The organism is Staphylococcus sp. SUC_1.2 (assembly GCF_026222585.1).
On record NZ_JANJPM010000002.1, the window covers coordinates 1 to 57,671 of the forward strand.

The window sequence follows — 57,671 nt, forward strand, 5'->3', positions numbered from 1 at the left end:
ACTTCTACTTTTACTTTCTCATTTCTGATTTCTTCAACTGTCGCATCACCATTATCTATTACTTTTTGAGCTTCTGAACTAATTCGTTCTGCTTCTGCTTTTTTCGCTCTATAGTTATCTGCTGTTGCTGGCGTCATTCCTGGCGTTGGATCTTGTTCTGCTGTTGCTACATCAAGTTGACGTTTTGCTTCAACTAAAGCACTATTATCTGCTTTATTTTGTAGTAATGAAATTGCATGTTGAATTTTCAATGAGACATCATTAATATTATTTGTCGCATTTGCAACATCAGTATTTGTTGCTCTATCATTTGATAACACTTCATTAGCTTTTCTTCGAACTGCTTCAATTTCATCATGCAAATGCTGCATTTCATTATTATATGCATTCACACTTGATGGTGTTTTACCATTAGTGTCTCCTTGTGCGTTAAGTTTAGGTAAAGCATTTCTAATGCTCGATTTATCTGCATGGGTTCTAATTGGTACATTTACAATTTCTATACTTCCATCTCTATAAGTAATACGTGTTGGTACTGTTTGCGTTGTATCACTCTGTAAATTTGTAGGTAAACTTACTCCTTCGTTTACATTAGCATGATCTTTATTATCTACATTAATCGCATTATTAAGTTCCTCATTACTAACTCTTTCACCAGGTTCTTTGACTATCTCATGAATGATAACATCATGATGTTCTGGTCCCACAATTCCAACTGTATTATGACTGAAATTATCGTCACTTCCAGCAATAGATTCTGTATTAATCAGTACATGCGGTTTTAAAGAATTAGCTTTAAATGTCACTTTACCTGTTCTAGAATCAAGTGTTACATAATCTAGCTGATTATTCATCGACCATTGATTTTGATTATTTTTAGTTACAATTAATTCTCTAGATTGTTCTGTACTATTACCAATTTTTTCTACATAGCTAATTTTAACTTTATCTGTAGGATTTTTTGTTGTTGATGCATTAGCATTGTTTGGAATAACTTCGAACTCACCATTTTGTTTAAATACAAATGTTGTGTTAGATGGTGTTGCTGGCTTAACTTTGTAAGTCGCACTTATAGCAGCTTCACTTGTCAATTCTCCATTACCTGTCGTTGATTCAGTGTTAATCAATGTATCATTTGGAACTGACATTTTGTCATAAATAATTTTACTACCATCTGGAGAAACTGATAAACCAGGTGTGTTTATAGAATCACTAGCTTTTGTCCATTTGCCTGTATTATTTTTGACAAATGTGCCAATAACTTGATTTCCTTTTTTAACAGTAATTCTATCTGGATTTACAATTGTATTTCCAGCATTAGCTCCTAAGTTTTTACCTGTTCCTGGTGAAATGACTACATCACCAACATCATTTTGTGTAACAGTTGCTGGATTTGGAACTGCATTTGTCACTTTAAATATTGCTGTATCAGAAGTAAAAAATACATGATTTTGGTTATCTAATACTTCAAAGCTCGCTTCTTTTTTGAAAGCTTGATTTGGATGTGCTAAATTTGACCATTGTTCGTTATGAGAAGCTGTGGTATTTTGAGTCCAAACAAGATGGAAACCATCTGTAGGTAAACCATTCGCATTTTCTAATACGATATAATTATTAATATTTCCATTTCCTTCAAAACTTGTTCCTACAATCGTACTATACTCTGATTTTTTAAATTTATATTGATATTCATACACTTTTACTGGCACATTATATACGTTATTAATACCGTTATACCTTACTTCAGCAGTTAAGCTTTGAACGCCAGCAATATTATTACTTGGAGCATTATTATTTTTCCAAGTCACTGTAGCCCCATTCATATAATTATTTTCAAATGTCACATAATTTGCTGCGTCATCGCCATAAGTTAACGCGTGACCGACCACATCACGTTGTGGTGCTTTAGCAGTGGCTGGTGCATAAATGGTTACTGGAATAGAAACTGTTCTCGTTTCTCCATTACTCAATGTGACAATGGCGCGTTTAGTTGTAGTACCAATTGTGTTTTTCCATTGATTAGCATTCTGTTCCCATTCTACTCGTATGATATCTGAATTAGATTTAATGTAAGTTCTAGGATTATTTAAATCAATGTTGTCCCCTTTAACAAATTTTAATCCGCCGTCTACCGCTTCAAGTTGTTTTGTTACAGGTGAAGATGCACTTAAATCTGATTCTATTGATTCTGAACGTGTTGAGTTCACAACAGAACCACTATTATTTTGTTCAGTAATCGTTACATGATCAACCGTGATAATTGATTTAGCTTTAATATTACCAAGTGGTAATACTCCTGGAATTGTAATAGACACTGAACCATCACGATTTCTAGTCATAGTTGTATTACTCATTTCTCTACCATCTTCAGTATATAGTTTAACCTGTGCATTATGTGGAACATTATTTACTTTAATAGATTGTCCAGATAAATCAGCTTTATATTTTGTACTTAAAGCATCAATTGAAGGCGTAGTTGGTTTCACTTTAAACAATACATTAACTGGGTCTACTTGACCGTTAGGATATATCACATTAATTGTTTCTGTGAAAACACCTGGACTATTTGATAAAGGTCGTCCAGAACCAGGTGCCCAATCGAAGTTCGTACCCGATGGTAAATAATTTGCAATACCTTCTACAAATGCTCCTACATTAGATGACGAGCCTTCATTTGCAGATAAGAAATTACCATTTATTGTTGTTTGATATACTCTTTTTGGTTTCGCTTTAACTACTCTATAGTGTGCTTCTTTTTCAATGGGTGTTGTTTCACCATCAAATAAGATGTTTGCTCTTAAAATTTGTGGGACACCTACTGTTGTAGAGTTAATATCTGGTCCATTACCAATCCAAGTCACAGTAGCATCTGTCAAAGGTTGATCATTGTTTATAACGAAGAAGTCATTATTATTTGTTCCTTTACCACTTGGGAATGGCTGACCTTGTACTGTAAATAATTCTATTCCTCTGATATTAGGAATGACATGTTTTACTGGTACAGTAATGGATGTTCTTGAATTATCTGCATAAGTGATAGTCACTTCAACATTTGCATTATTACCTGAACGATGAACATTACTAATTTCTCTACTTCTTATTTCATTACTGCCCTCTGTAACGTAATTTCTATTGGTAATTGATTTCGAAATATCTAAACTGTTAAAAATAGCTTGTCTATCTGTCTCAGATAAACTTGCATTGTTACTAATATTTGCTATACGTATTGGATGTGACTCATCAGCAGTTGTCATGACACTATATTTATCTTTTAATGGTTTGATTAATACATTAAATACAGCCGTTGTTTCGTTATCACTACCATCTGTTACTTTAACTTTCACTTGTTTAGACATTGGGGTAGATACATTAGGGGCAACACCACTTAATGTTGAATGATTTAATACATTCATAGGTATTTGACTGTCATTAGGTACAGTAACATTTTTAATACCAAAGTTATCAGTTAATGTAAGTGTATTTCTGAAAGTTTCTCCTGAAAATACAACATGATCATTATAATTATCTAATACAATATTTGGCGTTACTTTATCAGTTGGTACAAATACGATATTAATCACATTGTCTGTTGATGACATTGATTGTCCAAGGCGTTCAATATAGCTTTTTGCACCATAAGGCGTTAAATACAATTGTTGTTTATCTACCGCACCCATAATTCCATTATCAGTACCATTTTGTTTAAGCACTTTATCTAAATGGAAACCAGCAGCGCCATTCATGGCTGGAATATCACCACTCATCACTGTTGAATTGCTGCTTGTATGTCTATAGTCACTGCGTGCAACGGCAGAGTTGCTATATCCAGTATTGCTGTCAACTATGTCTAATACTTGAATAGGTTGACCATCATATGTAAATGGATGTTCTCCATCCGAATATATACTATTCCCTTTAGAATATCCTACAGGTTTAAATCCACGAGCTGAGCCTGATTCTGCTAATATTTTCTCTTGACCTTCTATATGGTTTCTCAACCCTGCATGTTTAGGCGTTGCTCTTAAAAGTGATAATACGTCATTGCCTGTTATTCTTCTTCCAATCGTTGCATCATAACGATAAATTATTGTTTTACCATCTGGAGACCACTCAAATCCACCATCTGTGCTTCTTCCATTAAGTTTTTGACTTGTCCAAGTCACAGTATAATCATTACGTAAATTTATCCATTTTAAGAAATCCATATGATCAAATGTTGAAATGAATTGTTTTGTTAATTCACCTTTAGTAATCGTCACTCTTACACGACTTGGATGATTACTTAAAGGTTCATCGTTTTCAATTCTGATATCACTATCATTTAGATTTAATTGCGGATTAGCAGCTTTAAAGGCATTTCTAACTTGTGTAATTTCATCATTACTTAAATTTTTAGTTGTTGAACGGTAAACACGTTGATTTTCTGCTAATGTATTGACATCAACTACGTTAACTTTAATTGTCAAACGTTCTGAACTATGGTTGTAAGCATTTAATGCATCTACGTTATAAGTATAAACACCTGCATTTAGACGACTCATTGCTTGAGCTGATGGTATTGAACTACCATTAATAGTTGTAAATGCATTATTAGGAATATCTTGTCCATTACTTAATGAGAAATATTTTCTTAAATCAGGTCCAATTGTATACTCTTGACCTTTAGCAATTGTAATAAATGCTTCTTTTGTATTTGAACTACCTGGCTCAGTATATATTGATTTACGTTGTGGTCTATATGTAATCACTTGAGTCGGATCAATGATACGAGTCGAACCATCTTTAAATGTCAAGACTACTCTACCATCATTACCAACCATATACGGGTTAAGTGTACTTAAAAATGATGTCAAACTACTATTTTTAGCTTTAAGCGAGTTAATGATATCATTTCTTTCGCTTTGCGAAATACTATTAGGATTACCCACTGTTTTCAATTCTTGCTGGCTAAATAACTGAACTGGTTTATCATCTGATAACTTTCCAATATGAAGATGATATGGACTTACATTAGTATTATTACCTGCTCTATCATGTGTTACAGGTTGAACAAGAATATCACTGTTCCATGTTGCATTATTAGAAATCGTTCCAGTAATCACTAAAGTACCTGCGTCTCCAGAATTATCTCTATTAAATACTGCTTGTAAACCACTATTTTCAGTGATAGATGCATCTTCCACACCTGAACCATATGCATTGTCAGAAACAGGAATTGAAATATTAACGTTATCTCCACGATAATATTTATCTTGAAGGCCTCTTACGTCACCAAAAGTTGGCGGTGTAGTATCTAGTCCTACATTAATCGAATTACTAAAGTTGGATTGCACTGGATCTTCATAGTATGTAATTGCTCTAATAACCCCATTATTAGGTAAAGGATTAGTATAATCACTTTCTTCAAATGTCACCGTGCCATCTAAGTTTGCCATCTTTTCTGCGAGTACAGTATAGCCTAAAGGTGATGTGCCAGGACCTGCACCATCTGTACCACCTGAAACTAAACGTACTTTTGCTCTCTCATCTTGTGGTACATGTGTCACTGTAATAGTTGGTTTTTTACCACCTTTTTGTCCTAATTGTGCCGCAAGTGTTGAAATAACTGGCGGATTGGGTTTGGCAATGACTTCAAAGATTTTAGTTTCATTACCAATTCTCGCTGTCATCACATGGCGTCCTGGTGGCAATTGACCAACCAATACTTTATTTTTCTCAAGTTCTGTATTGGGTCTATCTACTGCATCTTCAATTCGTAGAGAGGGTGGATATCCAGAGATTTCCCATACATTTGCAGACTCGTTACTTTTAAATTGAATCCGAATATTTTGATGATAATCCTTACTATTACCATTAGTCACTGTATTAAGCATTTGACCTTCTTGTTGTAAAAAGACAGCATGATGTGCAGCTTGTGATTCAGGTGAATTCTCTTTATTATCGGGTGCATTATCTGAATAGAATCCAATAGATTGTTCTAACTTTGGTTTGACAAATAAATTTACTTTTTTGATTGTTTCACCATTATGGTATGCATCACTTACATTAAACCCAACAAAAATTTCAATTGGTCTTCCTGTTCTCGCAGCCTCTTTTAATTTTTCTTCAGAAAACATTTCATGAATTTCATAAGAGTTAAGCGGATTTACACCAAAATTACCTCTATAACGATCAGTAGGCACTCTAGGGAATAAACCCATTACATGATCACTAGGGTTACTTAGATAACTTGAAACATCTTCAGCATATTCGTGTGTAGCGAAATCGCCATCTAAGTAATGTTTTTTCATTATTCTACGCTCTGGCACATCATAAGCTGATTCAACATGGTCAATATGCAGTACGCGATCGATAACATCTACAATTTTAGTTTTACGATCATTATACTGTTCTAGCGGCTCTAAATATAATTGGTTATAGTTGTTGATTTCATTAAATTCAATCCCTCTACCACCTGCTGCATAATATAATCTATCTTGTGAGCTACCAGACGTTTTAAATTGAATGGTATAACTATCTGTTCCTCTAGCTTGAAATGCATAGATATGATCAATACCTTGATTATGATCTACTTGCCCAGTTAAATAACGATAAATATCGTCTCCAGCTACTTTAATTTTATTTGGAACACCTTCTCTTTCAAAGAATGTAAATGGTTGATTTTCATTACCACGTGCAAAATCCCCTAAATTATAAATATGATTAACTGAATCGTTATAGAACTCACTTCTATTCAAAGGATTTCCTTGTCTGAAATTATATGCACTAGAAGTAATACCACCAGCAGAATCCCACATTCTTGATAATGCTTGATCTCTACCGTCTCCAGTACCAGATGATGATGTTTCATGACCATTTACATCTGTGGTAGTAAAACGTACTGGTCCCGTTGGCGTTTGACCTTTAGGTAAACCAAACCAAAATACCATGCCATTACGTTTAATATGATACTTATTAAAATTAATCGTCCATAAATATCCATCATTTTGTCTAATTGATGAAATTTCTGCAATACCTCTAACACTAGATGGACTCATATTTCGATAATGAGAACGTGTAGCGTAATATGGTGCACTTTTATTCGTTGCATGTAAAAACGTTCCTGACCAATAACCGGAACCATCATTTTCATTTTCTACATACCATTCTTTTTTAGCATTATTATACAAATCTGAATTCTTTTTTACTTTTGAGCCAGGTTTTGGTCTAGAGTTATGAACTACTGGTGGTGTATAAGTATTAGCAGTATTGCTAGGGGGTCTCGTCCCACCTTGTCCACGTACAGGACGTCTACTTGATCTTACAGCACGTGCTTCTCTATTTGCTCTTGTACTGATTGTACTTACTTGTCGTTGTGGTAATGAACCGATTAAAGCGTTAGCTTGTTCTATTTCTTTATATAATTCATTTATTAATGCTTGGTTTGTATTATCATTAGTACTAAAAAAGTCATTAACTTTGTCAAATGTTGCTTTAATTTTAGCAACTTTTTTATTATCAGATTGTTCTCTATCAATTTTTCGATATTCAGCGTAAGAACGGTCATAAGCTGCTTGAAGTTTATCAGCATCAATTGTTGTTAAAGTTGAAGATACTAGGGTATCATCTGATGCTTCTCTATCTTCGTAACGAGTACGATTACGGTTGTCATGACTATGTCCTTCATTTACCTCGGTTACATTTATATCATCTAATTTATTTAGTTGAGATTTAGCTTCATTGTTTTCTTTTAAATCTGTTGTTGTATGAGATGTATCTTTGTTTTCGTTTTGAGATGAAAATGATGTTAAATCATTTGTTAATGTATCTGTAGTCTGAACTTTATTTAGAGTTTCATTGTTTTCTTTTTGACTCTCAGATACAAGTGAAGCTTTAGGTTCTGTGTTAGATTGAACTTGCTTGTTACTTGTCTCATTTGAAGTTTGTTCTTGGGCTCTAGCTTTTGCTTGAATCACTTGCGCATCTTTTTGTAGTTGTTCACTGGCGTGTGCTTGAGGTGAACCTAAGAAAATTAATGTCGCAATAACAGTTGAAAAAGCACCGACTGTGTATTTACGGATACTAAACTTCTGTAATTTTTCTCGATAATTCACAGTGATTATTCACTCCTATTCTTGATGTTTATTCTTAGCTGTATAGGTGTAAATGATGAAACATTTTTATTTAAAATATAACTATATTATGACTCAATGTCTCACAATCATTTACTATATTGTACTGAACAATAGGTGTATTTGTTCATTTATATATTATCATCATTCATTTTATATGTGTATATTATTTTATGAATATTTTATTAAATAATATATTTAATTTATGTACTAGATGTACTTCAAATAATTGTTTCAGCTTTATTTAGCTTATTAGAACTTAAAAATTCATTTATATTTTGTAATCTAAAAGCCATCACCTAGAGGTTTTTATTTAGAATATCTACGTAAAGCATAATCTAGATATAACATAACGAACTTAAAAGACATTTAATCTCATCTCTTTTTTAATATTTTTTAAACATTCCACCAGATTTGGGCTCGGTAGATTGAAATCCAAACTTCTTATATAATTGATCAGCTGGATAATCTGCAATCAGACTGACATATGTCCCTTTTTCTGCATGATTTTCAATAAATGCCATCACTTGTTTTAAGATTTCTTTCCCAAAACCTTGTCCTTGATAATATGGATGCACAGCAATATCTATAATCTGAAATGCAGTTCCCCCATCTCCAATGACTCTACCCATCCCAATCAATGTTGATTCTTCATAAATAGTAATATTAAAGCATGCATGGGGTAATCCTTTTTGTGCTGCTGTTTCTGATTTAGGACTCATGCCCGCTTTTACTCTTAATTCACAATAATCTTTAACATTTGGCGGATGATTTGAATAATGAATCATTAAGACGTCCTCCTCTTGTAGTCTCTTTATGCTTAATTATAAAAAAAGACACAATAGGTTTAAATCTATTGTGTCTCAAATTATTATTTTAATCTCTTTGTTCTTTTAAAATGGCTTGTCTTAGTAAAAAGAAAAGTAATAATAAGCCAGCAAGCATTCCTGTATGACCGATACCTGCAAATCCAGCAAATGCTTCTGGTGAAAAACTTTTTCCAGTGACTTGGTAAGTACCTTTTGTCAGCATCATTCCCACAGTAACAATAACACCGATATTGTATACAATGAAGAACCAATTAAATAAATAATAACTACTTAACTTAAATACTTTTTCAAGCGGAAGTAAAATTAAAAACATAAACATACCTAATATTAATGTATGTGTGTGAACAAGAGCTAGTTGCGTATCGCCCGTAAAATCATGTGCTTTCGTTAACTCTCTGTAGTAAAATCCACTTACAAGTCCAATAATCATATAGACTAAAAAAGCATATAATAATCTGCGCATAAAAAATCCTCCCTTACTTCAATTATTATAATCGATTATCTTCGTCTTTAAAGTGACAAAATTTTGTAATCAAATCATGTTACGAAAAAATGACCTCTAGCAAGCACTAGAAGTCACTTTATTATATGTCTTATTTATTTCTTGCATGTTTAAATAATGCAACTAAAGATAAAATAATGGCAACAAGTGAAATAATCCACAATGCGATAGAACCACCTGAAGATGATTGAGTTCTTTCATCTTTTTTAGCATTGTCTCCTTTAACAGTGTCAGCATTTGCATTTTTTTCCACTTCCAATGTTGGAGCAGGATGTTCACTATTCGCTTTGCCCGTCCATTTTACTTTATCTTTATTATCATATGTCTGCACAGCTTTAAATGAATATGTGCCTTCTTCTTTAGGACTTGCTACAAGAAGTGGGAATTCGATAAATTCATTAGGACCAATGCCTTTATCTTTCGCTTTCCAAGTGATTTTTGTGATATTACCTTTTTTGTCTTTATCTAAACTATATTTATATCCTTCTACAGGTTGAATATTTGACACTTGTACTTCTTTTGGAATATCTAATTCGACTTTTTCAGTATGATCTTTTTGTTCAACAGGCACTCGAACATCCACTTTTTCGTAAGATCCAGGTTCAACTGCTTTTGGATTTATCGTCACATGTGCATCAGCATATTTAAATAAACCTAATGAAAAGAAGAACACTAAACCTGAAGCAAATAATTTTTTAAGCATATTTTACAATCTCCTTTTATGGAATATTAATTTGACTCATAATAACACCAACAAGTATTAAAATAATACCAATAGAAACTTCTACGATTAAAGAGACTTTATTAATTCTATAACGTTTGTTTAAGGCGCGCGTTGTTTGCATAAATCCTAAAGCCATCATCATTAATGTTCCTGCGATTTTAATTATTAATAATATTGTCCATGTTTGCATATTAGACCATATTGATAAAATTTTAGTTTCATCAATCGACATTAATATACCTGTAATAATGATAACTACAACAGCAGCTCCATTCACTTTAAATAAGATTTCGCGTAATAAATCAACTGCATCTCGTTTTTTAGTAAATACTGAAGAAAACAAATAAATTAATGCGCCTAGCCATAAACTGATACCAGCTAAGTGTAATGTTCTAAGTATAATTGACCAAACAGGAACACTTTGAGACCAAGCATGTCCTGACATACTTAAAGCTAAAATCATAATTATCGAAATAGCCCAATACCATGTTCGTTCCATATTTCTTAATACAAATAATCCACTTAAAATAATTAAAGCAACAGCGCTCAGTATATATGGGAATTGAATTAAGACACTTGGATTAAATGTTAAAACTGAATCCAAAATATCAGATGATAGAGTCATCAGATAAAGTACAAGTGACATAATATATGCCATCATCATGATCAATGATACAGCGACATGTCTAGGGAAAATATCAAATGTTGATAAATTATTTCTACGTGCAATACCGTTTAACCAATATAAACCAACTAAAATAATTGTTGCGCCTTCAGCGATATATCTAAACACACCAAACCAAAATGCAGGCGTTTCATATGCAACAGGAGTAGTATCTACACCATTGGCTGTTTTTTTACCAACTGAAAATTCAAATTGATCACTAATTTCATGACCATCAGCAGATACAGTATGCCATTTAATTTGTTGTGTACCTTCTTTTAATTGATCGCCTGAGAAAGATAAAGTATCTGAATGTCCTGTTGTACTCGGTTTAATATCAGCAACTTTCTTTCCTTTATCATTATATATCGTTATCCCTGAATATTCGGCATTTACCGGCTCATTAAATGTTAATTCGATTGTATCTGGTTGTTTTGATACGAGACCGTTTTGTGCTGGGGTTGTTTTTTCTAAAGTAGCGTGCGCAGAAGCTATTTTTGTCATACTCGGCACGAATAAAAATAGGAACATCATCAATAACGCTATAGCTACTTTAGAACTTCGCTTTAAAATGACCATTGACGTCCTCCTATAAAAAATACTCATTTAACAATAATAAAGTAATATAACTTATTTAACAATAATTATTGTAATATGTCATCGTTTATATAAATTTAAAGCGAGCTAAATAAGAGATCTCATCCTTATAGCTCACTTTAATATCAAATTATTTTATTCTTCTACTAACGCCTGCGTGTCCACAGTTAACTTGTGTCTTAACATATATACAATAAACATTGCTAATAATGAACAAATTGTTTCAGTGATTAATAATGACCATACAACCCCTATTAAACCAAACAACGCATTTAATATAAATAGTACTAGGATAATGTTTCGTTTCATATACTAACACACTAACCCAATATTAATAATTATATTCCATTTGTGCCTATCTCATTTAGTTAGATATCTAAATAATATAATACACCTTTTTTCAAATAATCAACTGCGTTTTACTCATTGCATTTTTTGAAAAATCTTTATTAAAAATAGCTGCGCCGTAATATTTATTATCATTAAGCCCTTTTTTAATATCTGATTCTTTATCTACTTTAATCCATTTAATAGTATCAGAATCACTATCCATTAATTTATCTTCAATTGTTTTACCAATATTTACTTTATTACTTTGGATATCTATACCTTTGTCATTATTTACCACTGCAATCGGTATTTGTTTTGGTTTTGGATTGAATGCAGGATAAAACGCTAAAGAGAATATCACTAATAATAAAATAGCTACAATTGGTGCGAACCATAGTAATTTACTTTTAAAAATATTCATTTCTACTTACCTACCTATACTTATTGAACAATGTGTTGAATATTTAATACCTTGTAAATTATAATGAGATTATCACTTCAATACAATAATCAATAATGATCATATTGTTAATTAATTATAAAGGATTGATGCAGAATGAAAGAAGACCGGAGAGTTCGTAAGACGAGGTCAGCAATTAAGTCTTCATTTATCGAATTATTAAATGAAAAAGAATTAGAAAAAATTACAATTCAAGATATTGCAGATCGTGCAGATATTAATAGAGGTACCTTTTATTTACATTATGAAGATAAATATTTATTATTATCAGATATGGAAGATGAATTTATTTCTCAAATGACGTTCTTAAATCATCTTCATAATATTATGGAAAAAAATCCAGAAGATACTGCTAAAAATTTTATTAATATTATTTTAAAAAATATGCTTCAACATATTTCAGACCATATTACGTTTTATCAAACGATCTTACAATTAAATAGGAAGTCAAAACTTGAAGAAAAAATTTATTCCTTAATCGGAGAAAATATGCAAAAATATATTAGTAAAAATCATGAGATTGAAGGTATACCAGAAAAATATTTTCATAGTTATGTTGCTGGTGCAACAATATCTACTGTTAAATTTTGGGTGAATGATCCACAACGTCTTTCAGTTGAAGATTTAACCAATCATATTTTTAAAATTATTTATAATGGACCTTTAAGAATAATGGTTCAGCATCAATATAAAACTTTAAATATTGACACAGCGAAATAAAGACTAAGAAAGGAACTATCAATTATGTTGACTGCATATAAACACTCAACTACTAACGAAATAGTTGAAACAAATATAAACCAATCTGCATCATGGATAAATGTTGTCGAACCTGATAGAGAAGAAATTGAGCATTTAATTGAACAGTACAATCTGCCAGAAGATTTTATTCGTGACCCTCTTGATGCAGATGAAAGTGCACGTATTGAATATGACGAAGATACTGGCTATTCTCTTATTATTGTCGACTTGCCTATTGTAAGTTCTACGAATCGTCATGTTCTCTCATTTGTTACCATTCCTCTAGGTATTGTGATTGGAAATGGTGTGATTTTTACAATTTGTGATGCTGAAAATGAATTTCTTGAAAATTATTCAAGACAAGATAACGTAAATTTAAAATTTCATAGTCGCTTTGCTTTAGATATTTTACTTACTATTTCAAATCACTATAACAGAAACTTGCGTCTTTTAAATAAATCAAGAATCCGTATTGAAAGAGATTTGAAAAATAGTATTACGAATAAACAACTTTATCGTTTAATGGAAGTAGAAAAAAGTTTGGTTTACTTTTTAGCAGCTTTAAAAGGGAATGATACGATTATTAAAAAATTATTCCGTTTGCCTGCAATTAAACGTTTTGAAGAAGATGAAGATTTGTTAGAGGACTTAGTCATTGAAAATAACCAAGCGATTGAAACAACTGAATTATACACAGGTATTTTAGAAAGTATCACGTCTTCGTATTCTTCATTACTTTCAAATGAAATGAACAATATTATGAAGACATTAACTCTTTTCACGGTATTACTGACACTACCTACCCTTGTCTTTAGTTTCTTTGGTATGAACGTTCCATTACCTATTGATGATAAGAGTTACGTTTCGTGGCTGGTTATCGTAGGAATCTCTTTAATATTAGTCACTATTGTAAGTATTTTCTTATGGCGTAAGCAAAAACTTTAATAAAAAAGTAACCCTTGCAATGTATCGCAAGGGTTACTTTTTTATTCTGCTGCAGCTTTGTAAGCTTTTCTTCGTGATAAAACTAAAGTGACAATCACTGCAATTATAAACGCAATAAACATACCTATGAAATAATGAAGCCAACCAGCATGAGCTGGGTTAATTGAAATAAATCCAGGTAATCCTGCAGTACCTAAAGCAATGGCTTTAACTTTGAAAAACGAAATGTAGGCTGAGCCTATAGCTGAACCTGTTATTGCACCAATAAATGGATATCTTAATTTTAAGTTAACTCCAAATAAAGCGGGTTCAGTAATACCTAAAAGAGCTGAGATACCAGCTGCTGAAGCCACACCTTTAAGTTTCTTATTATTTTTAATAATTAAGAAAGCAGCAAGCGCTGCCCCACCTTGTGCTACATTTGACATTGTAGCGATTGGGAAAATAAATGATCCACCTGTTTTTGCTTGATCTGCAATTAAAGTTGTTTCTACTGCAATAAAACTATGGTGCATACCAGTAATCACAATTGGAGCATAAAATAATCCAAAGATAAATCCACCAATTGCACCTCCAAATTCATATAACCATGTTAAACCATCTGATAACCAATAACCAAGCTGTCTAGTGATAGGTCCTACAAATAAGAAAGTTAAGAATGCTGTACTCAATATTGCAAGTAAAGGCGTTAATAAATTATCCAATACAGTAGGAATGATTTTACGTAATCCTTTTTCAATAGTTGCTAAGATATAGGCTGCCACAAGCATAGGTAACACTTGTCCTTGATATCCAACTTGATTAATATGTAATCCAAATAAATCCCAATGTGGAATAGCCTTACCCGCTTCAACTGCTTTAGGAAAATCATATGCACCCATTAATGAAGGATGTACTAAAATCATTCCTAACGCTGCACCTAAAAATGGATTGCCGCCGAATCGTTTCGATGCACTAAAGCCAATTAAAATAGGTAATAGTGTAAACGGTGCATTAGCAAAAACATTAATCATATCTGCTAATCCAGCGAATTGACTATGAACATCTATAAATGATTTATGATGATAGAATAAATCTGGCGCTGTAAGTAGATTATTAATACCCATTAATAATCCACCGGCAACGATGGCTGGTATAATTGGTACGAATATATCTGACAACATCTTAACAAAACGTTGTAAAGGATTCATATGCTTCGACGATTTGTCTTTTACATCAGCAGTTGTTGATGGCTCTTTTCCTGTTATTTTTTCTAACTCTGCAAATACTTTATTGACTGTTCCTGAGCCGATAATAATTTGATATTGTCCTCCTGTAGAAAAGGTTCCTTTAACTACATCCATTTCAGATAACTTTTTTTCATCTATAATACTTTCATCTTTTAATACAAGTCTTAATCTTGTGGCACAATGGGCCATAGCATCTAAGTTATCTTCTCCGCCTATCGCTTCTAATATATCTTCAGCCGATTTCTTATAGCTCATTCTACTAACCTCCTATATATGAAACTCATTTTAATATTCATTATATAATTGTAATCGGTTCCAAAAAATAAAGCAATATCTTATAAATATTTTATATAATTAATTTTAATTTATCTTTTAATTTAATAAAAAGGTGAAAGTAAAATAAAATTCAATGTCTCACTTCTACAATTTAACCTCACTTTGTGTTGGATATTAGTTTCTTTATGAACATCTTTGTACTAGAGCGCCTCTACTAGAGTTTAAAACTTGATCTACTGTATTTTCAATTTAATTACTACTTGCTAATACATCAAAAAACCTGGGACAACGCATGTTGTCCCAGGTTTTTTTAATACTAATTCTGACATTCTTAACTTTGAATATGTTTCGTGATGTTTAATTAAGTAAAAGTATATTTAGATGTTATGATGTAAAATTGTTACACATTAAATAGAAATTTTTGGGGAGTTATAATGATTCTAAATATAATAGTTAGCTACTGTTAATACCTTTTATATTTGCATGCATCTTTTATTCTAAGTTGCTTACTCTACGGAGTGATGTCATTTTCTCTATTTAAAATACCGTAATCGTTCGTTTCATTAAACTATTGTATATCGGTTGCTAATGCTCTAAGATGTTGTGTCTTGATATACATTTAAATAGTAATTTTAAATATATGGGGCTCATATCAAATATATAAGTAAATTCATTCTTGATGCTATATATTCAAATGATGTTGTATCGTGATGTATGTACAGAATTAGTCATTTTTAATTTCAAGTGAATCATTGTTTAATAGCTTATATCTCTTCACTCAAAATCTATATTTATTATGCATTTAAATTCGTTTCATTGACCTACTAAAAATTTTCAATAGTCTCATGCGACATTCTAAAAAAAATAATAATATTGTGCATCTATAAAATTGTTAACGTTTTCAATTAAAAATAAACGAAATTTTTTTATTTTTAACTATTAATATCTCTTTTATTTTCATATATAATAACTCTTATTATTCAAACAGACCTAAATCCCCGCTTACAAATACTATACTAGATGAGGAGACTTATTTATGAGCAGTACTCTTTTTTTACATGAAAATATTACTTCTATGCCTAGGAGAAACATCAACCATGTGCTTATATTATTTTCTTTAACTAATGAATTAGAAATGACAATCAATGGAAAGTATCACCCATTATCAAATCATATTGCAATCATTAATCAAGGTGATTTATATCAAATTAATAAAGGAAGAAATCTGATTGAGCTCAAAATACCAATGGCTTACTTTTATCTTGAAGACTCTGCTTTTTTTAATTGCCACTTTGATGCACATCTCTTACAATCAAGTCATTTTATCAAATCAATCATTTTAAATAATATAGAACATATGTACAACACATCTCATCATGATGACAAAGTTATTCCAAAGATCATACAAACTTTTTATAAAGAAGCAGTTATTAGACATCCTCATATATATATTCCAAAGATTCCTGTTGAACAGCACATCTTAATTAATATACTTACATTCATTCATGATCACATCACTTCCAATATTTCTCTACAAGATATTGCAGCACATGTACTTATTTCTGAGTCATATTGTTCAAATTTATTTGTACGTATATTGAATATTAATTTTAAAGATTATTATACAAGTTTGAAAATTAATCATGCTATTAGATTACTCATTTGTACAAATGACTCTATTACAAGTATTTCTGAACAATCCGGTTTTAGTAGTCATACCAATTTTACTAATCAATTTAAAAATTATCTTAATTTAAGTCCAAAACAATTTCGTTCTCAACTGAATCATTCTGATCCTATATCTGCGATACGACTGAAGAGTGACATTGAACCTAAGCATTTTGAATTAATCTCTCAGTTTGAAACAACTGAACAATTATCAACCGAAACAACTATCATTGATCTTGAGCAATTAGAAGCCTTTCAACATACTCAATCTTCAAAGGCATTTATTCATTTTAAAAATATTAATGAATTATTCCAGTTTGTTTTTAATGATCATTATGATATCGATTTATCTTATTTACCTAAACCAGCCATTTTGATTAATGATATGAGTGATATGAATCAACATTCAATTAACGGAAACTTACTCAATCGCTGCTTCGAAAAATTATTTGAAAAAAATATCAGTTTAGCTGTCATTATCAAAAATAAATCTGAGTTCACTACTTTTTACGATTTAATTATGACGTTTCTAGAAAATAATCAAGATTATAAATGGAATAAAAAAAGTGTACGATTTATGCTCGTATTTGATACCAAGTCAATGACTATCCAAGATATTCATCTATCATATTTAAAACTTAGAAACAAAAATCGTTCGATTAAATATGGTGTTTTAGTGGAAGGATTATTACATCAGTACGAAAAGTTACAAGAAGTCTATGATACAATGAAGCGTCTTAATTTTGATTACTATTTTGTTGACATTGAAAATATTGATACGAAAAATATATTAATTGAATACCAACGCGGATTTACTCATGCAAATACTCATTTCGAAAACTACGTTCATTTTATAAAGAATTCTAATATACCTTCGACCCAATTTGTCTATAGTAGCTTATCATTACGTTGCTTTAAGTATACAAATGACGGTAGGCATCCACTTCAACTAGCAGATTTAGTTTGTCATTTAACGGCGCTATTAAAATATGGAGGTGGTATTTGCTATCACCTTTTTGAAGATGATCCAATGTTTATTGCATTATTTAATCGACATGGGAGTTTACTTCCAATTATGCATCTTTATCAATTTATTGCAGCATTTATCGATGTGCCTATCCATATTGCAAATAATTATTTAATGAGTCAAAAAGATGGAAATTACCATTTTATCTTATTTAATAAAATTAATGATCGCTACTTGTCTGACAGTAAACAACATTATCAAATACTAAATAAATTAAATGAAAATAGCTTAATCATCGTAAATACATTAAATAAAGAACATGGGACGATTCATCAATTAATGTCTCAAGATAATTTACCTGTATACATTGAAAAAAGTATTATTCATCAATTAGATAGATGCAATCAACCTAAAACAGAACTATTTATACAAGAAGAAACCAATCATCCATTTAATATGACGTTGCATCATGATGAAGTGAAATATATTTATATCAAATCTGTTTAAATTTAATTTTAAAGGGATATTAATATAATAAGGAGATGATTAGTTTGGATAAACAAAAAGTGACTCAAGCGATTGAGAAAGTTTTAAATACTTCTAAAATTGGTGTATTATCAACTGCATATAATAATAAACCGAATAGCAGATATATGGTGTTTTATAACGATGGTCTTAATTTATATACAAAAACAAGCAATAAAAGTTCTAAAGTAAAAGAAATTCAAAGTAATCCAGAAGCATATATTTTACTAGGCTATAATGAAACAACAAATAATAGTTTTGTTGAAATAGAAGCAAGTATTGACATTGTAGAAGATCAGAAAGTCATTGATTGGTTGTGGGAAACACAAGACAAAACATTCTTCGATTCTAAAGAGGATTCTAATTTATGTGTGTTAAAAATAAATCCAAAAACGATTACTTTAATGAATGATGATGATATTGATACACCAATCACAATTGATCTTTAATTTGATTGTTAATAAGAGTAGATAGAATGTATCATGAATTCTATCTACTCTTTTTTGCTTATTTATAATGCTTCATTTATATTAGTTGAAGTACAATTGAATTTTTGTGAAACTTTTATTGCAATTTAATTCTATTTTTTGTATAAATAAATTAATATATTTAAGGAGAGTCTTAATGAAGAACAAAAAAGGTTTAGGGTTAGGAATTTTTTTAATTGCAATTATGTTAATTGTTAGCATTATTTTAGTCATTGTAATGCTAAATGGTCAGCAAAAAGAATCCTACTATGGCTATATGAAAGATAGTCACACTATTGATAAAATGATAAATGAACAAACTGAAAAAGTAGAGAAAAATGTTAAATTACCTTCTAACACTAATGTAAAAGTAAAAAAAGGCGATTTTGTCTTTTTAGTAAAAGAAAAAGGTTCTGATTCATTTTCTAGAGTATCAAAAGTAAATCATGATGAAGTGCCACATGGTCTCATGATGAAAATTCATGAAATGCATGATATGAAAGGCATGTAGCTTTTGATATATTAGGCAGTATAAAGAGCGAGATAACATTCATTTAAAATCAGTTATCTCGCTTTTTCTTTTTGAATAAAAAAGCATCGCTTATCCAAGCGACGCTAAAAATGTCAGATTTCTTTTTTTAAATTGATTCTAGATATTTCTTACCTTTTTCTTTATCATAAACATGTTCCCATTTAGAGATAACTACTGTAGATAATGCATTACCAATAACGTTCACACATGTACGAACCATGTCTAACAAACGATCTACACCGATAATTAACGCAAGACCTTGAGCTGGTAAGCCCATTGCCCCCAATGTTGTTAATAACACTACGATAGATACTCCTGGCACACCTGCCATACCTTTAGATGCAACCATTAATGTCACCATTAAAATGATTTGTTCAGATAATGATAAGTGAATACCATACATTTGAGCAACAAATAAAGCGGCGATAGATTGATATAAGGCTGATCCGTCTAAATTAAACGAATATCCAATTGGTATAACAAAAGAAGTCACTTCTTTTGGTGAACCAAATTTCTCCATTTTATTCATCATTACTGGTAACACTGCTTCAGAACTTGAAGTAGAGAATGCAAGTAATAATTCATCTTTAAGTATTTTAATGATTGAGAAAATACTAATTCCACAAATTCTTGCTACAATACCCAAAACAACAATAATGAAGAAAATCATCGCAAACACAACTACTAAAACAAGTTTAGCTAATGGAATTAAAGCTGAAGCACCGAATGTCATAACAGTTGTACAAATAAATGCAAATACACCAATTGGTGCTAATTTTAAGATTTTATTAATCATCCAAAATACGGCTTCTAATGTACCGTTTAAGAAACCTTTAACTGGTTCAGCTTTTTCTCCAATCGCAGCTAATCCCAAACCAAAGAATACTGCGAAGAAAATAATTGGCAATAACTCACCCTTAGTTAAAGCTTCAAAAATATTAGTTGGTATAATATTTACGATTGTATCAATAAAGTGGTTACCGTATGTAGATTGTTCTGCGGCAGACGCAGTTGATTGATATTTAGTAATATCGCCTTTAGGTAACTTATCAGGATCTAATCCAATTCCTGGTTTAAAAATATTACCAATAATTAAACCTAAACCGATGGCGATGGTTGTAATAATTTCGAAATAAAGAATTGATTTCCATCCATAGCTTCCTATTTTTTTCGAATCCCCTAAATTCGAAATAGATAAAGCAAGTGAACAGAATACAATTGGGATGATGATCATTTTGATTAAATTTAAGAAAACGTCACCGAAAGGTTTAATATAATTTGCAACACCTGTTTGTCCAAATAATAATAAACCAATTACTACACCTAGCACTAATGCAATTAATACTTGCATAGGTAGGCTAACTTTTCTCTTGAACAGAGTCACGTTGAAACCCCCTTCTTCTGACATCGCTTAATTATATCAAATTATTCAAAATTCGGATATAACAAATTAAAAACTATTAAATAATATACATATTTAATTTGGCAAAAATAATTAATTAAAAACAGAAAAGTGAGAATATTTTTAGAATATAGATGTTGGAATTCAATCACTATCTTTAACCTTCTCAATGTAAGAGCGGTTTATAAATGAATGACATTACTCTAAAATCTTTTTTAACTAACTCGTTTACCTTTACCATTTAACAAAAAATTTCATTTAAAAAAACAATATCTATTTTTCTATAGATATTGTTTTTTTGAGTAGTAATCATCATTAATATCTCTGGTTCTACGTATTGATTATATATTATGGCTTATAATTTTGGTTGAAATAGTTATGTTTTGCACCTTTAATACTTTTCTTGGTTTCCGTATCAAATCCTTCAACTAAAATACCTTTACGTGTACCAATTGGCTGAATGATATATGTTAAATTAGGTTCGTCTTTAAACACTACTTGTTTATAATAAACGCCTCTTTTAGCACTATATAATGTTTTTTCTGATTTAATTTTATCTTTCAAATGTTTTTGTTCTATATAATTGTCTACAAGTTGCACATTTTTATGCCCTTGATACGCTTTCGTTCCAAAGAAGAACGCAATAGCTACTACAAGAGAAATAGCTAATATAATAATAATTCTAATAATCTTTTGCTTCTTACTCATCAGAGCACTCCTTCATCCTCTTACTCAATAAAATAGCTTCTTTTATCATTTAAATAATTATGAATGAAATAGTAACTTTTTTAAAGTGATACCTCTTTTTTGTAACAAAATATACTAATAATTTAATTTAGAATTTGAAATAAATCAACATTCTAAATTTATATGTAGACTTATTTAAATTTACTTTTAAATTTATTAAAAAACTTATATATTACTCTAACAATAGTCTTGACAATAGGTATTGTTCATACTATCTTTAAATAAGTTGAGGGGGGAAAAATATGTATGTAAAGGACAGTTATTTAAGTAAACAGTTATGTTTTTTACTTTATGTTACTTCAAAAGAGGTAATTAAAAAATATACTCACTATCTAAAAGAGTATGATTTAACATACACAAGTTTTATGGTTCTTATGGCTATTGAAAACGACGAAAAAATAAATATTAAGTCCCTTGGTCAACGTGTCTTCTTAGATTCTGGAACTTTAACGCCTCTCTTAAAAAAATTAGAGAAAAAAGGTTACGTACAACGCATGCGAGAAAAAGAAGATGAACGTAATTTACAAATTTCATTAACTCAAAATGGTAGAGACATTAAACCAGTATTAGAGCAAATTTCTAATCAAGTGTTTAATGATTTTGATATTTCTGACGATGAAGCGGATGGCCTTGCTAGTAGCTTAAGACATATTATTTCAGAGAACTTCGGCTCTAAAGCTGAATAGTTAATACACATGACAAAAGCTAAGTAATTATTGTGCCTTCTTTCTTTTATTTTTTAACTAATACATAATATTGACGTCTTTTGTCATGTTTCTTTATTCCACATCTTTCACTTTTTAATTCTTCAAACTTTCAAATTGCTTTTACTTTACGTGTAGTATCTCTATTTATATAATGATATTGTAAAATTTCAATATATTTTATGACATATCACTCTGAAAAGGAGATTTCATATATGAATAATAGAGAGTTTTTTGATCAAGCTATTTTTAAAAATAATCCAAGAGATGTATTTCGTGATTTAGGTGAACAAGTATTTAACCAATTTTCAACTAAAAGCTTCCCAACAAATGTTTACAGTCAAAAAAATCAATATGTTCTAGAAGCCGAATTACCTGGCGTAAAGAAACAAGACATTCATCTTAAATATGAACATGCTACTTTAACGATTAAAGTAATTAAACAAGTATCTGAGCAAACTGGTAGTGTTCAATTAAGTGAACGCTCAAGTGGGGAATTGGTAAGACGCTTTGAATTCGAAGATATTAATAAAGATCAAATCAAAGCAAGTTATGAAGATGGTGTTTTAGTGGTGATTTTACCTAAGAAGATTAATGAAGAAGACGAAGGTACTACAATTACAGTAGAATAAATAAAAGAAGTTGAGATATAACTCTCAGCAAGATAGCCAGTAAATGAGTGATGAGACATTCATTTACTGGCTTATTTATAATTCTTCGTATCGTATTATTGCCTTACTCTCTTAGAGGGCAGTTTCAGCTTGTGCTTTTTCTTCAACCTCTCATCAAACAAAGTACGTTGTATTCATATTTCATTTTACATTAGATTATTGAAAACATAGATACTTAGCATAATTTAATAAACAAACGTAGTGCTAGTGCACTACGTTGTTTATTTATTTTGCGTATTCTTTTTTGTAAAGATGACCCATTGTAATAAAAGCAAGTATTCCAAATACAGCTAGTAAAATAAATGCTAAATGACTTGAACCTGTCAATGAAGTAACATACGTGATAACAAGTGGTGGGAAGAAACCACCTAATCCTCCCATCATAGAAACAATTCCATTTGCAGTACCAGATTCTTTAGCAAAGTAAGATGGCACAAGTTTAAAGATAAGTCCATTTCCTAATCCAGCACAAATACTAATTGTTAAACAACCTATAGTAAATAAGGCAATATGACTTGAAATACCTAAAATAACTGCACCGATAATCATCACAACAAAATCTATCATCAAGACTTTAACCGCGTTGAATTTATCTCCTAAAATCCCACCCACAGGTCGTAAGAATGTTGCCAATGCGATAAATACTCCTGATCGAATACCTGCATCTACTTTATCTATTCCGAAATTATTAACTAAATAGTTAGGTAAGAATAAACCAAATGCTACAAAAGCACCAAATGTAATAAAGTACCATAAACTCAAATAATATAGTTTGTAGTTTGAAGATAAATCTTTAACTTGAGCGCCTAAAGGTACTTTAACTTTAGGTTCTTTAGCATCTCCAAGGAAAAACATTAATATTGCAAAAATAGCGATAATAATAAGATAACTTCTTACTGTTGTTTGCCATCCTACAATACCCGCAATAGGAGGTGCTAAGAATGATGAAATTGCTGTACCAATATTTCCCATTCCATAAATACCATTTGCTAATCCTACTTTGTCTTTTGAAAAATATTTAGGAACTGAAGTGACACCTACAGAGAAAATGGCTCCTCCTACTCCTAAAAAAAATCCAGACGCCATTAACATACCAGGCGATTGGGCTTGTCCTAAGAAGAAAATAGGAAATAATAATATAATGAAACTACAAAAGAATACCCATTTAGCGCCAATAATATTTGTTAAATAACCAAATGGTACACGAAGAATCGATCCTAGGATAACTGGTATCGCTAAAATAATTGATAACTGTCCTGGATTAATTTTAATATCTTGTGAAATAAATGGCATCAATGGAGAAATAATGCTCCAAGCCATGAATCCAACTACAAGACTTAAAGTTTGTAACGTAAGTTGAAAACCACCCTTAGTTTTATTCATTTTTTCACCTTCATCAATTTTTATTTTCTATTATCGATAATTAAACCACATATCAATATAGTCAATTTGTGTTATTAATTACTGATTACATTTAAATTTTAATCACTTTGTGAAAATATGAACATAAGGATTTTCCCTTATACTCTCTAATAATCCCCCTATATTTAAATAATAAGACAAAGAAAAACCAACACATGAATATTATGTGCTGGTAAAATTATAATATGAGTGTCATTATTTAAGTCTTTCAACATATTTAAAAGTCTAAAAGTTTCTTCTTAAGCGCATATTCTACAAGCTCTGGTTTAGATTTTAAATTTAATTTAGTCATAATATGCGTTTTATGTGCCTCAACTGTTTTAACGGATACAAACAATTTTTCAGCAATTTCTTTATTTCCATATCCCTTTGCAATTAATGGTAATATTTCTAATTCTCTTTTAGAAAGTATTTTGAAAGGATCATTAGTGGCTTTTTCTTCTTGATTAGAAACATTTACAAATTCATTTACTAATGACGTTGTTAGTTTCATATCAATATACGTTTCACCTTTATACACTGTTCGTACTGCTAAAATGAGTTGTTCATCTGGTGAATTTTTTAAAATATATCCTTTAGCACCATTTCTTAAAACATGAAACAAATATTCTTCATCATCATACATTGTTAAAATTAATATTTTTGTTTCAGGAAAACTTTCAGAAATTTTGCTAGTAGCAATTAAGCCAGACTCACCAGGTGGCATACTTAAATCCATAATTAATACATCCGGTTTGTATTCCATCACCTTCTGGTACGCTTCTACTCCATCAGCTGCCGTAGCTACAACTTCCATATCTTCTTGAAAGTTTAATATCATAGAAAAACCTGTTCTTACTACTGCATGATCATCTGCAATTACTATTTTCAATTATAAGTCAGTCCCCTTACGCTCTCTAGAGTGGCACTTCTAAAGTGATAATCGTTCCTTTTCCTAAATGTGTTTCTACATTCACTTTTCCGTTTACAAGCTCTGCTCTTTCATTCATACCATACAATCCTAGTCCTGTACCTTGTGGTTGAGAATTCGGATCAAAACCTTGACCATGATCAATCACTTCAGCCATTAATAAACGTCCAACCTCCTGGACAAAGACATCTACCGAACTTACGCCTGCATATTTTAATGCATTAAATACCGCTTCCTGTACCACACGATAAACCACCGTTTCTACTTCACTATCATATCTTTTATCTTGAATGTTAGATTGATATACAATTTGCATACCATAATTATTTTCAAATTGTTTAAAATATGATTTAAAAGCCGCTTCCAAGCCTAAATCATCTAGAGATGAGGGTCTTAATTCAACTGATAGATGTCTTATATCATCAATCAATTTAGACATTAATCCCTCAATACGTTGTGATTGTTGGACAAGTTCTGAGGATTCTTTTTGATATTTCAGCAATCTGAGTTCAACATCAATATTTAGCATTTCTTGTACAACACTATCGTGTAGTTCTCTAGAAATACGTTTTCTTTCATTTTCTTGCGCGGAAATTGTTTTTCTCATCATCTGACGTTGATACATTTTTTCTTGTCTTTCAATTTGCGGCGAAATATCTTGAAGTGTAAATGCATATATCTCATTATCTTCATCAATCGCTTGATAAGAAGCTGTAAATGGTCGAACTTTATGATCTACTGTTTTCATAAACACTTGAAAATTGATATCGTTTGGTTTAGATGTGTCTAAATAACAATTTTTGCAACTTTGAAGTTCAAATTCATTTGAATACCCTTCACAACGATCACAAATCGCATTTGTCATCGCACTATAATTATTATCTTTTGAAATAATTTCTTCAGCGGCGTCATTCATTGCAATGACTTTTCCTTCTTTATTTACAAAAACAATTTTTTCATTTGTAGTTTCATAATATTTTTTTAGTAAGTCTTCCATTTGCAGATTATATAACTCTAACACATATATCACCTAGATTTCTTCATTAAATTCCCACAAACGGCCTTTAATATTTAATTGATTAATCACTTTAGGCAATGTTTTATTACCTCTTTGTCCTAATAATAACACGCCTGCAACATGCTGTTCATGCCATAATGGTATAGCAACGAGCGCGTTTAAGTTTTCACTCATCAAAATAGGGTACTTAATTTTTTCTTCTGGTGTTATTGTTTTGGAAACATTTTCTATAACCATTCGCTTTCCTGTTTTCATGACTGTCCCAGCTAAGCCTCTGCCTTTTCTCAAAACAATCAATTTATAACGACTGTTTAAATTACCTGAAACATATTGCCATTTAATAGGTCCAGAAGGTTCGTGGTTTTCATATAGTGCAACAGCAGCAAAATCACAGTTTACTTTTTTTCTAAGTGTGTCAAGTTCCTGCTGAAAATGTACCGGTTCAAACAAAGGTTCCGGAATCATATATCGTACTCCTTTTATATTTAATGTGCACGAGGTGCTTTATGTTTTCTATATACAATATAACGTCTATTTGTATATGCTAATGGAATACTCCATACATGTACAAGACGTGTAAATGGCCAACAAGCTAATATTGTAAATCCTAATAAGATATGAATTTTAAATGATAATGGAACGCCTGTCATTAGTGCTGCATTGGGTGAGAATGTAAATAAGTGTCTAAACCATATAGAAATCGTTTGACGGTAATCAAAGTCAGTTACCATTGCATTAGTAACTAAAGTTGAGAAACATCCCATAAATATAATCAATATTAATAAGAAATTTACGAAAATATCAGAAGCTGAACTTAACTTTCTCACATTACTAATCGTTAAACGTCTTGCTGTTAAAAGTAACATTCCAATTAGAGTCATTATACCAAAAATACTACCAATATAAACAGCTCCAAAGTGATATGTACTTTCGCTTATGCCAAGTCCATCTATCCATTTTGCTGGAATAGCTAACCCCACCACATGACCAAAAAATACTGGAATAATTCCTAAGTGAAATAACAGACTGCCCCATTTAAGTTGTTTTTTTTCTAAAAACTCACTCGATTTTGCAGTCCATGAAAACTGATCATATTTATATCGAGCAATATGACCAACGATAAAAATTGCCACACATAAATATGGGTAAATAATCCAAAGAAATTGATTAAGCATGATGTGTCACCTCTTTTGGAATGTCTAAACAAGCTTTTAATGTTTCTCGTAATGCACGAATCACATAAGCGTAAGGATTATTCTCCTTAGCTAATTGATTTGCCATTTCATATGTACCATCTTCAATAATCATAATCACTAACTCAATATTGCCTTCTGCACGAGGATCATTATGCCAACTTGCTACGTGTAAAAACTGCAACATCAATGGTAGATAATCTGATAATTCATTATCTACCATTTTTAATCCAAACATTTCATAAAGTACTTTTAGTTTTGCGAGCATTTGACCTCTTTCTTTTTGAGTATCAAATTTATTGTAAGTCATATAAAGTGGTGATGTTTTATTGAAATCAAATGTATCCGTATAAATTGCTTTAATTTCAGATAAAGTAAATTGGTACATAATTTCACGATATTTCATTAAATCTGAATATCCTGGATGCGAAGGATGAATCGTTTCTTCAAATGTATTAGGATGAAATGTTAATTTTTCTGGAAAATTAAGTTGTTGTGCAAGATATCCAAAACTTTCTTGATAGTATTTAAATTGTGTTAGATTAATCACGGAAAATACCTCCATAGAAATTCTCATTATAAATCTCTTGACCAGATTTTCCTGACGTTGAACCTACTGGAACACCGCAGCCTTCACAATTATCTCCGAAATATTCACCGCCATATCCTTGGCTACCTTGAGCGTGATACGTATCTAAATAGGTTTCTTTATGTGAAGATGGTACAACAAATCGATCTTCATATTTAGCTAAACCTAATAGACGATACATTTCTTTTGTTTGAATTTCTGATAAACCTAAACGTTCTAATCTAGAAGTATCAAATGGTTTGTTTGTGACTTGAGCACGCATATAACTTCTCATCATTGCCATTTTTTGTAACGCTTCTTTTACTGGCTCTACTTTACCTGCTGTAAATAAGTTTGCTAAATATTCAATAGGTAAACGCATCTCTTCGATGGCTGGGAAAATCATATCAGGATTTTGACCTGAATTTTTACCTTCAAAATAACTCATAATTGGACTTAAAGGCGGGCAGTACCATACCATTGGCATTGTTCTAAATTCAGGATGTAATGGAAATGCCAATTTATATTCAATCGCTAATTTATACACAGGTGAATTTTGAGCAGCTTGGATCCATTCATAACTGATACCATCTTTTTCTGCTTGTTCAATCACTTCTTCATCAAATGGGTTTAAGAAGATATCAAGTTGTTTTTCATATAAATCTTGTTCATTTTCAGCTGAAGCCGCTTCGTGTACACGATCAGCGTCATATAATAAAACGCCTAAATATCTCATTCTTCCTGTACATGTTTCTGAACATACAGTTGGCATTCCTGCTTCAATTCTTGGGAAGCAGAATGTACATTTTTCAGCTTTATTTGTTTTCCAGTTGAAATATACTTTTTTGTAAGGACAACCTGTCATACAGTAGCGCCACCCACGACATGCCTCTTGATCGACTAAAACAATACCATCTTCATCTCTTTTATACATAGCCCCTGAAGGACATGAAGCGACACAACTAGGATTTAAGCAATGCTCGCATAGACGAGGTAAATACATCATAAATGTCTCATCAAATTGGAATTTGATATCTTCTTCAATTCTTTGAATATTTGGATCTTCTGGTCCTGTTACATGTCCACCAGCTAAATCATCTTCCCAGTTTGGTCCCCATTCAAGATTTAGTTTATCTCCTGAAATCAATGAATGTGCTTTTGCAACTGGTGAATGTTTACCTTCTTTAGCTGTGGTTAAATGTTCATAATTATAAGTCCATGGTTCATAATAATCTTTGATTAACGGCATATCTGGATTATAGAAGATTTTACCTAAGGCAATTTTAGACCACTTACTACCTGATTTAAGTTCAAGTTTACCTTTTTTATTTAATACCCAACCACCTTTATAGTGCTCTTGATCTTCCCAACGTTTTGGATATCCTACACCTGGTTTTGTTTCTACATTATTAAACCACATGTATTCTGCACCCGGTCTATTGGTCCAAGTATTTTTACATGTCACACTACATGTATGACAGCCAATACATTTATCTAAATTCAATACCATTGCAACTTGCGCTTTAATCTTCAAGCCAATTTACCTCCTTCATTTTTCTAACTGCGACGTACACATCACGTTGGTTTCCAATTGGTCCATAGTAATTGAAGTGATAACTAATTTGCGCATATCCTCCAACTAATTGCGTAGGTTTTAAGTGAATTCTTGTAGGTGCATTATGTGATCCCCCACGAGTATCAGTAATCTCAGAACCTGGTGTTTCAATGTGCTTATCTTGTGCGTGATACATAAACATCGTACCTTTAGGCATGCGGTGTGACGTTACCGCTCTTGCAGTCACAACACCATTTCTGTTATAAACTTCAAGCCAATCATTATCATTGATACCATGTTGCTCAGCATCTTCATTAGACAGCCAAACAACTGGACCGCCTCTGAATAAAGTCAACATACGTTCATTATCTTGATATGTTGAGTGAATATTCCATTTTCCATGAGGTGTTAAATAACGTAGAACAAGTGCATCTTGTCCACCTTTTATCTTTTTATCTCTTGCGCCAAATACCATTGGTGGAAGTGTTGGTTTATATACTGGTAAGCTTTCACCAAATTGCTGGAATACTTCGTGATCGATATAGTAACTTTGTCTTCCAGTTAGCGTTCTAAAAGGTACAAGTCTTTCAATATTTGTTGTAAATGGAGAATAACGACGATTATTTTTATTAGAGCCTGGGAATACTGCTGTTGGGATAACTTCTCTTGGTTGAGCTGTAATATTTAAGAACGAAATTTTTTCAGATGCACGTTCTTTTGAAATATCCTTCAATTCCATTCCAGTTTGATTTTCTAAATCTTCATATGATTTTTGAGATAATTTACCATTCGTTGCCGAAGAGATATTTAAAATTGCATCAGCTACTTTACGTGCAGTATCAATACGTGGTCTATCGTTTCTAACAGAATGTTCATCGTCATCATTCCACGTACCAATCATACTTTTTAGCTCTTCGTATTCTTCTTTAACGCTAAAACTAACGCCGTGTGCCCCTACTTTACCTTTCTCAAGTAAAGGTCCTAATGTAACGTATTTATCATAAATTTTAGTATAGTCACGTTCTACAATAGAGAAGTTAGGCATAGTTTTACCTGGAATACCTTCTACTTCACCTTTAGACCAATCTTTAACGATACCGTATTCAGAACCTAGTTCTTGTTTAGAGTCATGTGCAAGTGGTGTAGTTACCACATCTTTAAATGTACCTGGTAAATAATCTTTAGCCATTTCTGAAATTGCTTTACTCAATGTTTTGTAAATGTCCCAGTCAGAACGTGACTCCCATAATGGATCAATTGCTGGATTAAATGGATGAATAAATGGATGCATGTCGGTTGAAGATAAGTCATGTTTTTCATACCAAGTTGCTGCTGGCAGCACAATATCAGAATATAAAGGCGTTGCAGTCATTCTAAAATCTAATGATACAAGTAAATCTAATTTACCTACTGTATCTTCTCTCCATTTAATTTCCTCTGGTTTATCATCTTCATTCGGTTCAGCCATTAATCCTGAACGTGTACCAAGTAAATGTTTCATAAAGTACTCTTGACCTTTAGCTGAACTTGAAATTAAGTTAGATCTCCAAACAAATAATGTTTTAGGATGATTTTTTCTTAAATCTGGGTCTTCAATAGCAAATTCTGTTTCTTTATTTTTCACTGATTCAATCGCACGTTTTAAAATAGCTTCATTTGAATCATCGCCCGCATCTTTTGCCTCTTCACCAAATAACAAACTGTTTTTATTAAATTGTGGATATGAAGGTAACCAACCTAAACGTGCTGCTGTCACATTATAATCTGCTGGATGCTGATGTTTAATGTTGTTAGCAAGTGGTGATTTCAATTTATCTACATTAGATTCTTCATATTTCCATTGATCAGTTGCAAAATAGAACCAACTTGTACCATTTTGTAAACGTGGTGGACCTTGCCAATCTTTAGCGAAAGCTACAGTATTCCATCCTTCAATTGGACGACATTTTTCTTGCCCAACATAGTGAGCCCAACCTCCACCATTAACACCTTGGCATCCACATAATAGAACTAAATTCAATACAGCACGGTAAATGGTGTCAGAGTTGAACCAGTGGTTAATCCCCGCACCCATAATAATCATCGAACGTCCTTTAGTATCAATAGCATTTTGTGCAAATTCTCTTGCTACTTGTGTCACTAATTCTTGTTTAATACCTGTGACGTTTTCTTGCCATGCAGGTGTATATTTAGATTCACTATCTTCATAAGATTTAGCTTCTAACTCATGACCAAATCGTTTAATACCATATTGACTAGCCATTAAATCATATACTGTAGCAATACGTACTTCTTTACCATCTGCTAATTTAACTTTTTTAGTTGGGATAGGTCGTTCGAAAATACCGTCTCCTTGACTATCAAAGTAAGGGAATTGAATGGTTTGTAACTCATATTCTTCTTCTGCAACAGATAAAGCTGGATCAATTTTACTTCCATCTTCTGTTTCAAGTTTTAAATTCCATTGTTTGCCTTCTTCCCAACGTTGACCCATTGTACCGTTTGGAACCACAAGTTTGTGGCTAATCGCATCGTGAATAACTGGTTTCCACTCACCATTTTCACTTTTTATACCTAAATCGCTTGCACGTAAAAATCGTCCTGCCTTATAACCATTCTCATCTTCATCCAGCATCAATACAAATGGCATATCTGTATATTGCTTTGCATAATTAACAAACATATCACTTGGTTTATCTTCATAAAATTCTTGTAAGATGACATGTGTCATAGCTTGAGCAACTGCGGCATCTGTTCCTGGATTAGGTGCTAACCAATTATCAGCAAATTTAACATTTTCTGCATAATCTGGTGCTACAGAAACCACTTTTGCACCTTTATAACGTACTTCAGTCATAAAATGGGCATCAGGCGTACGAGTAAGTGGAACGTTAGAGCCCCACATAATGATGTAAGAAGCATTGTACCAATCACTTGATTCAGGTACATCAGTTTGTTCACCCCAAATTTGAGGAGATGCAGGTGGTAAATCAGCATACCAATCATAAAAACTTAACATTTCCCCGCCTAATAAATTAATAAAACGCGCACCAGATGCATAACTAATCATCGACATTGCTGGAATAGGTGTAAAACCAGCGATTCTATCCGGACCATCTTTTTTAATGGTATAAAGAATTTGTGCTGCGATAATATCTGTTACATCTTTCCAACTTGCACGTACATGTCCACCTTTACCACGTGCTTCTTTATATAATTTAGCTTTCTTTTCATCTTCAACGATAGATGCCCATGCGGCGATACGATTTCCATTATTGTCTTCAAGTGCTTCTGTCCATAGATCTAATAGTTTACCTCTAATGTAAGGGTATTTTACACGAAGTGGGCTGTATTCATACCATGAAAATGACGCGCCACGTGGACATCCACGAGGTTCAAATTCAGGCATATCTGGACCACAACTTGGATAGTCAATTTGTTGATTCTCCCACGTAATCACACCATTTTTAACGAAAACTTTCCACGAACATGATCCTGTACAGTTTACGCCATGTGTGGTTCTTACTACTTTATCGTGACTCCATCTTTCACGATACATTTTTTCCCATTCTCTACTTTTACTTTCTAAAACTGACCAATTTCCATTAAACGTTTCAGTTGGTTTGAAAAAGTTTAATCCGAATTTTCCCATTTATATAAATCCTCCTACCTGCAAAGGTAATACGTTACTTATGTCCAATGTTATTTAAAGAAATTTCATTTAAATTGTACATTTTTTCACATGGTTTTTATATTAGGGAATTACCTATTTCATATAAAAGAATCCCTAAAAAAAGTGAGATAACACACGTTTTAAATATCGTGTTATCTCACTTATGACATTCGAAGCGTAAAGAACTACACTTCAATATATTTAATATTTTGGTGCTGCGTTATGATCGATTCATATAAATACTTTTGTGAAGAATGATAAGTTTCATCATATTGAATTAAGCATTTTAAATACTGTTGAGATAAGTCTTCTGCTTTTGAAAGGGCTAAGTCTTTATTCCCTTTAATAACGTACAATGTTTCATCTATTGTTTGTTTTGAGTGTATAATCTTTTCGTCATCCATATAGTTAATGATATGGCCTAATATACAAATTCCTGGATCATGTTTCATATTAAGCTTAGATAATTGATATTCAATAGTGCTTAGTTTACCAACCACTATGGTTTCGTTATAACACGTAGCATTAAAAATGATAGCAATATCATAATCTTCTTTAGTATATCTTCTAATTTGATTAATAATATCATTTAATCGTTTAATTCCCATATAAATTGCCAAAGTCCCACCATTAGCTAAATTACGTATATCCATGTCTTGATCAATATCATCTTTAAAATGACCTGTAGAAAATGTAACACTTGGTGCTACTGAGCGCATCGTTAAACCTAAGTCTAATGAAGCTACCGCTGCACTCGCAGAAGTTACCCCAGGTACAATATCATAAGCAATCTGATGTTCTTTTAAAATGTCTATTTCTTCAGTTACTCGGCCAAACACTGCTGGGTCTCCACCTTTTAAACGTACAACAATTTTATACTTTTTCGCTGCTGCTACTATTTTTAAATTGATACCTTCTTGTTGAATATGTTTAGTATAAGGTTTTTTTCCAACATCTATGATTTCAGTAGTTGGCTTTGCATATTGTAATATCAATGGATTGACAAGACGATCATATAAAATAACATCTGCTTGACGAATTAATCGTTCTGCTTGTTTAGTTAGCAAATTAGGATTGCCAGGACCAGCTCCAATTAAATATACTTTTCCAAATTCACTTTTAGTGACTAGAGACATATAAATACGTCTCCATCTTGAATTTCAACTTGATATGTTTCAACACAACCTGTATCAGGTTCTTGCACTTCACCCGTATTCAAATCAATTTTTTGATCGTGGAGTGGACAATAAACATATTCTCCACTTACAGTACCTTCAGATAACGGTCCTTCTTTATGTGGACACACATTATTAATAGCATGCACTTCTCCATTTTCTGTTAAAAATATACCGATTTGTTTATCTTTAACGATAACCTTTTTACCAATTAATGGTGTTAACTCATCCATAGTTGTTACTTTAACTTTTTCCATTACACTCATCCTCACACTTTCTCGACTTCAAATATTTTTTGTGCTTCTTTATTTTCAACAATAGCTTCCCAAGGTTCTTCTTCAAGTGCTTGTTTTGCATCCATAATTCTATCAAAAAGTTCTTTTTGACGTTGTTCATCTAAAAGCACTTCCTTAACATGATCAAATCCTAGTCGTTTAAGCCATGGTGCTGTTCGTTCAGCATATATTCCAGTCTCTCTGTAATACTGCATAAGCGCACCACAAAGTTGTACCACTTGATCTTCTGTTTCAACAGTAGTAAGTAATTGACCTACAGTTACCTCTGTACCACCGTTACCGCCAATATAAATTTGATAGCCATTTTCTACTGAAATGACACCAAAGTCTTTAACACCTGATTCTACACAGCTTCTTGGACAACCAGAAACACCCATTTTAAATTTATGAGGTGTGTCTATGTATTCAAATGTTTTTTCTAATCGAATACCTAAACGTGTAGTATATTGTGTACCAAATCGACAGAATTCTTTACCAACACAACTTTTCACAGAACGCGTTTTCTTACCATATGCAGAGGCAGAGCGCATACCTAAATCTTTCCAAACTTTTGGTAACTCATCTTTTTTAAGACCATATAACCCTACACGCTGAGACCCTGTTACTTTAACAAGAGGCACGTTATATTTTTTCGCTACTTCACCTAAACGAATTAATTGGTCAGCATCTGTGACACCACCACGCATTTGTGGAATCACTGAGAAAGTACCATCATTTTGAATATTTGCATGATAACGTTCGTTCGCAAATCTTGATGCTTTTTCATCTTGGTGTTCATGAGGATATACCATATTTAGATAATAGTTGATAGCTGGGCGACATTTTGGACAACCATTTTTATCTTTAAAATCAAGTACGTGACGAACTTCTTTTGATGTTTTTAAACCTTTAGCTCTAATTTGAGTAACAATTTCATCACGTGTCAAATCAGTACATGCACAAATACCAGTTGGTTTAGCAGCTACAAATTCATCACCTAATGTACATTTTAGTATTTCTCCAATTTGTCCTTTACACTTACCACAAGAATTTCCTGCTTTGGTTGTTTTTGTAACCTCATCTACAGTAGTCAACCCTTTTGTTGTAATTGCGTTGACAATCGTACCTTTATCTACACCATTACAACCACAAATTGTTTCATCATCAGGCATGTCTGCTATTGAAGTTCCACTTTCTTCTCCGCCTTTATGAAGCAGTGACACTAGTGTATAGTCCTCTAGTGATTCATGTTTTTTCATCATACTATAAAATCTTGAACCATCATCTGTATCACCATATAAAACGGCACCTACCACTCGACCATCACTTAGATAGACTTTTTTGTAAATATTATCTACACTGTTAAAGATTTCGATACCGTGTACAGTTTCATCTTCAACGATTTGTCCTGCACTATATAAATCACAACCTGATACTTTTAAAGACGTAAATGTTGTAGAACCTTTATATCCTTCAGTCTCTTTACCTGTTAAATAATCAGCAAGCACTTTACCTTGTTCATAAAGAGGTGCAACTAAACCATATACTTTACCGTTGTGTTCCGCGCATTCACCCACGGCATAGATATGTTCATCAGATGTTTGCAAGTAATCATTAACAACGATACCTCGATTCACTTCTAATCCCGCTTCACGAGCTACTTCGGTAAATGGACGTATACCAACAGCCATAACGACTAAATCCGTTTCTATTACTCTACCATCAGCTAGCTTAATAGCTTCTACATCATCTGTTCCTATAATTTCTTTAGAATTTGCTTGTAGTTCAATATGCATGCCTTGACGTTCTAAATCAGCTTTTAACATATCTCCAGCTTTACGGTCTAATTGCATTTCCATCAGCCATTCTGCTAAGTGAAGAACTGTTACATCCATACCTTGATCCATTAATCCTCTTGCACATTCTAATCCAAGAAGACCTCCACCAATAACAATGGCACGTTTTTTTGTTTTAGCAATTTCAATCATACGCTCAGTATCTTCAATTGTGCGCCAACCGATGACACTTGGTAATTCTGATCCAGGTATAGGTAAAACAAAAGCTTTTGAACCAGTCGCAAAGATACAGATATCATAAGCTACAGTGATACCTTTAGAAGTCGTAACAGTTTTGGATTGTCTATCTACTTTTTCAACCGGATCATCTACAATTAGTTCAATATGATGTTCTTTATACCAGTCATAATCATTCATAATCGTTTCTTCAACTGTTATTTTCTTTTGTAAAATGTTGGATAACATGATTCGATTATAATTAGGATAAGGTTCTTTACCGATAATTGTAATGTCAAATTGAGAATCTGAACGTTCTAAAATTTCTTCAATTGTTCTTAAACCAGCCATACCATTACCAATCATTACGAGTTTTTGTTTAGCCATATCAATGCCCCTTTTATTACATTTAATTATTATTAAATTCAAATAGTTTTGCACTCACTATTCTTTACAAGGCTATTTTATACCATATTCTTTTGAATTTGTGATTATTTTCACACTTAAATGTAAAATCGGGGATTTCCCTAATAAAAAACACCTTCCATTACATAAGTGAGAATTTAGCACTCATATAATGAAAGATGTATGTAGTTACTATACTGTTAATTCTTTTAATCGCTCTCGAATAATCGATTTTAAAATAGGGTCGAAATTAATAGACGGAGTCATGTGCAATTCATTAGCAATATCCATCTCTGATATAAGACCTTTTACTTTATTAACTAAACGTCCATCATATAAAAACATTGGAACCACAATAAGATGACGATATTGTCTTGAAAGTTGATCTAAATCATTTTTAAACGTAATATCTCCATATAACGTACGGCAATATATAGGTTTGTCTTGCTTTAACTTAGTACTAAATTCTTTTAGTTCATCATGTGCTTTAGTATAAGAAAAGCTACCATGTGCAATCAATACAACTGCCACATCTGACTCTTTATTCATATCCACATCATTAATACGTTGTTCTACTAAATCCACCATATATGGATGCGTACCAAGAGGCGCACTAATTTCATATATTATATTTGGATGTGCTTGTTTAATGTTTCTTAACATCTCTGGAATGTCTACAATGTAATGCATGGCTGAAAATATAAGTAAAGGTACAACTTTAAATTGCGTTTCCCCTTTTTCTATTAAATTAGTAATAGTATGTTCAACGCTTTTTTCTTCACTTTCAATAAAAGCAAGCTCATAAGCGTAAGTTTCATCTTGTAATAAACTATCTATAAATTCACCGAGTGCTTTATTTTGATCTCCTTTTCTCATGCCATGAGCTACTAGAATATTCGCAACCAAATGGTTTCCCCCTTATTATTTTAATGTTGATTAAAATAATAAGATTTTCTGAATATTAAGTCAATATGTTGGGGATTAAAAGAGCGAAAATGTCTCTCGATATTTCCGCTCTTTGATCGTCTTACTATGCTTTTATACTGTCTCTTTTTCCGTTTAAATAGGCATAAACAAGTCCTACAAAAATACCTCCACCAATATAGTTACCTACAAAAGCAAATACGATATTTTTTAGCACATCTATCCATGATAATGCATCACTATTATAAAAAATCATTCCTGCATATAATCCAGCATTAAATACAACGTGTTCATATCCCATAAATACAAATACTATAACACCAACAGCAATGAAAAATGCGCGAGCTAAACCTTCTTTAAAAAGCATTGAAACATAAATACCAATATTAATAAAGAAGTTACAGAATATCCCTTTGATAAGAATATTTAACCAAGTTGATTCTACCGTTTTTAAATGTACTGTTTTACTTAGACTTGCAACCATTTCAGGTGTCATCACATGTGTACCCTTCATTAATAAGAATAAAATAAACCCACCTATAATATTTCCAATAAAACAAAATAAGAATATGTATAACATTTTTTTAACTGCAATGACTTTGTAGTACCATCCGACAGTTAAATACATAAAATTACTAGTAAGTAATTCTGAATTAGTTAGAACAATAAGAACTAAAGCTAAACTAAATGAGATTGCTCCTAATAAATTAACAAGTCCATCATTTGTTCCTTCAAACTGTGTTTTGATTGCTAACATAAATACTGTAACAATAGCTAATAAAAATCCTGACATCATTGACTTTAGTAAATATCGTCCAGGTGTTTGAGTTGCCATAACTTCTTTCATTTGTACCTGTCTTACAGCCGCTTTAATAAGATCTTTTGTAGTATATGTATCTTCAATTGTTGTATGGTTACTTGTCATATTCCCTCTCCTTAATTCATTTATAATTTTATATTATATATAGTGAAGTGCATTTTGAATAGAGAAGATTAAAAAAGAGCAACATATGGAGGTTTATTTTCCATATCTTGCTCTTGTCATGATATTAATGTGCTTTTTTTAATTTTGAAAAATAACGTAATCCTGAAGCAAAAATACCATAGCCTAATGCCGTTCTTAAAATATATTTTATGACGCCATTATTTAAACACTTTGAATTAATTAATAATGTTGGAATTAAAGTACTAATTGAAAATAATCCCAGCACTTTTAAATATCTTTCTTTCATACTATATCATCCTCTTTTCAATATTATTATAACTTAAAAGTTCAATTTAATTTTGACATCCTCGTGACGATTTATTCATTAAGTAAGACTTCTAGTTGATCTAATGTTGAATTCATACCTGCTTCTATTCCCATACCTACTGCTTGTTGAGCTGCTTCTTTAGTTGGAAACACTGACGTAGACGTAATAGTAGTCATTTGTTTATTATCTGAGTTAAAATTGATTGAAATATGCATACCAGGTAAACGCGTATCTTTTTTTCCCTCAGGTGTAGCAAAGTAATCAAAGTATTCAAGATACTTCGGACGATCCACTTTTCGATATTCTGTTAATGTATAGCTTGTCTGTTCTGAGGTTTCTATTGCAAAGAAGGCTTCCCCGCCTTCTTCAGTATTAAAACGATATACTTTTGTCTTAGCGCCTTGAGGATGAAACCATTGCTCAAATAACGATGGATTTGTATAGGCATCAAATACATCATTGATAGGAGCTTTAAATGTTCTTTTAAAAATTATTTTATTTTCTTTTACATCGATTGACATCGTTATCTCTCCTAATTTCTAAAATGGTGATTTCTATAATTTAACAACTATTATATTTTAAGACAATAAAAAAACAGGCAAAGTTAGAACTCTGCCTGTTTTTTAACTTTATTATTCTTCAATAGGAAATTCTAAATCGAATTCCACATTTAATGTTTTACCTAATAAGAAACCACCAGTTTCTAATGGTTGGTTAAATGTAACACCATATTTTTCACGATCAAGTTCGCCAGTAATAACTAAACCTGCTGTATTTTTATTATTAAGTGGGTTTAAGCTAATACCTTTATAATCTAAATCGAATGTTTCTTTTTGTGTTTGATCTTTAATTGTTACATTACCAGTAACTGAATGGTCATCAACACTAATAATTTCAAATTTAATTTCAGGATATTGTTCAACGTTTAAGAAATCTTCACTTTTAAGATGATTATCACGATCTTCTACTTTAGTATCAATAGAATTAGCTTGAACAGTAAAAGTGCCTTTTAAAGAACTTAAATCATGAAAGTCACCTGTAATATCTGCATCAAAATCGTTAAAACGTCCTTTTACATTACTAATTACAAGGTGTTGTATTGAGAAATTCACACCTGAATGAACTGGATCTAAATTAAAGTTAGCCATTTATTTTCCCTCCAATAGTGAAATGATAAAACTAATAGTATTCATTTTATCTATCTTCTACTTTAATATAATTATTATACTCAGTATATTAAATAAATCTAATGAAAATGACAAACTAAACGACTTAATTAAAGTAAATTAATTGTTCTAACTTTATTTCTTTTATCTCTATTCCCTTTTTTTATAAAAATAATGATTTTAAATGTAAGATTTTTAAATATTTCATAAACTATATAAAAACATAATTAAAAGACCTAATTTAATATTTAAACAACACTAAGTTAGGTCTTTTGTATTATGCTATAAATATTGTTTCCATTCTTTAACTTTATAAGGGTCTTCTACTTTTTTACCATTGATAAAAACTGTTGGAACAGATTGAATATGATTTTCTTTTGTTAACTTTTTCTGTTTTTCTGCTTCCTTCCAAGCATCGCTATTTTTAGTTTTATATTCTTTTTTTATGCGATCTTTTTGTTTTTGAGAAATATTTAATTGGTCAATTTCTTTATCTAGTAATGTTTCAGTAATCCAATGTTTTTTTTCTTCTTGTTGATGAGCATATATATTTTTTTGGAATGTAAGATATTCTTTTGGTGCAATAGATTGAATAGCATTCCCTGCTCTAGAGCCCATTAATGAATCTTTTCCAAGAAAACTTGCATTAATAAATTGATATTCCACTCTATTTGTATCAATATAATCTTTTTTTATGATAGGCATGACGTTATCTTCAATTTTCTTGCAATAAGGACACTTATAGTCTCCATATTCTACAATTAAAATTTTTCCATTTTTCGTATGAGCTGGGGTTGTTTCTTTTTTATTTCGAGAGCAAGCGACAACGATAATGATTAAACATATGATCTCAGCTCCAATAAAAATCAATTTTTTCATATATACTCCTTAAGATGGTTTCAATTAGTTAAGATTTTCTTCCTTATAATCCGAATCATGTGTACTAATATATTGTTTCGTATCAAAGTGCTCTAAATAAGTTGCCTTCTTGTCTTTAAATTGATATGTATAATAATGCATTTCATCGTTATTACTTAATGGTCTATATGCTAATACAACATATTTACCTTTTTCATACACATATATATTAGCGTCTTTTTTATCAAAGTGTTTTACCACATCGCCTTGTTCATTCCTAGCAAGTCGTTCTTGTTTTTTATCTTGTAGTTTTACAGCTTTATCTATTTTATTAGCATATTCATCATTACCGCAGCCCGCTAGCAATATGACACATACACTTAATGATAAAATCAATCTTTTCAAATATGTTCACTCCTACTTTTTCTAATCTAACCTAATATAACTCTTACTATTATACTATGCTTATACTGATTATCATACAGTGGTTTTGCAATATAAACTAGACTATTAAAAAATATTATATTTTAAGTTTTATAGTTATATATTTTAAAAAATAATTATTATCTAATACTAAAGTACGAGTAAATTAATTTACTAAATGTGTGTAATAATAGAACTAATTTGATAAAATAGTTTAGAATTCTTAAAAATACAGAGGAGTAGATAATCATGAAATTCGTAAGTTTAACACCTGAAGAATTTGAAAAATTCACATCCGAACATTTTTCTCACTATACACAATCTCGAATACACTTGGATAATAGAAATGAGATGAAACATGATGTACATGTTGTAGGTGTTAAAGATGATAGTGGAGATGTCATTGCAGCAACATTAATGACTGAAGCACGCGCATTAAAATTTTATAAATATTTTTACACACATCGTGGTCCAGTAATGGATTATAGCAATATCAAACTGGTTCACTTCTTTTTCAAATCACTAACAGAATATTTAAAAAAACAAAATTGTCTATTTGTTTTAGTAGATCCATATATTTTAGAAAACCTACGTAATGCAGATGGAGAAATTTTAAAAAGCTACGATAATCGTGCAGTGATTAAAACACTTGAAGACTTAGGATATAAACATCAAGGTTGGTCTATAGGTTATAGTACAATGAGTCAAATTCGTTGGTTGTCTGTACTTGATCTTAAAGATAAAACTGAAGACCAATTATTAAAAGAAATGGACTATCAAACACGTCGTAATATTAAAAAGACGTATGAAATGGGCGTAAAAGTTAAAACATTACCTATGGAAGACACACATACTTTCTTCGAACTGTTCCAAATGGCTGAAGAAAAACATGGCTTTAAATTTAGAGATGAGCCTTATTTCTATGAAATGCAAAAAACATATAAAGATCATGCCATGCTAAAATTAGCTTATATCGATTTAAAAGATTATTTGTCTACTCTACAACATAAACATGAGGATTTAACAAAACAACTTACTGAAATTGAAGAAGCTTTAAAAGAAAGCCCTAACTCTAAAAAGAACAAAAATAAACGCAATCAACTTCAACAACAATTTGATAGCAATGAACGTAAAATAAACCAAACAAAAGATAAAATTGCAGCAGAAGGTGAAGTATTAAATCTAGCAGCTGCATTATATATCTACAATGAACATGAAGTATATTATTTATCTAGTGGTTCTAATCCAAAATATAATGAATATATGGGGGCCTATCGTTTACAGTGGGAAATGATTAAATTTGCTAAAGAGCATAACATTGACCGTTACAACTTCTATGGTATTACTGGAGACTTTAGTGAAAATGCTGAAGATTATGGTGTTCAACAGTTCAAAAAAGGCTTTAATGCTGGTGTTTATGAATATATTGGTGACTTCATTAAGCCAATTAAACCTGTTCTTTATCATACTCAACAATGGATTAAAAATAGAAGATAATCATTGCATTATAAGTATACTTTAAGGTAGGCATATAACTATGAAATACAATATGTTTTCTATAGGGGATACATTCACTAGTAAACATTACAAAATAACTGAGGAAGAAATATTAGAGTTTGCTCATCAATTTGATCCTCAATATATGCATCTAGATAAGAAAAAAGCAGGCCAAGGAATGTATAATGGGATTATAGCATCAGGTATGCATACCCTTTCTCTTTCTTTTAAACTTTGGATTGAAGAAAATAAATATGAAGAAGACATCATAGCAGGGACTCATTTAAATAATGTAACATTTATTAAACCTGTCTATCCAAATGATAACTTATATGTAAAAGTTAAAGTTTTAGATAAAAAATTAAAAAAACAATTTGGTAGTTTAACCGTTGAAGTTATGACATTTAATCAATATGAGAATAAAGTACTTCAATTTGAGCTTACTGTTTTACTATCAGTTTAAAATAATAAACATTTCTAAAGTCTATTTATCTGAAGAAAGAAAGCATTATTCAATAAAAAGAATCGTCGTTCAAGATGAAATATCTTAAACGACGATTCTTTTTTAATTTTTATTAATTACATTTAAAAAACGTCTTAATTCATCAGTTTTAGGATGATTAAATAATTCTTCAGGAGACCCTTCTTCACCAATTTCTCCGTCGTGAATAAATACAACTTTATTAGATACTTCTTTTGCAAAACGCATTGCATGAGTAACTATCACCATCGTCATGCCTTCATTTGCTAATTCTTTAATAACCTTCAACACATCATTCACAAGTTCAGGGTCAAGTGCAGATGTAGGTTCATCAAATAACATCACTTTAGGATTCATCGCTAACGCTCTCGCAATCGCCACACGTTGTTGCTGACCACCAGAGAGTGCATGAGGACGTTGATCTTTAACATGTGTTAAACCTACTTTTTCAAGTAAGCCTAATGCTCTATCTCTAGCTTCTGATTTACTCATTTTCTTTACAGTTACTAAACCTTCCATCACATTTTCTAAAGCTGTTTTATGTGGAAAAAGATTATAACTTTGGAATACCATCCCTGATTGTTTCCGTACTTCAATTTGAGATTTCTTATCTTTAGCAGTATAAGTTTTATCATTCACAGTAACGTTGCCTTCAGTCGGAATCTCTAACGCATTAATCATACGCAATAATGTAGTCTTACCCGAACCGGAACGACCAATTAATGTGACAACTTCGCCTTTTTTTACATTCAAATCAATACCTTTAATTACTTCTTTATCATTAAAAGATTTATGAATATTGGATAACTCAATCATGCCTTATACCCTCTTTCAATATATGATTCATAGAAGCCTTGGATGACTGAAATAATAAAACAAACAACCCAATACATCACAGCTACGAGAATATAAATTGTAAAGTACTCGTATGTTGTAGAAGCAACTTCTTGCGCTTTACGGAACATTTCAGCTACTAAGATAAATCCTAATAATGAAGTGTCTTTAATTAATCCTAAGAATGTGTTACCTAAAGCTGGAACTGAAACACGAATCGCTTGAGGTAAAATAATACGTTGAATCGTTTGACGATAATTCATTCCAATAGAGTATGCCGCTTCTGTCTGGCCTTTTGGAATAGAAATAATACCGCCACGGATAATTTCAGATGCATATGCACCCACATTTAAAGACAATCCAATAATCGCTGAAACAACAGAAGACAATGTCCATTGTTCGTCTGCATTTCCAGTAATTAGACGTCCAAGTTCTGGAATACCATAAAAGATAATAAAGAGTTGTACAATCATTGGTGTCCCACGAATAATAGATACATATACACGTGCAATTCCTCTTAATACTTTACTAGACGAAATACGCATTAACGCCGTAAACAAAGCGATAATCAAACCTAAAATAAATGTCACAATTGTAATTGGAATAGAGTATTTTACTAAACCTTCCAACATGGGTCCAAATGCTTGAGTTGCTGCATCTAATGCGTGTTGTTGTTGACTATTTAGGCTCAGAAACATTTTCACCGAACCATTTCTCACCAATTTTTGCTAGTTCACCATTCTCTTTAAGTTTTTTCAAACCATCGTTGAAATCAGAAACAACTTTATCATCGACACTTTTAGAGAATGCAAATGCTGATTTATTTTGTTCTGCATCACCTTTGATTGCTTTAATTTTAGCATTAGGTTTTTGTTTTTTATAATCTAAATAAGATAAGCTATCATTAAAAGTACCATCCACACGTTTAGATAATAATAAATCGATAGACTGGTTGAAACCATCTACTTTAGTGATGTTAGCACCTTTATCTTTAGCAAGTTTTCCGTAGTTAGAAGTAAATGTTTGTGCTAATTTTTTACCTTTCACATCATCAAATGATTTAATATTCTTCTCATCATCACGAACAACTAAGACACCACTTGAATAAGTGTAAGGGTTAGAGAATTTATATTTTTCTTTTCTTTCTTTATTAATACCCACTTGGTTTGCAATGACATCAAAACGTTTTGCATCTAAACCAGCAAACATTGAATCCCAAGATGTTTCATTAAATTTAAGTTTATATCCTTCTTCTTTCGCAACAGCTTTAATTACATCAATATCATAACCAGTTAACTGATCTTTTTTGTTGTGGAAAGTAAAAGGTGCATAAGTCCCTTCAGTTCCTACACGTAAGGTTTTTTTATCACTATTACTGCTACTTGATTTTGAATCACTATTTTTGTCAGATGAACCACTATTACCACATGCGGCTAATACAAAAATAAGTGTCAAAGCTACAAATAAAAGTCTTTTCATTAATAACTCCTCCATATTCCTATTAAATTAGTCAGAATAAATTAATTCTAATCTCATCACTATGAATAGTCAATAACTATTTAAACTATTAAATAAAATAGAAGGTTTAGATATGAGGTTAATGACTTTCTTCATTTAAATCCTTTTTTCGTTTAAGTAAAAAAGTTAATAATAAACTAACAACTGTGATAATGACTGCGAATAAAAAGCCAGAATGATATCCATGTATCATTGCGTCTGTTTGAATGTGTTTCATCATCTCTGTTTTAGCCATTCCTTGATAATCACTTGGTGTCGGTTTAAAATGCTGACTTGCTACACTTAAAATTGTTACTAAACCAGCTGTACCAATAGAACCCGCTACTTGTTGAATCGTATTTGTCATTGAAGATCCATGAGCATTTAATTCTGGAGTGAGTTGGTTCATTGTATGCGTCATTACAGGCATTAACCCTAAAGCAATACCAATCATACGAATCGCATAAATAGTTGCTAAAACAATTGTTGACGTATGTTCATCCATTACTACAAAGTAGGACGTCGTAATTGTTACAATAAGCATACCTATCATTGAAAGTACTCGTGCTCCAAAAGTTTCGTATAAACGCCCAGATATGATAGACATGATTGCCATTACAATTGCTCCAGGTAACAATATCAAACCGGAATCAACAGGCGTACGTTGCAACACATTTTGTACAAACATAGGTAATACCGTTTCAGATCCAATCATCGAAATCATCGTTACAGCCATAATAGCAATACCTACTGTGAATTGACTATTTTTAAATACTTTAAAACTTAATAGAGGGGTTTCAAGTCGTTCTTGTCTCCAAATAAATAAAACTACAAAAATAATGCCTAAAATAATAGTGCTCAGAACGACTGGGTCATTCCAACCTTTCTGAGAAATAGAACTTACCCCATATAACATACCACCGAATCCGAGAATAGATAAGATAATGGATAGTATGTCAATGGGCGCTTTTACTTTTACTCCAACGTTTTTAATAAAAATTAAAGCAAGTATAAAGGTCACTGCTGAAATTGGAGCTACAACATAAAACAATGCTCTCCAATTAATGTATTCAACCAAATATCCAGATAATGTAGGTCCAATCGCTGGTGCTAAACCAATCACTAATCCAAACATCCCCATATATTTTCCACGTTCGTGCGGTTCAAATATATCTAATATCGTCGTCATCATTAGTGGCATCATAATACCAGAACCTAATGCTTGGATAATTCTTGCAATTAATAAAGTAGTGAAATTAGGGCTAAATCCTCCTAGTAAAGTGCCTAGAAAGAATATAATAATTCCAGTTAAGAAGACTTGTCTTGTTGTATAACGTTGAATAATAAATGCAGATAATGGAATAACTACTCCATTTGTTAGTAAGAAGGCTGTTGTGAGCCATTGTACTTGAGAATATTCAATATGAAAATCTTTCATTATTCTCGGTAATGCTGTGGTCAACAAGGTTTCATTTAATAAACCAAAAAAGCCACCTAATAGCATAGTGAAAATCATAATTAACTTTTTACTATGCGACATGGTATCATCTCCTTATTTTTATTTTATAAATCGTAATAATTACTATTTACATAAACCATCTTTTCCTTTATTCTTTATAAAAAGGAGGACTATTTATGAAACAAGATTTACAAACTGCACGTCGCAACTTAAAAAGTTCTAATATTAAAACACGCAAACGTGCATTAAAGATGATTAAGCAATATCGACGTTAGTTAAAACCGTTTAACTATTTTTACAAACAATCTTACTCCACTACATTAATAAAAGACTAAAGCACTTCTTTAATGCTTTAGCCTTTTATTGTATCTACTATATTACAATAAATAAAAATTCTTGCTCACACTTTTATAAATAATAATGATTAGTTACTTTTAAATCATCATCTAATTCATAAATTAACGGTGCGCCAGTTTTAATTTCATAGCCTATAATGTCTTCATCTGATACGTTTTCTAAATATTTAATTAATGCTCGAATAGAGTTACCATGTGCTGCTACAAGTACAGTATCCCCATCTAATAAATGTTGTGAAATATGATCAGTCCAAATTGGAATGACACGCTCTAATGTTGTTTTTAAACTTTCAGAGTAAGGCATCATACGATGATCTAAATGACGATAACGACGATCATTTAAATAAGATTGACGTTGTTCTTCAGTTTGTGCTGGCGGTAATACATCATAAGAACGTCTCCATTGATGAACTTGTTCTTCACCAAATTCCTTACGGGCATCATCTTTATTTAACCCTTGTAATTTTCCATAGTGTCGTTCGTTCAAGCGCCAACTTTTATGAACGGGAATCCATTCTTGGTCAGATTCAGCTAATAAATATTGAGTCGTTTCCAATGCTCTTGTTAATAAAGAAGTATAAGCAACATCAATTTCAATTTTGTTTTCTTTTAATTTTTTACCTGAAGTGATGGCTTCATTTCTCCCTTGTTCTGACAGTTGAACATCTTCCCAACCGGTAAATAAATTTTTCGCATTCCATTCACTTTGTCCATGGCGACATAAAATTAATTTTGGCATAATATAACACTCCTTAGGTTAATAGAAAGTTAATGAGTATAACGATTGAATTATAAATACTTTCCTCATTATTTAATTTAATATCTATTTATCTTTACACCATTATTATAGAACTATTTCACTTTTTTTCATAATAGGACTACTTATAATTTAATTCGGAATATATGATAAACGTTTGAGATATTTGTTACTTCGTGTTCATATTTGATAATGATTCTTGATATGACAGTAACCTATGTCATTAAATTAACTGTTATAGTGAACATACCGTAGTCAACATCTAGATTTATTGGGATGCAATGTTTTAATTCGAACATTAATATCCAAATCACAAAGGAGTTTTTTATCATGAAAAAATCAATTTTTGCATTAATGACCATGCTCTCATTAGGTGCCGCTGGATTAGAAAGTGGCCAGGCACACGCAGAAGAGGTATCAACATCCCCTTCTCAACAACATCAATACCAATATCATCAAAGTCATACATCTAATTTAAATATATCAAGTTCAAACGCGACAACTTCTAGTACTTCAAGTCGTACACAATCAGTATATCAACGTTTCTTAGCTGCTGGAGGCACAGAAGAAATGTGGGAGAAAATTGTACTTCCTGAATCCGGCGGTAACCCTAATGCATCAAATGGTCAATACCATGGATTAGGCCAAACTAACCAATCATGGGGGTATGGATCAGTGGAAACCCAAACTAAAGGCATGATTCAATATGCAAAAGAACGTTATGGATCAATTGGAGCAGCGATACGTTTTAGAGAATCAAATGGTTGGTGGTAAATTGAATCAAAAAAGAGCAGGAGTATACTCCCGCTCTTTTTTATTTCTCATTTAATGTATTTGGTTCTGGATGAACATATACAGACGATATACCATTATGTTCTAAATGTGTTTCTACTCTATCGCAAATATCATGCGCTTCTTGTAATGATAAATTTGCATCAACTACAATCGTTACATCTAAAAAAATGCTACTGCCGTGATAACGTCCTTTTACATTTTTTACTTCTCTTACATCTGTAACTTCTTGAACAAGACTTCGATATTCTTCTAAATCTTGTTCCTTAAATCCATCACTCAATGCAAAAATTGAATCTTTAAATATCCCAAACCCAGTATAAATAATTAAACATCCTAATACAGTAGCAAGTATCACATCAATAATAGGTAGACCAAATTGTGTAAATAATAATCCAATAGCAGTACCAATACTGACTAAACCGTCAGATAAATTATCTTTTGAGGCCGAGTCTAATGAGCTACTTTTAGTTTGTTTTGCAAGTCTATGATTAATAGCATAAACACCAATCATAATGACACCACTCATCATACTAATAATAATCGTAATAAAATTTGGAATATGGTGTTCATTTGTCAACATTCGAGGTGCATTTTCAATCACTACTTGGATACCTACAAACATAATAATGAATGATACGAAAAGCGTTGAAATATTTTCAGATTTCAAATGACCATAAGGATGATTTTTATCAGCTGGCTTAATTGAAATCTTTAACCCCACAATAACAGCGATAGATACAACAATATCAGTCATATTGTTCAATGCATCTGCTCTTACAGCTGCCGAATCGTACACATATCCAGTAATATATTTTGCAACAGATAAAACGATATAAACAACTAAACTTAAATAAGCGCCTCTTTGCGCCAATTTAAGATTTTCGTTTTGGGTCATATCTAGTTAACCACCTTAAACACTTAGTATTACTAGTATGTACTATCAAAATTTGAATTACAATATTTTTTTATTTCTATCATTTTTATAAAAATAAGCTAATTAATTTTTTAGTCAAACCTAATTTCCTATTTATAAAAAAAAGAGCTAGAAGTACACAATTCTAGCTCTTTTTTAAATTTTAGTCTTTTAAAATCCATTTAGATAATATAAAAGTAATCGGAATTGTAACGATAAGTCCTACAAACGGTGCAATTTCAGAAGGGAAATTAAACCATCTTACAAAGATATATAAAAACAAAGATTGCATTCCCATATTTACTACTTGTGTTAATGGAAAACTTAAAAATTTCTTAAGGGTTGGTTTAACTCTATAAACGAAATAACAATTTAAATAATAAGAAATAATAAAACTTACTATAAATCCAATAATATGACTCACCATATAGTGAATGTGTAATAATTTTAGTAAAATGAGATACACTAAATAATAATCAAGTGTATTAATCCCACCCACTATGACGAATTTAATTATTTCATAGTGCGTTTGTTTTAACTTCATAGTTAATCTCCTCTGTCTTCTATTACATTAATATCAAACGGCAATATTTTAAGTTGTTTATTATTTGAAATTTGATAGTACTCTTTGAAATTTTCCTTTTCGATTTCTTCAGTTGGAGTCATTTCATAGAAATATGTCTCAAATGGCAAATGTTTTACAATAATTTCATTTCTATGTTGTTGAATTTGAGTTTGAATATTATTTAATCTAGCTTCATATTTAAAATGCACAATCGTAAAAATAGCAATAAATACGAATAATAAACATCCTACACAAATTTTAAGAATATTATCATAGCTTTGTTTTAAAGTATGTAATTCAGTAACTAAAGTAATCAATATCACACACCACATTATATATACAATAAAGAACTGTTGAGACGTTACCTCTGAAATGAAAAAGATAGGTATAGCACTTAAAATAATAGAAATAAAAGCAGCTATTAAAATAATACGATAGTAGCTATCTGTAACTATAATAAAACTAGCCATACTTATACTGACGAAAAAGCTAAAACATAATAAGAAATTAATTAGACCATAACTTGTAATCAAAGTTGTTTGATTAAAATTAAAGGGTTCAAAAATAAATATCTTGTATATAGGCAATACAAGTATACCAATCATTAATATCATTTGTCTGATTTTAGAAAACGTTTGAAAGCGAGTATTTTTTATAAGTAACCCAATTATAACAATCGCAATCATAGACACTATGATAATATGATTAAAAAACATATAACGTGGAAGGTCATTTAATATTGTAACTCTTAATTTATGAACATAACCTAAGCCATCAATGTGTGCTCTCATTGCTTGAATGTCACTTAGATAATTAATGTACGTCTGGTTAATCAACATGATTAATGTACCACATAATGATAATAGAAACCCTATTAATAAATTAAAGTTAATTTTACGTTTTAACACAAAATAAGCAATTAATGTCGTGAATAAAGCCAAATTAACGAAAAAAGTTAATGATTCAGCAAATAATTGCCCACTGAAACAACTGATCCAAAATAAAATGACATTGTACATTTTTAGTTCATCTTTTATAAATAAAATTTGACTTATAAAATACAAATTATAGAGAACACATATCATTCCAAAAGCATAACTAAAAAAGTAGCCAAAGCTTCCATAACTCTCTGAAAAAACTGAATTAGGTATAATAAGCAATAACATAGTTGCAAGCATGAGATGACGGATTGAAAATGTTTGGCGTATCAATTTGAGTATTAATAAAATAATGCTTACTGATATTATTGAATACATAATCATACGTAATATTACCGAACGCACTGCTACAAGTTCAATTAAATTACTAATATAACGTCCATTCAAATTATCAAAATGATGATAAAAGGTACTTATGCCTTGATGACTTCCAAAAAACCAATCGATTCCATGTAAAGGAATAATTAAACCTAAGTAACCGTAAAATAATAATAACCCTATGACCCAGATGTAAAATTCGTGTTGTTTAAAGTTAGACATTTACACTACTCCTCCACTACAATAATGTTACATTATAGTGTTTAATCAATTCTATTTAATTAAATACCATTATATACTTTTTTTATATTTTAAACATTAAATCATTTTAATTTAGTTTTTTATTTATAATTTTAATCAGAAGTGATCTCGTTGAACATAAACAAAATGGTTATTGCGCCAGATTCATTTAAAGAGAGTATGTCTGCTAAACAAGCTGGATTAGCTATAGAACAGGGTTTTAAAAATATATTCGGTGATGCGCTTAAAACAGAGGTTATCCCTATGGCAGATGGTGGCGAAGGTACAACCGAAGCTTTAATAGAAGCATTAGATGCGACAATTCATAGCATTAAAGTACATGATCCACTTTTTAGAGAAGTGACTGCATCTTATGCTCGTTCGAGAGATAATCATGTAGCTATTATTGAAATGGCAGCAGCTTCAGGATTAGATTTAATTCGTACAGATGAACGTAATCCTTTAATTACTACAACATTTGGCGTTGGCGAATTAATTAAAGATGCTCTAAACCATAATGTGACTAAAATTATATTAGGCATAGGGGGGAGTGCAACAAATGATGGTGGTAGTGGTATGCTGACCGCTCTTGGCGTAAAATTTCTAAACTCTGATAATGAAGAAATTGAACTTGGTGGTGGCGCTCTTGCTCATTTAACTCATATAGATGCGTCAAAATTAGATTATAGATTAAACGACGTTACCTTTGAAGTGGCATGTGATGTTACAAATCCTTTATTAGGTTCTAATGGTGCAACATATATTTACGGACCACAAAAGGGAGCAACTGAAAAGATGATACCAAAGTTGGATTCCGCACTCGCAAATTATCATGATATGATAGAGAAAGCATATCATATCAGTGTTAAAGATATACCTGGTGCTGGAGCTGCCGGTGGATTAGGAGCTGGTATTCTCACTTTCTTCAATGCGTCATTATCTAATGGCATCGATATTGTCTTAAAAGAAACGCAATTTCTTCAAAGCATTAAAGATGCCGATTTAGTTATTACAGGAGAAGGAAAAATAGATGTACAAACGATTTATGGTAAAACACCTATCGGAGTGGCAAAAGCAGCCAAACAATTCGACTTACCTGTTATTGGTATATGCGGTAGTTTAGGAAAAAATTATCAAGCCGTATATCAACATGGAATTGATACTGTGTTTAGCATTATAGAAACGCCATCAGAACTCCCCTATTTATTAGAAAATGGAGAACGATTCTTAACACAAACTGCTGAAAATATTGCTCGATTAATTAAGTTAAATGATTAAAAAGAGGTGAAATCTATGAAACGTACTGAAAAATACAAAGATTCATATCAATACGATGATCAATATCAACAACGTAATCAAAAAAGTCGCGAGTATCAACAACGTCAACAGAGACGTCAAAGTGAAGAAAATTACAGAAGAAATGAACCTCGTCAAGAGTATCATCATCAAAATCAGGGCGATTATGATGAAAATGCTAACCGTTACTATAACGATCGTGACTTTAGACGTGAACAATTACTAGAAGAAGAGAATGAAAAAAATAAAAAATCAAAACGTTGGTTAATCGCTATTATTGCAATTCTTCTTTTAATTATTGGCATTTTTGCGACTAAATCTTATATTGATCATAAAAAGGAATCGGACAATAAACAACATACGTATAATGCAACAAATGATGTATCTAAAAATTATCAACAAGAAGTTCAAAATCAAAGCGATAATATCAAGAAACAAGTTGAAGATGCAAAAAATGATATTAAAGATAAAATAGACACTGAATCACGTCTTAGACAAATACAATCTCAAATTGATAAATTAAAAAATAATGAGATTACTAAAGAAGACTCTAAATTAACTCAATTTTATCAAGACCAAGTTAATAAGTTAAAAGAAGCAAATAATGCACAACAAAACAACGCAAATGAAAACAAAGTGAATGCGCTATTAGATGATGTCAATAATAAAGTAGATGATATCAAGAAAAAACTAAACAGTATTCTTGGTAATAATAATTAATATTCTTATGTATTGTGACAAATTTCAGCTCTAAAAAGATTGATTAAATCAATCTTTTTAGAGCTTTTTATATTTGAAATTACATATTTTCTCAAAAACCTATATAATGTACATTGCAAATCTTTTCAAGGAGTACAATTATGCATAACTCAACACATACTAAATTGCCGATGCTATTACTCATTGTTCTAGGAACAATGACAGCATTTGGTCCAATGATTATAGATATGTATTTACCCGCTTTACCAGCAGTTCAGCAACAATTTAATACATCAACGTCAAGCATACAACTTACCCTATCCTTTGCAATGATTGGCCTAGCACTTGGACAGTTTATATTCGGACCTTTATCAGATGTATTCGGTCGAAAAAAAATTGCACTAATAATTCTTAGTGTATTCGTTTTAGCTTCATGTGGTGCGATATTTATTACAACATTTCCACTATTTTTATTGATACGTTTGGTACAAGGATTAACTGCCGGAGGTATTATTGTTATCGCTAAAGCTTTCGCAGGAGATTATTACCAAGGAAATACTCTAGCTAAATTTCTTGCTTCTCTTATGGTTGTAAATGGTATAGTAACTATTTTAATGCCATTACTTGGAGGTTTATCGCTTTCTCTTGGCTCATGGAGAATTATCTTTGTTATTTTAACAGCTATTAGCATAATCATGTTATGTGGCGTTACTTTCAATATGCCGACCACACATCATTCTGAGCATGTTACTGCCAATTTCAAACATATATTTTCTGACTTTGGACGTTTGCTTAAACGACCAAGATTTATTATTCCAATGTTTTTACAAGGATTAACTTATGTTATGTTATTTAGTTTTTCATCTGCTTCTCCGTTTATCACTCAGAAAATATACCATATGACGCCTCAACAATTTAGCGTAATGATTGCAATCAATGGCATTGGTTTAATTGTTGTGAGTCAAATCGTTGCTTTGCTTGTTGAACGTATACATCGTTTTAAAATCTTAATTTATTTGACTTTCATTCAACTTATTGGTGTACTTCTCGTTGTATTTACTTTGATATTACAAGGTCCATTGTGGCTCTTATTAGTCGCTTTCTTTTTAAATGTTTGTCCTGTCACTTCAATCGGCCCCTTAGGATTTTCAATGGCTATGGAAGAACGTACTGGTGGAAGTGGAAATGCTTCTAGTTTACTAGGTTTATTCCAATTTATCCTTGGTGGTCTAGTGTCTCCTTTAGTTGGTCTTAAAGGACAGTATAATGTAATGCCTTATCTCACAGTAATTGTTATCACAGCAATTCTCATAGTTTTACTTCAATTTTTATATTTTAAAAAATATCAACGTATCTAATATATTCTTATATTAATAAACGTAATCTAGCATCCATTTTTAATATAAACATCGACTGCTAATATGTTAAAAAATATTTGAGACAATTATTATATCTCAAGTATTTTTTAACATTCACAAATTTGTAATGACTTTTCAACAAATACATGACAACTTATTCTTCTCTAATTGAAAATGATTATTATTTACTATAATAAACTATAGTTAAATAAGGAGGATTTATTTATGGTCACTAAAGATTCAATTGTTGCTAATGTCGTTACTGATTTTCCATTAAGTTCGGATGTTTTCAGAAAATACGGAATAGATTTTTGTTGTGGTGGAAATATCTCAATTAAAAATGCAGTAAAAAATAAAAAAGTAAATGTCGATACAATTATAGAAGAAATTAATCATTTACCTGTACATTCAACAGGAAATATCAACATTAAATATTTAGATGTCCCTTCCTTAATTCAATATATTCAATCACGTTACCATGAAACAATGCGTGAAGAATTTAAAAACCTTTCACCTTATGTCACTAAAATTGCAAAAGTTCATGGACCAAACCATCCATATTTACTTCAATTACAAGAGTTATATCGCCAGTATCGTGATGGTATGCTTGAACATATGGATAAGGAAGATAATCATGATTTTCCATTACTCATTAAAATTGCACGTGGTGAACAAGTTAAGAATGCGCATCAAGTTATTGAAAGTTTAGTTGAAGATCATACTCAAACTGGACATCTATTAGAAGAAATGAGCGATTTAACAAATCAGTATCAGCCACCTAGTGAAGCATGTAATACTTGGCGTTTAGTCTACACACGCCTTGAACATTTAGAACGTGAAACACATGAACATGTACATCTTGAAAATCACGTATTATTTAATAAATTTTAATTTGTATTAACGATAACATGCATCCTAGAAAAATAAGATTGACTTACTTTTTAACACAATCAGATTAAATAAGAAGCTATGACATCTTAAGGACTAAACCCATATCTACAGAATCAAAAGAAAGCAGGTCCTTTAATGTTATCTATCGGTATAATGTGCAATAAAGATTTTTGACGCAATAAACATAACATGAATGATATTGTTCATGCCGCAAAATAAAATAATACTTGGGAGTTTGCATATATTCATTTTTAAATGCATAACTCCCAATTTTATTTTATATTAACTGTTCAATCTTTCTGTTGCATATTAAAAATTAGTATATGAATAAGATACATTTTAAGCATGATATCTTTAATCACTTTTGGGTTTGAATTTTTAACATCAATTACTATATCAACATTCTTCTTATTGGCTTAAATATGTTGACCCACATTTTGTTAATACAAAGAATTCAAATGATTATACGCTACTCTAATCAAGGTATATAATAAATTTACTTTAAAACAATGTTTTACTGACATAAAGGAGAACGTTAATGAATAAAAAATTATTATCAGTTACGCCTAAAAGTCAACTTTTTCCAATCCCTATGATTATGGGTTGTGAAGGCGTTTCTGCAGCTATGTTATTACAATATAATCATCATAATATTAAAGCTACTGATATTATGAAACATTGGCCTACGCATCCAAATAATCCCTATAAAGGCTATGTTGGTCATCATTTACTTGTTAAGTTTGGTCATCACCAAACGATTTTCCCTTCTGCTTATGTTCCATATTTACAAACATTTGATTCACGTATCGTAGATGGCACTGGTACGAATTTAGAAGAATTAGAAACTGTGATTGA

Annotated in this window: 50 protein-coding genes and 2 pseudogenes (1 of these 52 running past the window's edge); 16 read left to right on the plus strand and 36 right to left on the minus strand. The window is 31.2% G+C overall.

Translation table 11 applies throughout. From position 1 onward, the window contains the following. The 7 genes and pseudogenes from ebh to NR218_RS01060 all read right to left on the minus strand — a co-directional run. Positions 1-8,093, minus strand: an 8,093-nt coding sequence (ebh, locus tag NR218_RS01030; protein WP_259979632.1) for a hyperosmolarity resistance protein Ebh, incomplete at its 3' end; no start/stop codon positions are given. Positions 8,094-8,497: 404 nt separating this feature from the next. Beyond that, positions 8,498-8,899, minus strand: coding sequence for a GNAT family N-acetyltransferase (locus NR218_RS01035; RefSeq protein WP_049382383.1), 402 nt, complete (start codon positions 8,897-8,899; stop codon positions 8,498-8,500). Positions 8,900-8,987: 88 nt separating this feature from the next. Then, the gene (locus NR218_RS01040) at positions 8,988-9,404 is read right to left on the minus strand and encodes a DUF2871 domain-containing protein (protein WP_019834838.1); all 417 of its coding nucleotides are present in this window, start codon (positions 9,402-9,404) and stop codon (positions 8,988-8,990) included. A 130-nt stretch (positions 9,405-9,534) separates the two neighbouring features. Continuing rightward, positions 9,535-10,146, minus strand: coding sequence for a YcnI family protein (locus NR218_RS01045; RefSeq protein ID WP_019834837.1), 612 nt, complete (start codon positions 10,144-10,146; stop codon positions 9,535-9,537). Positions 10,147-10,162: 16 nt separating this feature from the next. After that, positions 10,163-11,410 carry a copper resistance CopC/CopD family protein gene (locus tag NR218_RS01050; protein ID WP_049379327.1) on the minus strand — a complete coding sequence of 416 codons (1,248 nt, stop codon included), beginning with the start codon at positions 11,408-11,410 and terminating at the stop codon, positions 10,163-10,165. A gap of 153 nt (positions 11,411-11,563) precedes the next feature. Then, positions 11,564-11,725, minus strand: a pseudogene (locus NR218_RS01055) (MATE family efflux transporter); the annotation flags it as partial. Positions 11,726-11,831: 106 nt separating this feature from the next. Beyond that, positions 11,832-12,179, minus strand: a pseudogene (locus NR218_RS01060) (YhgE/Pip domain-containing protein); the annotation flags it as partial. Positions 12,180-12,314: 135 nt separating this feature from the next. Here NR218_RS01060 and NR218_RS01065 point away from each other — a divergent pair. Beyond that, positions 12,315-12,938 carry a TetR/AcrR family transcriptional regulator gene (locus NR218_RS01065; RefSeq protein ID WP_019834835.1) on the plus strand — a complete coding sequence of 208 codons (624 nt, stop codon included), beginning with the start codon at positions 12,315-12,317 and terminating at the stop codon, positions 12,936-12,938. A gap of 24 nt (positions 12,939-12,962) precedes the next feature. After that, complete coding sequence (locus NR218_RS01070; protein ID WP_017174948.1) at positions 12,963-13,904, plus strand: magnesium transporter CorA family protein; 942 nt, start codon at positions 12,963-12,965, stop codon at positions 13,902-13,904. Positions 13,905-13,945: 41 nt separating this feature from the next. Here the strand turns inward: NR218_RS01070 and NR218_RS01075 are convergent, their stop codons facing one another. Then, positions 13,946-15,388: a sucrose-specific PTS transporter subunit IIBC gene (locus tag NR218_RS01075; RefSeq protein ID WP_019834834.1), complete on the minus strand. Its 1,443-nt coding sequence runs from the start codon at positions 15,386-15,388 to the stop codon at positions 13,946-13,948. 1,057 nt (positions 15,389-16,445) lie between these two features. Here NR218_RS01075 and rsp point away from each other — a divergent pair. The 3 genes from rsp (at position 16,446) to NR218_RS01090 (ending at position 19,547) form a co-directional block, all read left to right on the plus strand. Further along, a complete protein-coding gene (gene rsp / locus NR218_RS01080) occupies positions 16,446-18,551 on the plus strand; it encodes an AraC family transcriptional regulator Rsp (RefSeq protein WP_019834833.1) in 2,106 nt (701 codons plus the stop codon). Between the two features lie 44 nt (positions 18,552-18,595). Continuing rightward, positions 18,596-19,018, plus strand: coding sequence for a pyridoxamine 5'-phosphate oxidase family protein (locus tag NR218_RS01085; RefSeq protein ID WP_017174951.1), 423 nt, complete (start codon positions 18,596-18,598; stop codon positions 19,016-19,018). A gap of 175 nt (positions 19,019-19,193) precedes the next feature. Further along, a complete protein-coding gene (locus NR218_RS01090) occupies positions 19,194-19,547 on the plus strand; it encodes a DUF4889 domain-containing protein (protein WP_017174952.1) in 354 nt (117 codons plus the stop codon). 127 nt (positions 19,548-19,674) lie between these two features. On the opposite strand, the gene NR218_RS01095 is transcribed toward NR218_RS01090, so the two are convergent. Both NR218_RS01095 and NR218_RS01100 read right to left on the minus strand, forming a co-directional pair. Continuing rightward, positions 19,675-20,952 (minus strand): cation:dicarboxylate symporter family transporter, encoded by a 1,278-nt coding sequence (locus tag NR218_RS01095; RefSeq protein ID WP_017174953.1) that lies wholly within the window; start codon positions 20,950-20,952, stop codon positions 19,675-19,677. A 366-nt stretch (positions 20,953-21,318) separates the two neighbouring features. Next, positions 21,319-21,678 carry a DUF3139 domain-containing protein gene (locus NR218_RS01100; RefSeq protein WP_049382386.1) on the minus strand — a complete coding sequence of 120 codons (360 nt, stop codon included), beginning with the start codon at positions 21,676-21,678 and terminating at the stop codon, positions 21,319-21,321. A gap of 281 nt (positions 21,679-21,959) precedes the next feature. Here NR218_RS01100 and NR218_RS01105 point away from each other — a divergent pair, with 281 nt between their 5' ends. Both NR218_RS01105 and NR218_RS01110 read left to right on the plus strand, forming a co-directional pair. Further along, the gene (locus NR218_RS01105; protein ID WP_049382387.1) at positions 21,960-22,403 is read left to right on the plus strand and encodes a MarR family winged helix-turn-helix transcriptional regulator; all 444 of its coding nucleotides are present in this window, start codon (positions 21,960-21,962) and stop codon (positions 22,401-22,403) included. A 233-nt stretch (positions 22,404-22,636) separates the two neighbouring features. Next, on the plus strand, positions 22,637-23,053 hold the full coding sequence (locus NR218_RS01110; RefSeq protein WP_049382388.1) for an Hsp20 family protein: 417 nt from the start codon (positions 22,637-22,639) through the stop codon (positions 23,051-23,053). A 264-nt stretch (positions 23,054-23,317) separates the two neighbouring features. Here the strand turns inward: NR218_RS01110 and NR218_RS01115 are convergent, their stop codons facing one another. The 18 genes from NR218_RS01115 to NR218_RS01200 all read right to left on the minus strand — a co-directional run bounded on the left by NR218_RS01115 (position 23,318) and on the right by NR218_RS01200 (position 41,904). Further along, positions 23,318-24,475 carry a nitrate/nitrite transporter gene (locus NR218_RS01115; protein WP_049414190.1) on the minus strand — a complete coding sequence of 386 codons (1,158 nt, stop codon included), beginning with the start codon at positions 24,473-24,475 and terminating at the stop codon, positions 23,318-23,320. Positions 24,476-24,731: 256 nt separating this feature from the next. Then, positions 24,732-25,385: a nitrate respiration regulation response regulator NreC gene (nreC, locus tag NR218_RS01120; protein ID WP_019834832.1), complete on the minus strand. Its 654-nt coding sequence runs from the start codon at positions 25,383-25,385 to the stop codon at positions 24,732-24,734. A gap of 25 nt (positions 25,386-25,410) precedes the next feature. Then, complete coding sequence (gene nreB / locus NR218_RS01125; RefSeq protein ID WP_221413217.1) at positions 25,411-26,421, minus strand: ATP-binding protein; 1,011 nt, start codon at positions 26,419-26,421, stop codon at positions 25,411-25,413. A gap of 33 nt (positions 26,422-26,454) precedes the next feature. Then, on the minus strand, positions 26,455-26,907 hold the full coding sequence (gene nreA / locus NR218_RS01130) for a nitrate respiration regulation accessory nitrate sensor NreA (RefSeq protein ID WP_019834830.1): 453 nt from the start codon (positions 26,905-26,907) through the stop codon (positions 26,455-26,457). A 20-nt stretch (positions 26,908-26,927) separates the two neighbouring features. Continuing rightward, positions 26,928-27,617, minus strand: coding sequence for a respiratory nitrate reductase subunit gamma (gene narI / locus NR218_RS01135; RefSeq protein WP_017174958.1), 690 nt, complete (start codon positions 27,615-27,617; stop codon positions 26,928-26,930). Beyond that, entirely contained in the window at positions 27,610-28,185 is a 576-nt protein-coding gene (gene narJ / locus NR218_RS01140; RefSeq protein ID WP_019834829.1) for a nitrate reductase molybdenum cofactor assembly chaperone, read from the minus strand. The genes narI and narJ overlap by 8 nt, the downstream gene beginning before the upstream one ends. Continuing rightward, positions 28,178-29,737, minus strand: coding sequence for a nitrate reductase subunit beta (narH, locus tag NR218_RS01145; RefSeq protein ID WP_019834828.1), 1,560 nt, complete (start codon positions 29,735-29,737; stop codon positions 28,178-28,180). The genes narJ and narH overlap by 8 nt, the downstream gene beginning before the upstream one ends. Next, complete coding sequence (locus NR218_RS01150) at positions 29,727-33,410, minus strand: nitrate reductase subunit alpha (protein WP_017174959.1); 3,684 nt, start codon at positions 33,408-33,410, stop codon at positions 29,727-29,729. Before NR218_RS01150 ends, narH begins: the two co-directional genes overlap by 11 nt. Before the next feature lie 206 nt (positions 33,411-33,616). Next, on the minus strand, positions 33,617-34,567 hold the full coding sequence (gene cobA / locus NR218_RS01155) for a uroporphyrinogen-III C-methyltransferase (RefSeq protein WP_070813177.1): 951 nt from the start codon (positions 34,565-34,567) through the stop codon (positions 33,617-33,619). Continuing rightward, positions 34,558-34,872, minus strand: a complete 315-nt coding sequence (gene nirD, locus NR218_RS01160; RefSeq protein WP_029376759.1) for a nitrite reductase small subunit NirD — start codon at positions 34,870-34,872, stop codon at positions 34,558-34,560. Before nirD ends, cobA begins: the two co-directional genes overlap by 10 nt. Before the next feature lie 2 nt (positions 34,873-34,874). Beyond that, positions 34,875-37,280: a nitrite reductase large subunit NirB gene (gene nirB / locus NR218_RS01165; RefSeq protein ID WP_071560685.1), complete on the minus strand. Its 2,406-nt coding sequence runs from the start codon at positions 37,278-37,280 to the stop codon at positions 34,875-34,877. Between the two features lie 210 nt (positions 37,281-37,490). Then, positions 37,491-38,204, minus strand: a complete 714-nt coding sequence (locus NR218_RS01170; RefSeq protein ID WP_019834823.1) for a sirohydrochlorin chelatase — start codon at positions 38,202-38,204, stop codon at positions 37,491-37,493. 124 nt (positions 38,205-38,328) lie between these two features. Next, positions 38,329-39,147 (minus strand): formate/nitrite transporter family protein, encoded by an 819-nt coding sequence (locus tag NR218_RS01175; RefSeq protein ID WP_248129844.1) that lies wholly within the window; start codon positions 39,145-39,147, stop codon positions 38,329-38,331. 124 nt (positions 39,148-39,271) lie between these two features. After that, a complete protein-coding gene (locus tag NR218_RS01180; protein WP_002448340.1) occupies positions 39,272-39,454 on the minus strand; it encodes a hypothetical protein in 183 nt (60 codons plus the stop codon). 71 nt (positions 39,455-39,525) lie between these two features. Next, positions 39,526-39,996 carry an SRPBCC family protein gene (locus NR218_RS01185; RefSeq protein ID WP_019834821.1) on the minus strand — a complete coding sequence of 157 codons (471 nt, stop codon included), beginning with the start codon at positions 39,994-39,996 and terminating at the stop codon, positions 39,526-39,528. 111 nt (positions 39,997-40,107) lie between these two features. Then, the gene (locus tag NR218_RS01190; protein WP_019834820.1) at positions 40,108-40,623 is read right to left on the minus strand and encodes a YceI family protein; all 516 of its coding nucleotides are present in this window, start codon (positions 40,621-40,623) and stop codon (positions 40,108-40,110) included. 300 nt (positions 40,624-40,923) lie between these two features. Further along, positions 40,924-41,520, minus strand: coding sequence for a thioredoxin domain-containing protein (locus tag NR218_RS01195; RefSeq protein WP_265883207.1), 597 nt, complete (start codon positions 41,518-41,520; stop codon positions 40,924-40,926). Between the two features lie 24 nt (positions 41,521-41,544). After that, a complete protein-coding gene (locus NR218_RS01200; protein ID WP_017174967.1) occupies positions 41,545-41,904 on the minus strand; it encodes a DUF4467 domain-containing protein in 360 nt (119 codons plus the stop codon). 267 nt (positions 41,905-42,171) lie between these two features. On the opposite strand from NR218_RS01200, the gene NR218_RS01205 reads away from it, so the two are divergent. Both NR218_RS01205 and NR218_RS01210 read left to right on the plus strand, forming a co-directional pair. Beyond that, the gene (locus NR218_RS01205) at positions 42,172-43,419 is read left to right on the plus strand and encodes an aminoacyltransferase (RefSeq protein WP_070468514.1); all 1,248 of its coding nucleotides are present in this window, start codon (positions 42,172-42,174) and stop codon (positions 43,417-43,419) included. Positions 43,420-43,459: 40 nt separating this feature from the next. Then, positions 43,460-43,882 carry a MaoC/PaaZ C-terminal domain-containing protein gene (locus NR218_RS01210; RefSeq protein ID WP_145438736.1) on the plus strand — a complete coding sequence of 141 codons (423 nt, stop codon included), beginning with the start codon at positions 43,460-43,462 and terminating at the stop codon, positions 43,880-43,882. Positions 43,883-43,984: 102 nt separating this feature from the next. Here the strand turns inward: NR218_RS01210 and NR218_RS01215 are convergent, their stop codons facing one another. The 4 genes from NR218_RS01215 to NR218_RS01230 form a co-directional block, all read right to left on the minus strand. Then, positions 43,985-44,716, minus strand: coding sequence for an amino acid ABC transporter ATP-binding protein (locus NR218_RS01215; protein WP_070436310.1), 732 nt, complete (start codon positions 44,714-44,716; stop codon positions 43,985-43,987). After that, entirely contained in the window at positions 44,713-45,432 is a 720-nt protein-coding gene (locus NR218_RS01220; protein ID WP_002448600.1) for an amino acid ABC transporter permease, read from the minus strand. Before NR218_RS01220 ends, NR218_RS01215 begins: the two co-directional genes overlap by 4 nt. Then, positions 45,413-46,213: a transporter substrate-binding domain-containing protein gene (locus NR218_RS01225; RefSeq protein ID WP_002448333.1), complete on the minus strand. Its 801-nt coding sequence runs from the start codon at positions 46,211-46,213 to the stop codon at positions 45,413-45,415. The genes NR218_RS01220 and NR218_RS01225 overlap by 20 nt, the downstream gene beginning before the upstream one ends. A 118-nt stretch (positions 46,214-46,331) precedes the next feature. Further along, positions 46,332-47,771 carry an MDR family MFS transporter gene (locus NR218_RS01230; protein WP_017174972.1) on the minus strand — a complete coding sequence of 480 codons (1,440 nt, stop codon included), beginning with the start codon at positions 47,769-47,771 and terminating at the stop codon, positions 46,332-46,334. A 95-nt stretch (positions 47,772-47,866) separates the two neighbouring features. Here NR218_RS01230 and NR218_RS01235 point away from each other — a divergent pair, with 95 nt between their 5' ends. Further along, a complete protein-coding gene (locus tag NR218_RS01235; protein ID WP_017174973.1) occupies positions 47,867-47,965 on the plus strand; it encodes a putative metal homeostasis protein in 99 nt (32 codons plus the stop codon). 133 nt (positions 47,966-48,098) lie between these two features. On the opposite strand, the gene NR218_RS01240 is transcribed toward NR218_RS01235, so the two are convergent. Then, positions 48,099-48,785 (minus strand): 2,3-diphosphoglycerate-dependent phosphoglycerate mutase, encoded by a 687-nt coding sequence (locus NR218_RS01240; protein ID WP_017174974.1) that lies wholly within the window; start codon positions 48,783-48,785, stop codon positions 48,099-48,101. 348 nt (positions 48,786-49,133) lie between these two features. On the opposite strand from NR218_RS01240, the gene NR218_RS01245 reads away from it, so the two are divergent. After that, positions 49,134-49,577: a hypothetical protein gene (locus tag NR218_RS01245; protein WP_017174975.1), complete on the plus strand. Its 444-nt coding sequence runs from the start codon at positions 49,134-49,136 to the stop codon at positions 49,575-49,577. A 40-nt stretch (positions 49,578-49,617) separates the two neighbouring features. Here NR218_RS01245 and NR218_RS01250 read toward each other — a convergent pair whose 3' ends face one another. The 3 genes from NR218_RS01250 to NR218_RS01260 all read right to left on the minus strand — a co-directional run bounded on the left by NR218_RS01250 (position 49,618) and on the right by NR218_RS01260 (position 52,554). After that, positions 49,618-50,493: a cation diffusion facilitator family transporter gene (locus NR218_RS01250; RefSeq protein WP_017174976.1), complete on the minus strand. Its 876-nt coding sequence runs from the start codon at positions 50,491-50,493 to the stop codon at positions 49,618-49,620. 181 nt (positions 50,494-50,674) lie between these two features. Then, positions 50,675-51,055 (minus strand): GtrA family protein, encoded by a 381-nt coding sequence (locus NR218_RS01255; RefSeq protein ID WP_017174977.1) that lies wholly within the window; start codon positions 51,053-51,055, stop codon positions 50,675-50,677. Positions 51,056-51,057: 2 nt separating this feature from the next. Then, positions 51,058-52,554, minus strand: a complete 1,497-nt coding sequence (locus tag NR218_RS01260) for a hypothetical protein (protein WP_145449568.1) — start codon at positions 52,552-52,554, stop codon at positions 51,058-51,060. Positions 52,555-52,704: 150 nt separating this feature from the next. Here NR218_RS01260 and NR218_RS01265 point away from each other — a divergent pair, with 150 nt between their 5' ends. The 5 genes from NR218_RS01265 to NR218_RS01285 all read left to right on the plus strand — a co-directional run. Next, positions 52,705-53,850 (plus strand): glycerate kinase, encoded by a 1,146-nt coding sequence (locus NR218_RS01265; protein WP_019834816.1) that lies wholly within the window; start codon positions 52,705-52,707, stop codon positions 53,848-53,850. Between the two features lie 15 nt (positions 53,851-53,865). Next, positions 53,866-54,588 (plus strand): hypothetical protein, encoded by a 723-nt coding sequence (locus tag NR218_RS01270; protein WP_002488783.1) that lies wholly within the window; start codon positions 53,866-53,868, stop codon positions 54,586-54,588. A gap of 140 nt (positions 54,589-54,728) precedes the next feature. Then, complete coding sequence (locus NR218_RS01275; protein WP_002488760.1) at positions 54,729-55,925, plus strand: multidrug effflux MFS transporter; 1,197 nt, start codon at positions 54,729-54,731, stop codon at positions 55,923-55,925. 225 nt (positions 55,926-56,150) lie between these two features. Beyond that, on the plus strand, positions 56,151-56,816 hold the full coding sequence (scdA, locus tag NR218_RS01280; RefSeq protein WP_017174980.1) for an iron-sulfur cluster repair di-iron protein ScdA: 666 nt from the start codon (positions 56,151-56,153) through the stop codon (positions 56,814-56,816). A gap of 538 nt (positions 56,817-57,354) precedes the next feature. After that, a protein-coding gene (locus tag NR218_RS01285; RefSeq protein WP_145449571.1) for a C39 family peptidase crosses the window boundary here: on the plus strand, positions 57,355-57,671 show its 5' portion. The gene runs 295 nt beyond the window's last position; only the first 317 of its 612 coding nucleotides appear in the window; the start codon lies at positions 57,355-57,357; the stop codon falls past the right edge of the window.

Coding starts and splice junctions, on each gene's coding strand:
- NR218_RS01035 (WP_049382383.1), bottom strand. CDS start 8,899: ATGATTCATTATTCAAATCATCCGCCAAATGTTAAAGATTATTGTGAA.
- NR218_RS01040 (WP_019834838.1), bottom strand. CDS start 9,404: ATGCGCAGATTATTATATGCTTTTTTAGTCTATATGATTATTGGACTT.
- NR218_RS01045 (WP_019834837.1), bottom strand. CDS start 10,146: ATGCTTAAAAAATTATTTGCTTCAGGTTTAGTGTTCTTCTTTTCATTA.
- NR218_RS01050 (WP_049379327.1), bottom strand. CDS start 11,410: ATGGTCATTTTAAAGCGAAGTTCTAAAGTAGCTATAGCGTTATTGATG.
- NR218_RS01065 (WP_019834835.1), top strand. CDS start 12,315: ATGAAAGAAGACCGGAGAGTTCGTAAGACGAGGTCAGCAATTAAGTCT.
- NR218_RS01070 (WP_017174948.1), top strand. CDS start 12,963: ATGTTGACTGCATATAAACACTCAACTACTAACGAAATAGTTGAAACA.
- NR218_RS01075 (WP_019834834.1), bottom strand. CDS start 15,388: ATGAGCTATAAGAAATCGGCTGAAGATATATTAGAAGCGATAGGCGGA.
- rsp (WP_019834833.1), top strand. CDS start 16,446: ATGAGCAGTACTCTTTTTTTACATGAAAATATTACTTCTATGCCTAGG.
- NR218_RS01090 (WP_017174952.1), top strand. CDS start 19,194: ATGAAGAACAAAAAAGGTTTAGGGTTAGGAATTTTTTTAATTGCAATT.
- NR218_RS01100 (WP_049382386.1), bottom strand. CDS start 21,678: ATGAGTAAGAAGCAAAAGATTATTAGAATTATTATTATATTAGCTATT.
- NR218_RS01105 (WP_049382387.1), top strand. CDS start 21,960: ATGTATGTAAAGGACAGTTATTTAAGTAAACAGTTATGTTTTTTACTT.
- NR218_RS01110 (WP_049382388.1), top strand. CDS start 22,637: ATGAATAATAGAGAGTTTTTTGATCAAGCTATTTTTAAAAATAATCCA.
- NR218_RS01115 (WP_049414190.1), bottom strand. CDS start 24,475: ATGAATAAAACTAAGGGTGGTTTTCAACTTACGTTACAAACTTTAAGT.
- nreB (WP_221413217.1), bottom strand. CDS start 26,421: ATGGAAGACTTACTAAAAAAATATTATGAAACTACAAATGAAAAAATT.
- nreA (WP_019834830.1), bottom strand. CDS start 26,907: ATGATTCCGGAACCTTTGTTTGAACCGGTACATTTTCAGCAGGAACTT.
- narI (WP_017174958.1), bottom strand. CDS start 27,617: ATGCTTAATCAATTTCTTTGGATTATTTACCCATATTTATGTGTGGCA.
- NR218_RS01150 (WP_017174959.1), bottom strand. CDS start 33,410: ATGGGAAAATTCGGATTAAACTTTTTCAAACCAACTGAAACGTTTAAT.
- cobA (WP_070813177.1), bottom strand. CDS start 34,567: ATGTCTCTAGTCACTAAAAGTGAATTTGGAAAAGTATATTTAATTGGA.
- nirD (WP_029376759.1), bottom strand. CDS start 34,872: ATGAGTGTAATGGAAAAAGTTAAAGTAACAACTATGGATGAGTTAACA.
- nirB (WP_071560685.1), bottom strand. CDS start 37,280: ATGGCTAAACAAAAACTCGTAATGATTGGTAATGGTATGGCTGGTTTA.
- NR218_RS01175 (WP_248129844.1), bottom strand. CDS start 39,147: ATGACAAGTAACCATACAACAATTGAAGATACATATACTACAAAAGAT.
- NR218_RS01180 (WP_002448340.1), bottom strand. CDS start 39,454: ATGAAAGAAAGATATTTAAAAGTGCTGGGATTATTTTCAATTAGTACT.
- NR218_RS01185 (WP_019834821.1), bottom strand. CDS start 39,996: ATGTCAATCGATGTAAAAGAAAATAAAATAATTTTTAAAAGAACATTT.
- NR218_RS01190 (WP_019834820.1), bottom strand. CDS start 40,623: ATGGCTAACTTTAATTTAGATCCAGTTCATTCAGGTGTGAATTTCTCA.
- NR218_RS01195 (WP_265883207.1), bottom strand. CDS start 41,520: ATGAAAAAATTGATTTTTATTGGAGCTGAGATCATATGTTTAATCATT.
- NR218_RS01205 (WP_070468514.1), top strand. CDS start 42,172: ATGAAATTCGTAAGTTTAACACCTGAAGAATTTGAAAAATTCACATCC.
- NR218_RS01210 (WP_145438736.1), top strand. CDS start 43,460: ATGAAATACAATATGTTTTCTATAGGGGATACATTCACTAGTAAACAT.
- NR218_RS01215 (WP_070436310.1), bottom strand. CDS start 44,716: ATGATTGAGTTATCCAATATTCATAAATCTTTTAATGATAAAGAAGTA.
- NR218_RS01220 (WP_002448600.1), bottom strand. CDS start 45,432: ATGTTTCTGAGCCTAAATAGTCAACAACAACACGCATTAGATGCAGCA.
- NR218_RS01225 (WP_002448333.1), bottom strand. CDS start 46,213: ATGAAAAGACTTTTATTTGTAGCTTTGACACTTATTTTTGTATTAGCC.
- NR218_RS01230 (WP_017174972.1), bottom strand. CDS start 47,771: ATGTCGCATAGTAAAAAGTTAATTATGATTTTCACTATGCTATTAGGT.
- NR218_RS01235 (WP_017174973.1), top strand. CDS start 47,867: ATGAAACAAGATTTACAAACTGCACGTCGCAACTTAAAAAGTTCTAAT.
- NR218_RS01240 (WP_017174974.1), bottom strand. CDS start 48,785: ATGCCAAAATTAATTTTATGTCGCCATGGACAAAGTGAATGGAATGCG.
- NR218_RS01245 (WP_017174975.1), top strand. CDS start 49,134: ATGAAAAAATCAATTTTTGCATTAATGACCATGCTCTCATTAGGTGCC.
- NR218_RS01250 (WP_017174976.1), bottom strand. CDS start 50,493: ATGACCCAAAACGAAAATCTTAAATTGGCGCAAAGAGGCGCTTATTTA.
- NR218_RS01255 (WP_017174977.1), bottom strand. CDS start 51,055: ATGAAGTTAAAACAAACGCACTATGAAATAATTAAATTCGTCATAGTG.
- NR218_RS01260 (WP_145449568.1), bottom strand. CDS start 52,554: ATGTCTAACTTTAAACAACACGAATTTTACATCTGGGTCATAGGGTTA.
- NR218_RS01270 (WP_002488783.1), top strand. CDS start 53,866: ATGAAACGTACTGAAAAATACAAAGATTCATATCAATACGATGATCAA.
- NR218_RS01275 (WP_002488760.1), top strand. CDS start 54,729: ATGCATAACTCAACACATACTAAATTGCCGATGCTATTACTCATTGTT.
- scdA (WP_017174980.1), top strand. CDS start 56,151: ATGGTCACTAAAGATTCAATTGTTGCTAATGTCGTTACTGATTTTCCA.